The sequence below is a fragment of the Photobacterium profundum genome, from assembly GCF_003026285.1.
GTDB classification, from domain to species: domain Bacteria; phylum Pseudomonadota; class Gammaproteobacteria; order Enterobacterales; family Vibrionaceae; genus Photobacterium; species Photobacterium profundum.
Map to the genome: position 1 here is coordinate 865073 of NZ_PYOD01000001.1, position 57671 is coordinate 922743.

The 57671-nt window shown below is 41.7% G+C and carries 58 protein-coding genes and 2 tRNA genes (2 of these 60 running past the window's edge); 6 read left to right on the forward strand and 54 right to left on the reverse strand.

All coding sequences use genetic code 11. The annotated features are described in order from the left end of the window. The 43 genes from C9J48_RS03750 to C9J48_RS03960 all read right to left on the reverse strand — a co-directional run. Positions 1–309, reverse strand: the 5' portion of a protein-coding gene (locus tag C9J48_RS03750) for a protein phosphatase CheZ (RefSeq protein ID WP_006230987.1). Its footprint begins 408 nt before the window's first position; only the first 309 of its 717 coding nucleotides appear in the window; it begins with the start codon at positions 307–309; the stop codon falls past the left edge of the window. A gap of 41 nt (positions 310–350) precedes the next feature. Then, the gene (cheY, locus tag C9J48_RS03755; RefSeq protein WP_006230986.1) at positions 351–734 is read right to left on the reverse strand and encodes a chemotaxis response regulator CheY; all 384 of its coding nucleotides are present in this window, start codon (positions 732–734) and stop codon (positions 351–353) included. Between the two features lie 63 nt (positions 735–797). Continuing rightward, the gene (locus tag C9J48_RS03760; protein ID WP_006230985.1) at positions 798–1520 is read right to left on the reverse strand and encodes an RNA polymerase sigma factor FliA; all 723 of its coding nucleotides are present in this window, start codon (positions 1518–1520) and stop codon (positions 798–800) included. Continuing rightward, on the reverse strand, positions 1513–2400 hold the full coding sequence (locus C9J48_RS03765) for a MinD/ParA family protein (RefSeq protein ID WP_006230984.1): 888 nt from the start codon (positions 2398–2400) through the stop codon (positions 1513–1515). Before C9J48_RS03765 ends, C9J48_RS03760 begins: the two co-directional genes overlap by 8 nt. After that, complete coding sequence (gene flhF, locus C9J48_RS03770) at positions 2393–4153, reverse strand: flagellar biosynthesis GTPase FlhF (protein WP_006230983.1); 1761 nt, start codon at positions 4151–4153, stop codon at positions 2393–2395. Before flhF ends, C9J48_RS03765 begins: the two co-directional genes overlap by 8 nt. 103 nt (positions 4154–4256) lie before the next feature. Then, positions 4257–6353 carry a flagellar biosynthesis protein FlhA gene (gene flhA / locus C9J48_RS03775; RefSeq protein WP_006230982.1) on the reverse strand — a complete coding sequence of 699 codons (2097 nt, stop codon included), beginning with the start codon at positions 6351–6353 and terminating at the stop codon, positions 4257–4259. Between the two features lie 299 nt (positions 6354–6652). Further along, positions 6653–7783 carry a flagellar biosynthesis protein FlhB gene (gene flhB / locus C9J48_RS03780; protein WP_006230981.1) on the reverse strand — a complete coding sequence of 377 codons (1131 nt, stop codon included), beginning with the start codon at positions 7781–7783 and terminating at the stop codon, positions 6653–6655. Then, positions 7783–8565 (reverse strand): flagellar biosynthetic protein FliR, encoded by a 783-nt coding sequence (fliR, locus tag C9J48_RS03785; protein WP_006230980.1) that lies wholly within the window; start codon positions 8563–8565, stop codon positions 7783–7785. The genes flhB and fliR overlap by 1 nt, the downstream gene beginning before the upstream one ends. 35 nt (positions 8566–8600) lie before the next feature. Continuing rightward, entirely contained in the window at positions 8601–8870 is a 270-nt protein-coding gene (gene fliQ / locus C9J48_RS03790; RefSeq protein ID WP_006230979.1) for a flagellar biosynthesis protein FliQ, read from the reverse strand. A 56-nt stretch (positions 8871–8926) separates the two neighbouring features. Then, complete coding sequence (gene fliP / locus C9J48_RS03795) at positions 8927–9781, reverse strand: flagellar type III secretion system pore protein FliP (protein ID WP_006230978.1); 855 nt, start codon at positions 9779–9781, stop codon at positions 8927–8929. Beyond that, on the reverse strand, positions 9768–10172 hold the full coding sequence (gene fliO / locus C9J48_RS03800) for a flagellar biosynthetic protein FliO (RefSeq protein WP_006230977.1): 405 nt from the start codon (positions 10170–10172) through the stop codon (positions 9768–9770). The genes fliP and fliO overlap by 14 nt, the downstream gene beginning before the upstream one ends. 8 nt (positions 10173–10180) lie before the next feature. Next, a complete protein-coding gene (fliN, locus tag C9J48_RS03805) occupies positions 10181–10570 on the reverse strand; it encodes a flagellar motor switch protein FliN (protein ID WP_006230976.1) in 390 nt (129 codons plus the stop codon). A 14-nt stretch (positions 10571–10584) separates the two neighbouring features. Next, the gene (gene fliM, locus C9J48_RS03810; RefSeq protein WP_006230975.1) at positions 10585–11631 is read right to left on the reverse strand and encodes a flagellar motor switch protein FliM; all 1047 of its coding nucleotides are present in this window, start codon (positions 11629–11631) and stop codon (positions 10585–10587) included. Positions 11632–11638: 7 nt separating this feature from the next. After that, positions 11639–12133 (reverse strand): flagellar basal body-associated protein FliL, encoded by a 495-nt coding sequence (gene fliL / locus C9J48_RS03815; protein ID WP_006230974.1) that lies wholly within the window; start codon positions 12131–12133, stop codon positions 11639–11641. Positions 12134–12250: 117 nt separating this feature from the next. After that, positions 12251–14161: a flagellar hook-length control protein FliK gene (locus tag C9J48_RS03820; RefSeq protein WP_242610834.1), complete on the reverse strand. Its 1911-nt coding sequence runs from the start codon at positions 14159–14161 to the stop codon at positions 12251–12253. Positions 14162–14238: 77 nt separating this feature from the next. After that, entirely contained in the window at positions 14239–14679 is a 441-nt protein-coding gene (fliJ, locus tag C9J48_RS03825; protein WP_006230972.1) for a flagellar export protein FliJ, read from the reverse strand. A 19-nt stretch (positions 14680–14698) separates the two neighbouring features. Continuing rightward, complete coding sequence (fliI, locus tag C9J48_RS03830) at positions 14699–16021, reverse strand: flagellar protein export ATPase FliI (protein WP_006230971.1); 1323 nt, start codon at positions 16019–16021, stop codon at positions 14699–14701. Further along, on the reverse strand, positions 16021–16821 hold the full coding sequence (gene fliH, locus C9J48_RS03835) for a flagellar assembly protein FliH (RefSeq protein ID WP_006230970.1): 801 nt from the start codon (positions 16819–16821) through the stop codon (positions 16021–16023). The genes fliI and fliH overlap by 1 nt, the downstream gene beginning before the upstream one ends. A gap of 34 nt (positions 16822–16855) precedes the next feature. Beyond that, complete coding sequence (gene fliG / locus C9J48_RS03840) at positions 16856–17899, reverse strand: flagellar motor switch protein FliG (protein ID WP_006230969.1); 1044 nt, start codon at positions 17897–17899, stop codon at positions 16856–16858. Further along, on the reverse strand, positions 17892–19634 hold the full coding sequence (fliF, locus tag C9J48_RS03845; protein ID WP_006230968.1) for a flagellar basal-body MS-ring/collar protein FliF: 1743 nt from the start codon (positions 19632–19634) through the stop codon (positions 17892–17894). The genes fliG and fliF overlap by 8 nt, the downstream gene beginning before the upstream one ends. A 16-nt stretch (positions 19635–19650) precedes the next feature. Then, positions 19651–19962 carry a flagellar hook-basal body complex protein FliE gene (gene fliE, locus C9J48_RS03850; RefSeq protein WP_006230967.1) on the reverse strand — a complete coding sequence of 104 codons (312 nt, stop codon included), beginning with the start codon at positions 19960–19962 and terminating at the stop codon, positions 19651–19653. 121 nt (positions 19963–20083) lie between these two features. Beyond that, positions 20084–21484 (reverse strand): sigma-54-dependent transcriptional regulator, encoded by a 1401-nt coding sequence (locus tag C9J48_RS03855; protein ID WP_006230966.1) that lies wholly within the window; start codon positions 21482–21484, stop codon positions 20084–20086. Between the two features lie 45 nt (positions 21485–21529). After that, positions 21530–22588, reverse strand: a complete 1059-nt coding sequence (locus C9J48_RS03860; RefSeq protein WP_006230965.1) for a sensor histidine kinase — start codon at positions 22586–22588, stop codon at positions 21530–21532. 504 nt (positions 22589–23092) lie between these two features. After that, a complete protein-coding gene (locus tag C9J48_RS03865; RefSeq protein ID WP_006230964.1) occupies positions 23093–24550 on the reverse strand; it encodes a sigma-54 dependent transcriptional regulator in 1458 nt (485 codons plus the stop codon). A gap of 340 nt (positions 24551–24890) precedes the next feature. Beyond that, the gene (fliS, locus tag C9J48_RS03870; RefSeq protein ID WP_036803462.1) at positions 24891–25295 is read right to left on the reverse strand and encodes a flagellar export chaperone FliS; all 405 of its coding nucleotides are present in this window, start codon (positions 25293–25295) and stop codon (positions 24891–24893) included. Between the two features lie 15 nt (positions 25296–25310). Further along, positions 25311–25595: a hypothetical protein gene (locus C9J48_RS03875; protein WP_006230962.1), complete on the reverse strand. Its 285-nt coding sequence runs from the start codon at positions 25593–25595 to the stop codon at positions 25311–25313. A 105-nt stretch (positions 25596–25700) separates the two neighbouring features. Further along, complete coding sequence (fliD, locus tag C9J48_RS03880; protein WP_006230961.1) at positions 25701–27074, reverse strand: flagellar filament capping protein FliD; 1374 nt, start codon at positions 27072–27074, stop codon at positions 25701–25703. Positions 27075–27099: 25 nt separating this feature from the next. After that, on the reverse strand, positions 27100–27534 hold the full coding sequence (flaG, locus tag C9J48_RS03885) for a flagellar protein FlaG (protein WP_006230960.1): 435 nt from the start codon (positions 27532–27534) through the stop codon (positions 27100–27102). 115 nt (positions 27535–27649) lie between these two features. Beyond that, the gene (locus tag C9J48_RS03890; protein WP_006230959.1) at positions 27650–28798 is read right to left on the reverse strand and encodes a flagellin; all 1149 of its coding nucleotides are present in this window, start codon (positions 28796–28798) and stop codon (positions 27650–27652) included. A 272-nt stretch (positions 28799–29070) separates the two neighbouring features. Continuing rightward, a complete protein-coding gene (locus C9J48_RS03895) occupies positions 29071–30219 on the reverse strand; it encodes a flagellin (RefSeq protein WP_006230958.1) in 1149 nt (382 codons plus the stop codon). 234 nt (positions 30220–30453) lie between these two features. Continuing rightward, on the reverse strand, positions 30454–31644 hold the full coding sequence (gene flgL, locus C9J48_RS03900) for a flagellar hook-associated protein FlgL (protein WP_006230957.1): 1191 nt from the start codon (positions 31642–31644) through the stop codon (positions 30454–30456). 12 nt (positions 31645–31656) lie between these two features. Beyond that, positions 31657–33537 (reverse strand): flagellar hook-associated protein FlgK, encoded by a 1881-nt coding sequence (gene flgK, locus C9J48_RS03905; protein ID WP_006230956.1) that lies wholly within the window; start codon positions 33535–33537, stop codon positions 31657–31659. A gap of 229 nt (positions 33538–33766) precedes the next feature. Beyond that, a complete protein-coding gene (gene flgJ / locus C9J48_RS03910) occupies positions 33767–34720 on the reverse strand; it encodes a flagellar assembly peptidoglycan hydrolase FlgJ (RefSeq protein WP_006230955.1) in 954 nt (317 codons plus the stop codon). Between the two features lie 65 nt (positions 34721–34785). Next, positions 34786–35847 carry a flagellar basal body P-ring protein FlgI gene (locus C9J48_RS03915; RefSeq protein ID WP_050764890.1) on the reverse strand — a complete coding sequence of 354 codons (1062 nt, stop codon included), beginning with the start codon at positions 35845–35847 and terminating at the stop codon, positions 34786–34788. 96 nt (positions 35848–35943) lie between these two features. Continuing rightward, positions 35944–36714 carry a flagellar basal body L-ring protein FlgH gene (gene flgH, locus C9J48_RS03920; RefSeq protein WP_006230953.1) on the reverse strand — a complete coding sequence of 257 codons (771 nt, stop codon included), beginning with the start codon at positions 36712–36714 and terminating at the stop codon, positions 35944–35946. 17 nt (positions 36715–36731) lie between these two features. Then, positions 36732–37520: a flagellar basal-body rod protein FlgG gene (flgG, locus tag C9J48_RS03925; protein WP_006230952.1), complete on the reverse strand. Its 789-nt coding sequence runs from the start codon at positions 37518–37520 to the stop codon at positions 36732–36734. A gap of 20 nt (positions 37521–37540) precedes the next feature. Further along, positions 37541–38290, reverse strand: coding sequence for a flagellar basal-body rod protein FlgF (flgF, locus tag C9J48_RS03930; RefSeq protein WP_006230951.1), 750 nt, complete (start codon positions 38288–38290; stop codon positions 37541–37543). 206 nt (positions 38291–38496) lie between these two features. After that, positions 38497–39804 carry a flagellar hook protein FlgE gene (gene flgE / locus C9J48_RS03935; RefSeq protein ID WP_006230950.1) on the reverse strand — a complete coding sequence of 436 codons (1308 nt, stop codon included), beginning with the start codon at positions 39802–39804 and terminating at the stop codon, positions 38497–38499. Between the two features lie 110 nt (positions 39805–39914). After that, on the reverse strand, positions 39915–40631 hold the full coding sequence (flgD, locus tag C9J48_RS03940) for a flagellar hook assembly protein FlgD (protein WP_006230949.1): 717 nt from the start codon (positions 40629–40631) through the stop codon (positions 39915–39917). A gap of 17 nt (positions 40632–40648) precedes the next feature. Further along, positions 40649–41065 (reverse strand): flagellar basal body rod protein FlgC, encoded by a 417-nt coding sequence (gene flgC, locus C9J48_RS03945; protein WP_006230948.1) that lies wholly within the window; start codon positions 41063–41065, stop codon positions 40649–40651. A 3-nt stretch (positions 41066–41068) separates the two neighbouring features. Then, the gene (flgB, locus tag C9J48_RS03950) at positions 41069–41464 is read right to left on the reverse strand and encodes a flagellar basal body rod protein FlgB (RefSeq protein ID WP_006230947.1); all 396 of its coding nucleotides are present in this window, start codon (positions 41462–41464) and stop codon (positions 41069–41071) included. Between the two features lie 138 nt (positions 41465–41602). Continuing rightward, positions 41603–42433: a protein-glutamate O-methyltransferase gene (locus C9J48_RS03955; RefSeq protein WP_006230946.1), complete on the reverse strand. Its 831-nt coding sequence runs from the start codon at positions 42431–42433 to the stop codon at positions 41603–41605. 42 nt (positions 42434–42475) lie between these two features. After that, positions 42476–43402: a chemotaxis protein CheV gene (locus C9J48_RS03960; RefSeq protein WP_006230945.1), complete on the reverse strand. Its 927-nt coding sequence runs from the start codon at positions 43400–43402 to the stop codon at positions 42476–42478. Between the two features lie 129 nt (positions 43403–43531). On the opposite strand from C9J48_RS03960, the gene flgA reads away from it, so the two are divergent. The 3 genes from flgA to C9J48_RS03975 all read left to right on the forward strand — a co-directional run bounded on the left by flgA (position 43532) and on the right by C9J48_RS03975 (position 45189). Further along, positions 43532–44239, forward strand: a complete 708-nt coding sequence (gene flgA / locus C9J48_RS03965) for a flagellar basal body P-ring formation chaperone FlgA (protein WP_006230944.1) — start codon at positions 43532–43534, stop codon at positions 44237–44239. Positions 44240–44400: 161 nt separating this feature from the next. Then, positions 44401–44715 (forward strand): flagellar biosynthesis anti-sigma factor FlgM, encoded by a 315-nt coding sequence (flgM, locus tag C9J48_RS03970; RefSeq protein ID WP_006230943.1) that lies wholly within the window; start codon positions 44401–44403, stop codon positions 44713–44715. A gap of 45 nt (positions 44716–44760) precedes the next feature. Then, complete coding sequence (locus tag C9J48_RS03975) at positions 44761–45189, forward strand: flagella synthesis protein FlgN (RefSeq protein ID WP_006230942.1); 429 nt, start codon at positions 44761–44763, stop codon at positions 45187–45189. A 15-nt stretch (positions 45190–45204) separates the two neighbouring features. On the opposite strand, the gene C9J48_RS03980 is transcribed toward C9J48_RS03975, so the two are convergent. Then, positions 45205–45633 (reverse strand): LPP20 family lipoprotein, encoded by a 429-nt coding sequence (locus C9J48_RS03980; protein WP_006230940.1) that lies wholly within the window; start codon positions 45631–45633, stop codon positions 45205–45207. An 8-nt stretch (positions 45634–45641) separates the two neighbouring features. Further along, on the reverse strand, positions 45642–46277 hold the full coding sequence (locus C9J48_RS03985) for a FlgO family outer membrane protein (RefSeq protein ID WP_006230939.1): 636 nt from the start codon (positions 46275–46277) through the stop codon (positions 45642–45644). 234 nt (positions 46278–46511) lie between these two features. On the opposite strand from C9J48_RS03985, the gene C9J48_RS03990 reads away from it, so the two are divergent. Both C9J48_RS03990 and C9J48_RS03995 read left to right on the forward strand, forming a co-directional pair. Next, a complete protein-coding gene (locus C9J48_RS03990; protein ID WP_006230938.1) occupies positions 46512–47648 on the forward strand; it encodes a flagellar assembly protein FlgT in 1137 nt (378 codons plus the stop codon). A gap of 49 nt (positions 47649–47697) precedes the next feature. Continuing rightward, positions 47698–47774 (forward strand) — tRNA-Arg (locus tag C9J48_RS03995). Positions 47775–47851: 77 nt separating this feature from the next. Here the strand turns inward: C9J48_RS03995 and C9J48_RS04000 are convergent. The 3 genes from C9J48_RS04000 to C9J48_RS04010 all read right to left on the reverse strand — a co-directional run bounded on the left by C9J48_RS04000 (position 47852) and on the right by C9J48_RS04010 (position 50235). Then, the gene (locus tag C9J48_RS04000; RefSeq protein WP_006230937.1) at positions 47852–48346 is read right to left on the reverse strand and encodes a hypothetical protein; all 495 of its coding nucleotides are present in this window, start codon (positions 48344–48346) and stop codon (positions 47852–47854) included. A 402-nt stretch (positions 48347–48748) separates the two neighbouring features. Next, positions 48749–49945 (reverse strand): porin, encoded by a 1197-nt coding sequence (locus C9J48_RS04005; RefSeq protein WP_242610833.1) that lies wholly within the window; start codon positions 49943–49945, stop codon positions 48749–48751. A gap of 214 nt (positions 49946–50159) precedes the next feature. Further along, positions 50160–50235: transfer RNA gene (locus C9J48_RS04010), tRNA-Ala, on the reverse strand. A gap of 267 nt (positions 50236–50502) precedes the next feature. Here C9J48_RS04010 and C9J48_RS27800 point away from each other — a divergent pair. Then, positions 50503–50679: a hypothetical protein gene (locus C9J48_RS27800; RefSeq protein ID WP_006230935.1), complete on the forward strand. Its 177-nt coding sequence runs from the start codon at positions 50503–50505 to the stop codon at positions 50677–50679. A gap of 56 nt (positions 50680–50735) precedes the next feature. Here the strand turns inward: C9J48_RS27800 and gltX are convergent, their stop codons facing one another. The 6 genes from gltX to ligA all read right to left on the reverse strand — a co-directional run. Then, positions 50736–52160, reverse strand: a complete 1425-nt coding sequence (gene gltX, locus C9J48_RS04015) for a glutamate--tRNA ligase (protein ID WP_006230934.1) — start codon at positions 52158–52160, stop codon at positions 50736–50738. Positions 52161–52376: 216 nt separating this feature from the next. Further along, positions 52377–53006, reverse strand: coding sequence for a YccT family protein (locus C9J48_RS04020; RefSeq protein ID WP_006230933.1), 630 nt, complete (start codon positions 53004–53006; stop codon positions 52377–52379). A 71-nt stretch (positions 53007–53077) separates the two neighbouring features. Beyond that, positions 53078–54184 carry a porin gene (locus C9J48_RS04025; protein WP_006230932.1) on the reverse strand — a complete coding sequence of 369 codons (1107 nt, stop codon included), beginning with the start codon at positions 54182–54184 and terminating at the stop codon, positions 53078–53080. A 772-nt stretch (positions 54185–54956) separates the two neighbouring features. Then, positions 54957–55157, reverse strand: a complete 201-nt coding sequence (locus tag C9J48_RS04030; RefSeq protein WP_006230931.1) for a hypothetical protein — start codon at positions 55155–55157, stop codon at positions 54957–54959. Between the two features lie 183 nt (positions 55158–55340). Then, positions 55341–56756 carry an OprD family porin gene (locus C9J48_RS04035; RefSeq protein WP_006230930.1) on the reverse strand — a complete coding sequence of 472 codons (1416 nt, stop codon included), beginning with the start codon at positions 56754–56756 and terminating at the stop codon, positions 55341–55343. 527 nt (positions 56757–57283) lie between these two features. Next, positions 57284–57671, reverse strand: partial view of an NAD-dependent DNA ligase LigA gene (ligA, locus tag C9J48_RS04040; RefSeq protein WP_036803297.1) — the 3' portion only. Its footprint extends 1628 nt past the window's final position; only the last 388 of its 2016 coding nucleotides appear in the window; the start codon falls outside the window, past its right edge — the gene reads right to left on this strand; the stop codon is at positions 57284–57286.

The following is a 57671-nucleotide window of genomic DNA, read 5'->3' on the forward strand; positions in this document are numbered from 1 at the left end:
TTTATCAGCAATAGGTAGAGTACTTTCGACCGCATCCATCGTTTTGTTCGCTGCCGCTTCCGTTTTATCAATCACATAAGAAAGGCGATCGCGGGCGTCAGGTATTTCAGTTTTAGCTAAATCATTAATACGAGGATCAAGGCGAAAGTTTGCAAGCGAATCATGTAATTGCCGGGTTATTTTACCCACCTCAGCAAACATCGGTTCCTGTGAATCAGAAACAACAGCTTGCACAAGTGAGTTGGCTTCAGCTTGCTTACCACTTTCTAGTAAGCTAACAAGCTGTTGTGCCTGTTCGAGTGAAATCATTATTATTATTACCCTTACCCTTTACACTCAATCAGCAGCTATTACTGCATTCGCTCGAAGACTTTATCCAGCTTCGTTTTCAGCGTTGCTGCAGTAAATGGTTTCACAATGTATCCATTCACACCAGCTTGTGCTGCTTCTATGATTTGCTCGCGCTTTGCTTCTGCCGTGATCATCAGAACAGGTAGGTGCTTCAATTTTTCATCAACACGGATGTGTTTAAGTAAATCGATACCTTGCATACCAGGCATGTTCCAATCTGTAACGACAAAATCAAAATCGCCTTTTTTCAACATTGGTAATGCCGTTAAGCCATCATCAGCTTCATGGGTATTATTAAAACCCAGATCACGTAATAAGTTTTTAACGATACGTCGCATTGTCGAAAAGTCGTCAACAATTAAGATTTTTATATTTTTGTTCAAAGTTGCCTCCACTGAGGTCACAGTGTTTTTTATCTAGGTTTTATTTAGTAATACTAAACAGTATTAAGCAGCCCAAGCGGTTAGCTTAGAGCGCAAACGTTGCATAGCCTGACTATGAATCTGGCAAATTCGGGATTCACTCACCCCAACAACGGCTCCGATCTCTTTAAGATTAAGTTCTTCGTCATAATAAAGTGATAGAACCAAAGCCTCTCTTTCTGGGAGCGTTTTAATAGCATCAGCCAAAGATTGGCGGAAATTATCATCTACAACACCCTGAAAGGGAAGATTTTCTTCTCGTGACGCCTCGGTTGTTACTGCATCTTCTGATACGCCAAGATCGTCCATACCTACAAGACGCCCACAATTAACATCATTTAATGCTTGATGGTACTGATCGAGCGTCATTTCGAGATGTTCGGCAATTTCTGTATCTGTTGGGTCGCGCCCTAGCTTATTTTCAAGCAGTGCCATGGCCTCGGTTATGCGTCGATTATTCTTATACACAGATCGAGGAACCCAATCACCACGGCGAATATCATCCAACATTGCTCCTCGAATACGAATACCCGCAAAGGTTTCAAAACTCGCCCCTTTGGTTGGATCATAATTTTGCTGTGCTTCTAGCAAACCAATCATACCTGATTGAATCAAGTCTTCGACTTGTACGCTAGACGGAAGCCTTCCCATCAGGTGGTACGCAATACGTTTAACCAGCGACGAATAGCGCTCGATAAATGCCTGCGGGCTTTCCTTATATTGCCCATAAGCAAGCGCTTTATTCACCTCTTGGCACCTCTGAAGACGTTGGCTTCACCAGTAATCTTTCAACAAAGAATTCTAAATGACCACCAGGATTGTGTGGAACAGGCCAGGTCAATGCTTTGTTCGATAATGACGTTAATGCTAACGCTGCCGGACAGCGCGGGAAGGCATCAACAACAATCTTCTGCCGTTTAACCGCTTGGCGAACGCGGTCATCCAGAGGTACACAAGCAACAAGTTCAAGGTTTGCATCTAAAAAGCGTTCAGTGACTCGCGTTAACTTAGTGAATAAATCACGCCCTTCACGGTAGCTTCGCACCATGTTGGCGACAATTTTAAAGCGCTGAACATCGTATTCACGGCTTAATACTTTGATAAGTGCATACGCATCAGTAATCGAAGTAGGTTCGTCACACACGACCACCAATACATCTTGTGCTGCGCGAGCAAAACTTAATACCATATCCGAGATACCAGCGGCAGTATCAACAAGTAACACATCAATGTCATCTTGCAGGTTACCAAAAGCACGAATCAAGCCAGCATGTTGCGCCGGAGATAATTCCGCCATTTTTTGTGTACCTGATGAGCCTGGAATAATTTTAACACCATACGGACCTTCAAGAATCACATCTTGCAAGTCACACTGCCCGGCAAGTACATGTGATAAGTTTCGTCCAGAACGTAGACCTAACATCACATCAACGTTTGCCAACCCTAAATCGGCATCGAGTACCATCACTTTTTTGCCTTGGCGGGCCATTGAAATAGCCATACTTAAAGTCACGTTAGTTTTACCCACGCCACCTTTACCACCAGTCACGGTAATCACTTTCGTTGATGATAGTTTTGTCATACGGCGCAAGCCGCTTGCTTGATCGTGCATCATGTTCTCAATCATAATAATCCGCCGCCTTGCTCTCTGAACTATCACTACTCCAGAAATGAGATTGCTGACTTATTTCTTGTTCTAATAATTCATTAGCGCGTGAGACAAGGTAGTTACCTGTTGCAACTTTAATGTCTTCGGGGACACGCTGACCATCTGCTAAGTAAGCAATAGGTAATGCATTTTGTATTGTCACGCACATTACCTCACCTAAACTTAATGATTCATCCAGCTTTGTCAGCACACACCCTGAAAGCGGTATTCGACGAAAATGTTCAATGGTTTCTTGTAAAACTCGACGCTGAGCAGTTGAAGGCAAAACAAGAAAGCTGCGAATATGTGCACCACTGTTTTGCATTAAAGTATCAAGCTGCTCTGATAAACGAATATCTCGTTGCCCCATGCCCGCAGTATCAAGCAATACTAAGCGTCGATGTCTTAACTGATGAAGTATATCGGCAAGTTCTTCAGCATCTTTAGCAACTCTTACCGGACAACCCATAATTCGCCCATAAGTGGCCAATTGTTCATGTGCACCAATACGGTAGGTATCGGTTGTAACTAGTGCTATTTCATCGGCACCGAAATCCATTGCAGCTCTTGCAGCAAGCTTGGCAATGGTGGTTGTTTTACCAACACCAGTTGGTCCTAATAAAGCGACCACGCCACCGGTTTCTAAAATACAATCGCTGGTCGTAATAATTTGGTCAGCTAATAAATCCAATAATGCCGGCCATGCTTCATGAGTGGGCACATCTTCTGGAATATAACTCGCAAACTGATCAGCAAGTTCTGATGATAAGCCCATTTTTTCTAATCGCTTTATCATCATTGCGCGCATTGGTTCACGTCGTTCGACTTCTTGCCACATCAAGCCAGATAACTGATGTTCAAGCAAACTACGGATCGATGACATTTCTGAACGCATAGTCTCCATTTCATCGTTTGAACGTGGCGATTTCGCATCATAACGCGACGGATCTAAACGCGACTGATTAATACGAGAGCTATTATGGCTAAAAGAGGATTCAGCTCGGCTATCACGTCCACGACCAAATTCTGATGCTTGTTCGCGCTGTCGTGGTTCATTTTGTGGCTGTTCTTTACGTGCTGGGTACGGACGACGATAATCACCAAAATCTAATGGATTAGCCTTAGATTGTTGAGCGGTGTTCATACCACGAGCCGAAAAACCTGATTGACGATTATCACCACTGAAACGATCGGAAGCTGCTCGGTGCCCATCGCCCACATTCCGATAACTGTCTTGCCCTTGAGGTTCTCTTTGAGAATAAGGCTGGTTACGGGGTTGTCCCTGTAACGCTGAAGGTGAACGTCCACCGCGATTATCACGGCTTGTGCGATCGTTGCTATAACGATCTGAATGCTCACCGTGCTGTTTGGACTGACGGTTCAGTAATGCCGATAACGAATCCACATCAGCTTCTGCCGAGCTATCTTTTGGCTCATCACCAGTATAGTTTTGCAATACATTGGCAAAACGGCTCGCTGCTGATTGCTTTATCTGTACCTGATCTTCTGCCAGCTTTCGCTTTGCTTGACCAAGACGATTAGCTAAAGCATCACGCGTATTTTGAGATGCTTTTGGTGGTTCATTCGCAATATCTGTATCAACGGCAGCAACAATTTCAACTCCACCGGTCACTTTTTTATTGGACATTATTACCGCATCAGCACCAAGTTCTTCTTTCACTTCACTGAGCGCTGTTCGCATGTCTTTGGCAAAAAATCGTTTTATTTTCACTCTAATATTCCCGTCAAATCACGCTTTAACCGAAGTCGAGATTCCCATCAAATCCAATTAACAGACCAAGCAATTAGCCAATAAGGCTCTTCACAAACAGCGATTAATTACCGACTGCATTCACGATACGTATTTGCTTCTCATCAGGCACTTCTTGATAAGACAGCACGCGCAAGCTTGGTATTGTATTTTTAACAAACTTAGCAAGTGTTGAACGTAAGACACCAGACGTCAGTAATACTGCCGGCTCCCCTTTCAACTCTTGCTGTTGCGTTGCTTCAGTCAATGAACGTTGAAGTCGTTCAGCTAAACCAGGTTCAATACCTGACGATTCACCACCAGCAGATTGCATTGTTTTATGCAAAATTTGTTCCAATTCTGGAACCAATGTAATCACAGGCAATTCAATCTCTATACCATTGATTTCTTGTACGATTAAACGCTTCAAGCCAATTCTAACCGCCGCAGTTAGAATGTCAGGATCTTGACTCTTTGATGAGTACTCCGACAATGTCTGAATAATTGTTCGTATATCGCGGACAGGAATTGCCTCATTCAGCAAGTTTTGCATCACTTTAACCACCGCACCTAGCGGCAACTGATCCGGCACAAAACCATCAACCAATTTCGGTGTTGATTGACCTAGCATCTCAAGTAAATTCTGTACTTCTTCATGTCCGAGTAATTGTGATGCACTATTGGTCAATATTTGACTTAAATGTGTTGCCAATACCGTTGCGGAATCTACAACGGTATAACCTAATGCTTGCGCGTGCTCGCGCTGTGATTCCATTATCCATACAGCTTCTAATCCAAAAGCAGGATCTGTGGTTGTCTCACCATCAATCGTACCAAACACCTGCCCTGGGTTAATCGCTAATTCCATATTAGGGTGAATATTGGCTTCGCCACAAGCTACACCCATCAAGCTGATACGATAGCTATTCGGTGGCAACTCCAAATTATCACGAATGTGTACGGGAGGAATAAGAAAGCCAAAATCTTGTGATAGTTTTTTACGCACCCCTTTCACACGATCAAGTAACTCTCCGCCTTGCTCTTTATCGACCATAGGGATTAAACGATAGCCAACTTCAAGCCCAACAATATCGACGGGTTGAACATCATCCCATGAGAGCTCTTTTTGTGAAGGTTGCAACGCCAGTTCTGTTGATGGTGCGTCTTTTTCGATAAGCGCATCACGTTTTTCTTTCTTAATTCGCCAGTAAGCGAAACCACCTATCATGGCCGCTAATAACAAGAACGGTATATGCGGCATACCGGGTACGATACCCATTACAAATAAAATACCGCCCGTCACTACTAACGACTGTGGATTATTGAACAACTGAAAATACAGTTGTTGCCCCATGTCTTCGTCAGTATTTTGACGGGTTACCATCATCGCCGCACCAATCGACAGTAGCAGTGACGGTATCTGAGCTACCAACCCATCACCAATGGTCAGTAAGCTATATATTTGAATAGCTTCACCAAATGGCAAGTCATGTTGCACCATACCAATGATCAATCCACCAATAATATTGATGCAAAGAATCAAGATACCCGCAATCGCATCACCTTTTACAAATTTCGACGCACCATCCATCGAACCGTAAAAATCCGCTTCTTTTGTTACTTCGAAACGACGAGTACGTGCTTGATCTTGATCGATTAAACCTGCATTCAAATCGGCATCTATCGCCATCTGTTTACCAGGTAAAGCATCCAAGGTAAAACGCGCGCTGACTTCTGAAATACGTCCAGCACCTTTCGTCACAACCATGAAGTTAATGATCATCAAAATAAGAAAGACGACCAAACCAACCGCATAGTTTCCGCCTATCACAACTGAGCCAAAGGCATCAATCACTTGCCCTGCTGCATCAGGGCCTTCATGGCCATAGAGTAAAACAACTCGGGTCGAGGCAACGTTAAGGGCTAATCGCAATAAAGTGGCAATTAATAGTACAGTTGGAAATGCAGCAAAATCGAGTGGACGGCGGGTATAGATAGTAACCAGTAACACCACCAACGATAGCGCGATATTAAAAGAGAATGCCATATCCAATAGCATTGGAGGCATCGGCAAGATAATCATTGCCAATGTTGCCAATACCATGAATGGTGCGCCTACTGCAGGCAAAGATTGTAACCGGGATAACGGTAATTTATCCAAAAATGGTAGCGATAGTTTCATGAAATCTTAATTTTTCAACACGGCACACATGACAATAGTGGCTCAGATTAATGTATTCGAGCGACCAGAAAGAATAACTACCAAAGCAAGAATCATGCCTAGATATTTGTCATTTTTTTGACGACAATGGAGGTTAACAGATATTTATATAAGCAATTAGAAAAGGAGTGTATTTTGTGATTCTAGCCATTATTTACAACATTATAAGTTAGAGCGTAAATTGAAAAAGTCCTAACATGAACACTATTTAAGCAACACATCCTGTCTGGCTCATATCCAATATATACTCAAAACACATTTTAATGACGTAGCTCTGTCGGGATAGTCATCGATTCTTTTGCCAGCTTAGGGCGCTTACCTTGCCCTTTTCGATATTGCTTCAATTGGAAGATATATGCTAATACCTGAGCAACGGCAACAAATAACCCATCAGGAATATGCTGCTCTAACTCAGTGGTATGATAAATAGCACGTGCCAACGGTGGGGCCGGAACAATATCGATATTATGCTTATTCGCGATCTCTCTGATTTTCAACGCGGCATGATCTACGCCTTTAGCGATAACAATAGGAGCCGAATCGAGTTTAGGATCATAACGTAGCGCAACCGAAAAATGCTCTGGGTTGGTAATAATAACATCTGCTTGAGGCACATCAGCCATCATTCGCCGTTGTGCCATTTCACGCTGAAGCATGCGAATACGCCCTTTTACTTCAGGTTTACCTTCTGTATCTTTGTATTCATCTTTCACTTCTTGCTTGGTCATTTTTAATTGTTCGTTGTGCTGCCAAATTTGATATGGCACATCTATTGCCACAATCACCAGCAGTGAACAACAAATCAACAAAATAAATTGCATCAAAATATCAAGCGCATGAAATATATTAGACGGATAAATTTCTAGACTTAATAAGAAGAAATCGTTCAAGCTTGAATACATTAAGTAAGCAGCAACACCCGTAACCAACAAAACCTTCAGAATTGATTTAATGAGTTCAACCCAACTTTGCATGCCAAACATGCGCTTGAACCCACTCATCGGGTTCATTTTTGATAATTTAGGCATTGCCGCTTCAGCAGAAAAACTCACTCCGCCTAAACCAGCCGCACCAATCAGCGCCGCTGTAAATAGAACGATCAATACCAAACCAAGCGGAAAAACAACACTCCAGATAGCAGTAAGCATTATTGAAAATAACCGATTAAGATCGTAAATTTCTTCACGACTAAGCGAAAACATTTGTGTCATTATTTCAGCTAATGCTTTACCTAGCCCTTCGCCGTACCACATAAGCGAAACAGCACCCATTACTAATACAGCAACAGACGCTAATTCTTTGGAACGTGCCACTTGCCCTTTTTCTCGAGCTTGCTCGAGCTTTCTGGCCGTGGCGTCTTCGGTGCGTTCCTGCCCATCAGACTCAGCCATCAGCAATCCACCCTAATCAGGCTACAAATCTGCTGAAAACCAAAATCCCAAGCATGTTGATACTGAGGCAACATCCCCATAACCAAATACCAACTGATTAGTAAACCCAGTAGCAATGCAAATGAAAAGCCCAATGCAAAGATATTCAACTGTGGTGCAGCTCGCGTCATTACGCCAAACGATAAGTTTACCGTCAACAAAGCAATAACACCGGCTAATGCCATGTTAAGTGCACCTTTAAACATATGACCAAACCAACCCGCTAATTGGTAATAATCATCAGGGCGAAACATTTCTTGCCCTATCGGCAATGTTTTAAAACTCAATACAATAACATTTAGCATTTCAAGGTGACCATCTGTTGCCAAGAACAGCATGATTGCAAGAAACAAATAAAGCTGACCAAGCACAGGTGTATTCTGACCATTAGCCGGATCAACCATGGATGCAAAACCTAAACTAGACTGCATACCCAATATTTGCCCAACCAAGACAAAGGTTTGTGTCACAAATTGCGTCACTAACCCAATAGATACACCAATAACAATTTGTTGGGCCGTGATTAAAAAACCCTGCAAAGACAATAATTCAATGTTAGCGGGTACTGCAGGTAATGAAGGCATCACAGCAAAAGTAACGGTTAAACCAAGGTATAAACGAATTCTAGGCGAGACAAAACGGGCGCCAAAAAACGTCATTGTCATCATCATCGATGAAATGCGCGTAAAGGGCCAAAAATAATTCGCAAGCCAATCGAGTATAAGTGCTGACGGGTAAGTCATAGGTTATGCGTGATCCAAAAAAATCATAAGCAACGCTAATATAAAATCTGGGGGATACGATCTATGATGCGAAAAAAATAATCCATCAGCATTCCTGTCATCATATGTCCAAAAAACATCAACGCTAACAAGGTCACTATTAATCGAGGTAAGAAACTTAATGTTTGTTCATTGATCGAGGTGGCCGCTTGGAAAACTGCAACGACTAGACCAATTAATAAACCAGGCACAACAATGGCACACACCATGATAAGTACCATAAACAAAGCTTCTTGAAATATTTCGACAAACGCTTCAGGTGTCATAACACTTCCTTTTTAGATTCGATACTTAATAAGAGATCAGATGCATTAATAAACATCTAAGTACCAAAACTTCCCGCCAACGTGGTCAAAATAAGGTTCCAGCCATCAACCAAAACAAACAACATTAACTTAAAAGGTAACGATACAATCATTGGAGATAGCATCATCATACCCATTGCCATCAAGACAGAAGCGACCACAAGGTCAATGATCAAGAAAGGCAAAAACAACATAAATCCAATCTGAAATGCTGTTTTCAATTCAGAAGTAATAAACGCAGGAATCAATACTGTAATCGGCACATCTTCGGGTGCGGTCGCTGTCGAGCCAGACATATTAACGAAACTTTCTAAGTCTTTAACACGTGTTTGTTTAAGCATGAATTGACGTAACGGCACTTGGGCTGTTTCAAATGCCTGCGCGGCTGTAATTTCTTCATTGATATAGGGCTGAACAGCGTCAATATTTACTTTATCGATGACTGGCGACATCACAAAGAATGTCATAAACAGTGCAATACCAATAATAACCTGATTCGATGGCGTTTGTTGTAAACCCATTGCTTGTCGAAGAATGGATAACACCACAACAATACGGGTAAATGAGGTCATCAAAATAACAATGGCTGGTAGAAAACCCAATGCCGTCATTAAACCGAGGATCTGCAACGTTACCGAATAATCTTCGCCGCCATCAGGATTAGTGGTGACAGAAAAAGCAGGAATACCACCACGACTTGCAGATTGAATAAAGCTCGCTGCGCCTTGGTCGTTTTGCATGCTACTCACGGTTACGCTTTCACTGGCTGACGTCGCAGGTAGTACCATTGCATCCATTTCTGCCATTACAGGTAAACTGACAAAGAAAGCAAAAGCCGCCAGAACAACAGCAATAAGGTTATTTTTTATCATTGGTCTTTAATAATTTACTTAAGTGGTTCGCAAAATCACCACTCGGCTGTGCATCCATAGCCAAAGGCTGTTCTAGCTTCGTCAACAAAGAAATATTGTGCTGAGTAACACCAACCAATAATTGCTCTTCACCAACTTGTAATAAAACAATACGTTCACGTTGTCCTATCGGTAGCTGCTTCAGGACTTTAAGTGCTCCATCTGCCCCTTGAATACCAGGCAACTTCATGCGTTTTAATAACCAAGCTAAAAAAACAATAAAAATAACCACTAACACTAATGAAGCTAATGTCGTGGCTATATTCATTTCGGGAGCCAGAGAATCAGCCAATGCTGGCGCAGTAAAAACGACCAAGCAAAAGCTAACCAATGCTAAAAAAGGGGATCTCATAACAAACCTTAACGTAGTTTCTTAATGCGCTCTGTCTGGCTAATTACATCGGTAAGACGAATACCGAACTTATCATTCACGACAACAACCTCACCATGCGCTATCAATGTGCCGTTCACCATAACATCCAATGACTCACCAGCAATACGGTCAAGTTCAACAACGGAACCTTGGTTCAATTGCAGTAGGTTACGAATACTAATTTGAGTACGCCCTACTTCCATTGAAATAGTGACCGGAATATCCATGATCGTATCAAGTTTACGACGCTCATCATCCGAAATCGGCGTACTTTCATCAACAAGCTCTTCTAAAGGTGCGGGTTGTGCACCATCGACAGTTTGCTCAGCAAGTGCCGCAGCCCAATCGTCAGCCATTTGTTGATCATTCTGAGACATAATATTACCTATTTTTAATCGTCTGAATTATTAATATTGAGCAATGCAGCGCCGAGTTCATCACGGTCTAAAAAAGCTAAATCCGTTTTGACCATATCTGGTCGCTTGAGTTTTTGCGTAATCTTTAAGGCGATGTTATCACCCGACTTTCCCATCTTGGCGCGATAAGTCGGCAGATCTTCTACAAATACGGTTGCCGACTCTGGTACATCAATAGGAATAATGTCGCCAGCTTGTAATTCCATTAAATCGCGTAACGATAAATCGACATCCAATAACTTAGCACGAAGATTCACAGGTACATCCATGATCTCCTCACGCAGTGCCATACTCCAACGGACATCTTTGTCCATTTTGTCACTTTGAACACCAGCATCTAATAACTCGCGGATCGGCTCTACCATTGAATACGGCATAACAACATGGAAGTCACCACCACCGCCATCCACTTCAATATGGAAAGAACTCACCACAATGACTTCTGTTGGGCTAACGATGTTTGCCATGGTCGGGTTAACTTCTGAATCTAGATATTCAAATTCAACCCCCATGACGGGAGACCACGCTTCTCGGTAGTCTTCAAACACTAATTTCAATAGCATTTGTACAATTCGACGCTCTGTTGGCGTAAATTCACGGCCTTCAATCTTGGCGTGAAAACGACCATCTCCGCCAAAAAAGTTTTCGACTAAAATAAAAACTAAACGTGCTTCCATGGTTATCAAGGCCGTGCCTTTTAAAGGACGGAATCTCACCATGTTTAAACTGGTAGGTACATACAATGTATTTTGGTATTCACCAAATTTAATCATTTGAACGCCGTTAATCGACACTTCTGCGGTTTTACGCAACATGTTAAACAAGCTGATCCGCATGTGGCGAGCAAAACGTTCATTGATCAATTCCAGCGTAGGCATTCGACCACGGACAATACGGTCCTGTGACGAAAAATCGAACGAAGATATCCCCGTCTCACTTAAGGATTGTTCATCTTCATCTTCTACGTCGTCGACACCATGTAAAAGGGCGTCGATTTCATCTTGAGTTAATAAGTCACTCACATTAAACCTACTGCATTACGAAGCCAGTAAATAGCACACGATCGACTACTTGCTGGCCAGAGATTTTTTCCATCGAAGATTGAATAGCAAATAATGCCTGCTTACGTAAATCAATACGTCCATTAGGTGTACGTAACTGCTCGACAGTTGCGGCACCAAATGATTGCAATAATGTACTTTCAATCAACGGAATATGTTGCTGTGCGAGAGCTTCATTATTGTTACCACGCACCATTAGCTGAACTTTTACTTGTACAACACGATCACGCTTGTCACCCACAACATTAAAAATAAAGGGCTGTGGCATGATGACATAGTACGCGGGCTCGACGACTGTCGAAACTTGTTGATTTGCCGATGTTGTCGCCATCTCGGGTTCAGGTGTTTCATCACCCATTAAAAGCCATGCTGCTACAGCTGCACCAATCAAAAGCGTTACAGCCAATGCAATCAGAATAAAAAGCTTTTTTTTACTTCCCGTATTTTCAACATCATCAGCCATTCGTTTTACAATCCTTTTTTGTAATCAGCTTTAATTCATTATTTTATATCGAATACAAAAATCAGTTAACACTGCACTCAATATCCAATTTATTATCTAGGCCGCAATTCTAACGCATTAAGCATAATAGTCGACACGATCATCTGCAGGTTTAACATACATATCGACAGCCTCACCTCCCGACATAATGTTATCGTCGTGGTTATCACCACCAGCATGAGAACCATTACCTGAATGATTACCAGATTGCTGTGTGCCCGAATCATTTTGATTTTGTTGGCCAGATTGCCCTGAAAATGCCTGACGAGACGCATCCTGCTGCACTGAGCTTTGTGCTAATTGTAAGCCTTGTTGATGCAGCATTTCTCGTAACCTTGGCATTGAATGCTCAACTAAATCACGAGTTTGCTGGTTACCAACGGTAAACTGAACAGATGCCTGATCTTGGTTAAGTGACAATCTAATTTGTAATTTACCAAGCTCAGGTGGATCAAGTCGAATATCAACATGCTTTAAGTTTTTCGACATCATCATATTGATACGTTCAGAGACCTGATCACCAGCTTGATCTTTTGATAACTGCAGCGGTGACTGTGCTTGGGCTAATGCTTCACTTTTTGCCTGCATATTCAAACCACCTTGCTGCCCACTCAGGCTACTGAGTTGCTGAGAAAAGTCACTCGCTTTATTATCTGTATTTAACGTCGTATTATTTAACACACTGTCCATGCCTGTTGCTAACCCTGTATTGGCAACAGCACTATTTATCTCTTTCGTTTGAGTGCCATCAGTATTGTCGCTATCCGTTATCAACGCTGCCGCACCTGTCATGCCAATACCAACGTCCATCATTGAATGGCTCGCGACAGCTTCTGTTGGACTAGCGACAAGCGGTGATGCTGTCACCCCAGTTGACACTGTTGCTACGGCTGCTGAAGAAGATGTCGACCAAGGTATCGATGACGTTATATCTGCTTGTACAGACGGTGAGGTGTTTTTTGCTGTCGATATTGCTTGCTCATTGCTTGGCATCATCAATGCGCCAGCCATAGCGAGTCGACCACTATCTGCTGGCGATACATCTACACCCATATCTTCAGATTCAGTCACTGCACCCGACGTAGCGACAACTGAGGTACTTATCTTTGCATTATCGATCTCGCCCTCACCGATATTGGCATCATCCGCCATATCTGGTTTATTGAGCATATTCTGTGAAGACAAAACAGAGCTGTCATTTTTTTGACTACCACTGTTAACGCTGGATGATGCAAACACTTTTGCTAGCTCATCATCACTTAACCCGCCTGATTTCTGCGTTTTCGCTAACTGCTCTTTAGTTATACTCGGATTATTTTCTTGCTGAAGTGTCGTATTTTGAGTAAGCGAACCAGAGGCAAGTAACTCCCCCTCAACACCGCTGCCATTTTTTTGACGGGTAAATTTAGGGATGACAGCTTGTTCACCCTTTTCCGATCTTTGTTGCGGTGGCAATAACTTGCCATCTTGCTCACTTGGTGCTGATAACTGCTTATTTGATACCGATAACTGGTTAAGGAGCGCTTCCCCGTCAGCCATTACTTGCTGCTTTGACTCAGCATCAACGGCTACTTTTTGATCTATTCCATTAATAACAGAAGCATCCGCAACTGAAGCGTCGGTAATTGAAACAACATCGGAAACAGCGGTACTCTCACTATCAAGAGAGATATCGTTGCTACTTTTAACCTCTAATACATGTGTTTCTTCAGGTTGAATTTTAAGATCAACCGTTTGATTTTTTGCAACTAAATTATCATTAGATGACTTTTTCATCATCTCAGCTGAAGGTTCTTTATCGCCCTTAACTGCCGCTTCATACTCACTCGAAAAACGATCTGCCTGAGTGCTTTTATCTGTCAGTTTATCTACTGATGATAATTCAGTAACGGTATTATTGGTTACAGCGGCACTTTTAGAAGAACTCGCTGCCGCAGTGGCCTTCGAAGGTGGCACCATATCTGCTGACAAAAAGTTGGACGATTTCATGGCCACTCGAGATAATGAGAATAACAGTTAATCATTAAATGCAAGAATTGCGCCAAGTTTCACATTTATTATGGAGCTTATAAATTTCGTCGTGCAAATTGCAGGGTCGAAAACTCATCCATCATTTTCTGCTCTTGCCGGTCGAGCATTTTTTGTCGTTCTGTTTGCTTTTTCTCAAGCAGCCATTCGATTGAACGACGCTTTTTTCTTACTTCATTCCAGTGTTCGCTACATTGTTCAATTTGAAATTCAAACTGATGCCCAGCTTCTTTTTGTTTCGCGAGCGTTTCATCTAACTGAGTAAGAAACTTTTGTAAATGCCCATATGAACTGGCTGTTAAACCTTCCTGACCACGGGTCGATAGTTGTTTACAATAATCTAATCGATACTGTTCTATTTGCTGTAATTGTTGTAGGTAATTCTGACGTTCAATACGTGCTTGATTTAAGGCAAGAGAGGCCTGATGCTCCTCTTCTTTAGCATGCTCTAAAATCAAATTTAATGCGTTATTTGACATAATAATTCCAACTTAGAGCTTACCCACCAAGGGTCGAACGCAGCATATTCACACACATTGCATACGGGACAGCTTCTTTCATTTCTTGTTGTAAGTACGCATCTAATTTCGGCTTAAAGCTAAATGCCTGATCGATATTAGGATCGGTGCCCGGCTTGTAAGCGCCAATTGATACCAAGTCTTGGTTCTTACGGCAAATAGACAATATCTGTCTTACTGCTTTCGACATCAACATATGCTCATCATCAACAATCGCGGGCATAACACGACTGACCGAACGCTCAACATCAATCGCCGGATAATGCCCTGCATCTGCCATTTCACGAGACAATACAATATGGCCATCAAGGATAGCGCGAGATGCATCAGCAATGGGATCTTGCAAATCATCCCCTTCGGTTAATACGGTAAAAAAGGCGGTAATAGAGCCTTGATCACCAGAACCGTTACCAGCACGCTCAACTAAAGCAGGAAGCTTTGCAAATACAGACGGTGGGTAACCCTTAGTTGCAGGTGGCTCACCGACAGATAATGCGATCTCTCGCTGTGCTTGGGCAAAACGGGTCAGTGAATCCATTAATAGCAACACATCTAAACCTTGATCACGGAAATACTCCGCTATAGTCAATGCCGTTTGACAGCCTTTTAAGCGCATTAACGGTGATGTATCCGCAGGTGCTGCAATCACCACCGCACGCTTACGCCCTTCTTCCCCTAGAATTTCATCAATAAATTCTTTTACTTCTCGACCACGCTCGCCAATCAACCCCACAACAACAACCTGAGCGGTTGTTCCTCGGGTCATCATGCCCAACGTGACAGATTTACCCACACCAGAACCGGCAAATAAACCAATTCGCTGCCCTTTCCCCACAGAAAGTAAACCATTAATGGCTTTAATGCCGACATCTAACGGTTCTTTGATAGGCTTACGCGAAAGAGGGTTGATAGCAGGAGATGTAAACGAAGCACGCTTTTCAGTAAATATATCACCTAGCCCATCGAGTGGATTGCCCACACCATCAATGACGCGCCCAAGCAGTTCAGAGCCAACAGGTAAACCATTATCATGTAATACAGGGGTTACTTTAGCCCCAGGCATTACACCTAACAATTGTTCACTCGGCATTAAGAATAGTATTTCACCGGAAAAACCAACGACTTCTGCTTCTAAGTCACCATTGAGGGTTTCAACAATACATAAGCTACCGACCGGCGCACGACAGCCAATGGCTTCTAGCGTGAGGCCAACAACACGCACAAGTCGCCCAGATGCAATAGGACGGCACGCAATGCCTTTAGTTTGATATTGAGAAAGACGGCTAGCCAGTGGGGAAGACATTATAGCGCTTCGCTTCGTTGATTGTTTACACCGCTAAATTGTTCTAACAAATGGCGAATACGATCGTCGATATAATAATCAACGGTTGAGTCTCCTGATTGAACTTGTAGATCACCACGATTAAGCGATGGTTCGCCAATCAATGTCCATTTACGTTCAACAAGGTTTTCATCACCATAGGCTTGACGCACATTTTCAAGATCATCAGGATGAAGACTTAATCGTGTTTGGCGTTCAGCAATAGGCAATGTCGCAATCACTTCACGAATGGTGTTCAACATCACTTGCGGGTTGGTTTGGACTTCAACTCGAATTAGCTCTCGCGTTAAGCTAGTCACCAAACTGACTACTTGGCTTTCCACTTCCGCATCAAGCTGTTTCAGCGGGTTTGCTAATTTTTCGACTAACTGAGTAAGGTGCGATACATGCTCTGTTATTTGTGCCTGTCCCTGCTCGAGTCCTTGCGCTAAACCCTGCTCAAGACCTTCAGCATGCCCTGCTTCAAGGCCTTCAATTTTACCGACGTCGAAGCCTTCAGTGTGACCTGTGGCTTTGCCTTCATTAAAACCTTCATCACTCGCAGACTGGCGAATATCTTCCAGATCGGCAGCCGTAAGGGGCGGTGGCCCCTGCTCTTCTTCCTCTTCCAACTCTTGTGGTTGCCAAAGAGGATCATAGTTTAAGGCGTTATCACGTGGTGCTTCTTGTGTCTTGCTGTAATCTGGGTACGCCCAGCGTTCAAGCTCTTCTGCTTGATGCTCAGATACACGCAAGAAACCACGGCGACGATCATCATTCATAACAACACCCTGCTATAAATTTGCGAAAAATTGATTATAAGAACTCATCAGCACCGCCGTTACCTGTCAGCATAATTTCACCAGCATCAGCTAAACGACGAGCTACCGATAAAATTTCTTTTTGTGCCATTTCGACATCAGCTACACGGATTGGTCCCATGGCTTCTAAATCATCTTGTAGCATTTCAGCCGCACGTTTAGACATATTACGTAAGATTTTCTCACGCAGCATATCATCTGCACCTTTAAGGGCTTTTTGTAATAGGTCTTGTGGCACATCACGTAAGATAACCTGAATACCACGATCATCCACTTCAGCAAGGTTTTCGAACACGAACATCAGATCTTGAATTTGTGTGGCGGTATCTTCATCGTTCTCACGAATTTGATCCATCAACATACCTTCAACACTGTTATCGAGGTAGTTCATGATTTCTGCCGCCGCCTTCATGCCACCAATTTTCGCCGCTTGAGCACCCGCTTGACCAGCGAATTGTTTCTCCATGATGTCATTCAATTCATGTAGAGCTGCTGGTTGTACTTCTTCTAAATTAGCAATACGCATCATTAAGTCGAGTCGTACACGCTCAGGGAACTGTGCCAGTATTTCAGCTGATTGCTCGGGTTCTAAATACGATAATACAATGGTTTGGATCTGCGGGTGTTCATTCAAAATGATGCTCGCAACCTGACGAGGATCCATCCATTTCAACGAATCTAAACCACGCGAGCCACTGCCCATTAAAATTTGATCAACCAAGTTATTGGCTTTATCTTCACCTAACGCAGCAATTAATGTATTACGAACAAAGTCTTCGCTACCCATACCAATGCTGGTGTACTTCTGAATATCTTCAAGAAAATGTCGATGAACTGCTGACACTTTATCTTGGTTTAAATCTGCCATGCTTGCCATCGAACCACCCACCCGCTGCACTTGCTTGGGTTCTAGGTGGCGAATAATAGTCGCGGCATCTTGTTCACTTAGGCTTAATAACAGAATGGCTGCTTTATCAATACCTGATAGCGAGTTGGCATCAAACTTTTTTTCTTCTGCTGTAGCAACTTCATTAGCCATCTTCATTCACCCAATTTTTCACAACTTGAGCCGCTAAATCAGGCTCGTTGGCAACCAGTGCTCTGACTGCTTTTAATAAATCTTCATCTTTATGCAAATTCGGTAAATCTAAATTACTGCTGCTTAATTCGAAACCATCAACACTGTCTAATTCAGAGCCAATAAGATCAATATCATCACCAGACGATAAGATTGGCAAACCGTTCTTATCTAATGGTGTACCGTCTGCAGCTTGATGTGGATACAACAGTTTTTTCATTGCAGGGCGAATCAATACGATCACGATAACAATAATAACCAGTGCCGCAGCTAACCAACGCACCCACGTATTGAAATTCGGATTTTCCCAAATAGGTAACTCAGCAATCAGTTCTTGTGTTGGTAATGCAAATGGCATTGCTATAACTTCTAACATATCGCCACGAGCTTCAGAAAAACCAACACCACCCATCAATAAACGGCGAATTTTAAGCAACTCAGCTTCGCTTACTGGTACGCGTGTTACTTCCCCCGTTTCAGGGTTCGTTAGTGATTTATAATCAACCGCGACCGAGACCGTTTGACGGCTTACCGTGCCAGTTTGAGCACGTAGATGACTGATTACAGTATCAAGCTCAAAGTTACGGGTTGCTTCTCGGTGAGATGCGCCGTCACTAGAACCTCGACCCGATTGCATGTCAGCAATATCTTGAGGGATAGATGCATCTGCAGGAGGTTGATTACTCAAAGCCCCCGGAATACCGGCAACAATATTACCGTTATTGTAATTCTCAACCGTGTATTCACTTCGAGTTGACGGCGTCGATGGGTCAAAACGTTTGCGGGTTTCTTCTTGTGCGCTGAAATCCATCGCGACATCAACTTGCGAGGTATAATTACCAAAGCCAAGGATCGGGATTAAAATCGAATCAATTTTTTCGCGCATCGCTTGTTCTTGCTTACGCTCTAATTCATATTCTTTTCGTTGTGCAGTCGCTGATGCGTCTTCTGTACCTGAACTCAGTAAACGACCATGTTGATCTGTTACTGTTACTCGATTTGGTTTTAAACTGGGAACAGCACTTGCTACCATATCAACAATTGAATCAACTTCTGGCTGCTTCAAAGAACCATTGGTACCTAACGTTAAGAATACCGTGGCCGATGCTTCTTGATTATGACGAACAAAAACACTTTGCTTAGGCATCGCCAATAGCACCTGCGCTTTACGTACTTGACGAATTTGTTCAATCGCACGCGCCAGTTGTCGTTCTCGACTTAATTTTAAGCGCTCGCCTTCTAGGCGTTGAGATACACCAAAACCCATGTCTTGTAATAATATTTCATCGCCTTCAGCAACGGCGTTGTTCAAGCCTGCACGGGTAAGCCCTAATTGAATCGAAGAAAAATTATCTGCAGGTACACGAATCGTGTTGCCATCTAATTCGTACTTAACTTTTGTTTGATCAAAATGGTCAAGAATCGTAATCAGTTCAGCTGTGTCATAAGTACCTAAAGGACGCATTTCAGGTTCTTTAATCCACATCACCATCATTACAATTAACGCTACACAAATAGAGACAGATAGCACAAGAATAACCTGACGTAATAAATCTAGGTTTCCGAGTACACTGTCGACGCGTGTGGCACTTTTTTCTTCTGCATCAGGATTCTGCAATTCAAGATCACCGTCTGTGACCATTTGAGTTGATGCATCATTGCCTGCAACAGCTAATTCGCGGTTTTGTTCCGACACTAACTAACTTCCTGCATTATACGGGCATATTCATTAATTCTTTGTACGCTTCAACCATCTTGTTGCGTACCTGTACCGTCGCTTCAAAAGCCACGCTCGACTTATTACGGGCAATCATGACATCAGATAACGATACACTGCGATCGCCTTGATCAAAACGGGTACTTAAATCACTCGACTGACTTTGTAGCTGATTTACAGATTTAACCGCATCGTTAAACAAAGCACCAAAATCGGCACTAACTTGCTGCCCAGTTGCTGGACGAGAAGTATTTTGAGCCTCCAAGCCCATCACTTTCATTTCTGCTTGTAGTCCATTTACGTTCATTCTATTCCTCGCAAAGTCAGCATATTGACATTTTCATCGATTATCACCGCTTAAGCCCTAATACTGCAAGCTTAACGCCCGTTTTAAGCCGTAATCGTATTAAGTGGTAATTATTTATTAATCAGAGTGGGATCTCTATTCCGGCATCGCGCATTTTGGCTAATTTATAGCGTAGGGTTCGCGGACTAATTCCTAGCTGTTCAGCAACATCTTTTCGACGCCCCTCGCACGCTTTTATGGTATCTATAATAATAATAAACTCTTGTTCACGTAGCTCACTACCGAGCCCATCGCGTGTAGGCGCTGTTTGTAAAGGCTCAATGTTGGGGACAACAGGTTTATTGCCAGTGTTTAATTCTGCCTGAACGGCATTTTGCAAACCGATAGCATCTAGCCAATCTAACCCTTCAAGCAAAATATGCTCACTTTCAATGCTACGGCTATCACATAAAATGAGTGCACGTTGAATTACATTATCAAGCTCTCTTACATTACCCGGCCACTCATATTGTTGTAACTTCACTTCTGCATTCACGCTAATTACTGGCACGGGTAAACCTTGCTTCATGCAATGACGCTCGACAAAAAAACGTGCTAACGGGGTAATATCACCTTTGCGTTCAGACAGTGCTGGCCATACTAATGGGAATACATTTAAGCGGTAATATAGATCTTCTCGGAAGTGTCCTTGTGCAACATATTGCTTTAGATCGCGATTACTAGTCGCAAGTACCCGAACATTTAATTTAATACTTTTTCGACTACCTAAACGTTCAACTTCCCGTTCTTGTAATACACGTAATAATTTGGCTTGTAGGCTCAGATCCATTTCACTGATTTCATCCAGTAAAATTGTTCCGCCTTGTGCTTGTTCAAACTTACCAGGACAAGCTTGAACCGCGCCAGTAAAGGCCCCTTTTTCATAACCAAATAATGTCGCTTCCAGCATGTTATCTGGAATTGCGGCGCAGTTAATGGCAACAAAAGGCCCATCACTACGAGTAGAGTGATCATGAATATACCGTGACATGACTTCTTTACCTGAACCACTAGGTCCAAGCACCATGACATTAGCATCTGTTTTGGCGACTTTTTCGGCTAAAGCGAGTAATTTTAGACTTTTTTCATCAGCAACAATAGCTTGGCTTGAGGCACAGCGAGTAGGAGCATAACGGCTCACCATATTAAGTAATACTTCAGGTGCAAATGGCTTCGCCATATAATCGATAGCACCCTCTTTCATGGCAGATACAGCATCTTCAATATTCGCGTAAGCAGTCATCAGTAAAACCGGTGTTTTAGGCCAATTTTGCTTAATATTCCGTAATAAACCCAATCCATCCATGCCTGCCATTTGTACATCCGACACCACAATATCAACGGGTTCAGATTTTAAAATAAGCAATGCTTTCTCGGCACTATCAGCTTCTAACCATTGGTAACCCGCTAGCGCTAATGTATCAACTAATGCTTCACGAAGGCCTTTGTCATCCTCGACAACTAATACGCGGCTTTGATTCATCAAAATTCCCTTATCGCTTATTTTTATTATTCACTGTGAGCTAGCTTAACGGCTTTCTGTACTCGCCTCTGTCGCTAACGGCATTTGCTCTTGCACTAAAGGCATCGTAATACTAAAGCAAGCCCCCTGCCCTAGTTCAGAGACCAATGACAGTCTACCATCGTGTGCGTTCGCAACCATTTGGACAACCGCGAGACCGAGCCCAGTGCCTTGTTGCCGTGTGGTATAAAAGGGTTCTAAAATTTTCGCCTGCATATCTAACGCAATGCCGGGACCATTATCTGAAACTGATAAGCTTATATTGTCACCTTGTACTTTACAGGTGATTGCAATTTTACAGATTGCCTCAACATACTCTGACATTTGAATCGCATTTGTGATCAGGTTACTTAATGCGCTAGCCAATGCATTTTCATTACCTAAGATCATCACACTTTCATCATCACAATCAATGCTGAAATCAACCTTGTTCGTTAAAACTTGCGCTTCAACCATGCACTCTAATTCATTAAGTAAACTTTCAATGCTAAAGCGGCTTATAACTTTGTTATCGCCCCCTTTGGCAAACAACAACATATCATTGACTTGTTTTTCCAAGTCATGCAATCGATCAACCAGTTTGGTTTGAAAACGTTCACGAGTTTGGGTGTTCAAATTAGGTGTCGACAAATTAGCAGCATATAACATAGCGCTAGATAATGGTGTTCTAACTTGATGCGCTAACGATGCAACCATTTTACCTAACGATGATAAACGTTGCATTTCACTGATACGTGATTGTAAAAGACGGGTTTCCGTCATATCGGTAATAAAAATCAATTGCCCAGCATCAGAAGCAGAAATAGCTAGCTTTACTTTACGTCCACTACGTAATGATACCTCATGTCCATCGTCGTCTTGCGGCGCAAAAGCACGCTGGATAACCGCAAACCATCGCTCACCTTCTAACGGTGCACCAAGTAAACGGTGCGCCTCAGGATTGGCTTCGCAGACACACCCCATAGGATCAAGCAAAATTACACCTGAAGGCATAACTTCCAATACTTGTTTATAACGACTGACTTGTTGGCTCAGCGTTCCCAGCGGGGATTCTATCTCGTCCATTTTACACCGAATAGTAACGTACAAAAACCATATAAAGCATTTTCCATGCCAAAATATAACAAATAATATCAATTAGTTACAAAACAAAAAACATTGAACACAAGGTCAAAAAAATGACACATTTAAAAATTGACAGTCAAAAAGTACGAAGAGAAAGTCATAATAATACCAAATCCATTAATTATCTGATCAATTCAGCGAGAGTTAAAATGCTTTTAGACAAGGAGATAAATTGAAAATCTAGTGGCTCTAAATTGAAATTTATTGATGCAGTATAAAAGTATTTTAAACTCGCCTAAAGGGAGCATCACTGTAAGTCAATTTCTGTGTCTAGCGATTTCAAAAGAGAGCCACTCTTCTATCAACCGCTATTCTTGAACTCGACTCCCTGTAGTGTTCTGAATGGTCAGATAATTAATGGAATTGGTATAAGCCCCCAATACACAAACAGCCCTTATTCTTTCAAATAAGAGCTGTTTGTAATATATCAAAGCGGTGTCGGTATTAACGAATGTCTTCTTTGCTCAATCCGTATTTCCGCATTTTTTCAACCAAGGTTGTACGACGCATGCCCAGCATATCTGCGGCACGAGAAACCACTCCCGCTTGTGCTTCTAATGCTTGACGAATCATTTCCACTTCTAGTTCGGCTAACATCTCTTTTAGATTTAAGCCTTCTGGTGGTAAATCATTCAAACCTGCCGGATCCTCTTCTTCAACATACGTAGAGGCAAACATATCAGCCAATGCCGATTGTTCTTGCTCTTCTGTTGATAAGAAGTTGTCTTCCGGTTGAAAATCAGGAATGTGGCTATAGCGATATTTCATTGGTAAATGGTTCACATCAACCATTTCACCAGGATAAAGAATAATTAAGCGCTCAACCAAATTGGCTAATTCACGAACATTACCCGCCCATTCATGCTCCATCAGTGATGTAATAGCACGAGGAGTGAAATGAATAAGTTTCGCGCCTTCAGCTTCCATTCTTGCTAATAACTCTTGAAGTAATAATGGAATGTCTTCAATACGTTCACGCAATGCTGGCATTTCAATTGGGAATACATTCAAGCGATAGTAAAGATCTTCGCGGAATGTATTATCAGCAATCATTTCATCAAGGTTACGATGCGTTGCCGCGACAATACGCACATTAACTTTGATTGTGTTATTCCCACCAACACGCTCGAAACTACGTTCTTGTAAAACGCGTAATAATTTAACTTGCATTGACATCGGCATATCACCGATCTCATCAAGGAATAATGTGCCACCTTCGGCTAATTCAAAACGCCCTTTACGAGATGAAATAGCACCCGTAAATGCGCCCTTCTCATGACCGAAAAGCTCACTTTCTAACAATTCAGAAGGAATTGCACCACAGTTAACGGGCACAAAAGGCCCTTTACCACGCGAAGAATGGTAATGAATATTACGCGCGACAACTTCTTTGCCAGTACCTGATTCACCTAGAATTAGAACACTCGCATCAGTTGATGATACTTGTTCAATTAATCGTCGAACCTGACTAATGCTCTCACTACGCCCCACCATGCTACGGAATAACGTGTTTTTTCTTCCTAGCTGTGGCACATGCAATGTCTGCTTGCCAAGAAATTCCTGACAATGGCGTAGTGCATCTGTTAACTGATTGTAATTAAGTGGCAGTAATAACTCCCCCACATAATTAGGTAAACCTGCTAATTCATTATCGTGGTTTGATAATGCAATCACTGGAATATGATTATGAATGCGTAAAAAATCGGAAATTTTATTCAGTGATTTACCGGAGTTTATTTTCCCCAACAGACAAGCGCCCCAAGCCTTCTCCCAAAGAGAGCTATCAACTTCATTTGTTGAAACGGCTTCATGCTGTTCACCAACAAAATTAAGAATGACACTTAAGTCATGACGATGCTGCAGATCGTCATCAATAACGAGGATCTTTGCTAAACCTTGCATAAGATTGATATTGCCTGCCTTTAAGGTAATGTTCTATTTTGTGGCGTATTCGAGAGGAACAGCAACCAGAGGTATGCTGCTATTGTAATAAATGCACAGGATAAGGCAACCAGAGACAGCCAAAAGCTGTGATACCAGTACAAGGTAAAATGAAAATAGAGACAAAAAGCAGAAAAAAATAATCTAAACAAACATGCTATTGACGTAAAGAATGAGCATACCTTATTAAATTATAAAGAATTATGGGTTTTCTTTTTCATATAATAACCAAATTCTTTATTTTTAATAAAAACGATTATCTCTCGCTAAACACCAGAGATAATCGAAAATAATTGCTTCACTACATTTCAAGTTGAGTAATATTGTGAAATTCAGTCGGAATTTGCTCCCATGCTGATTTGATTTCACGCAACATATCAATGACGTCATCAATTGGTTCAGGGATGTTTTCTTGGTTTGCCTTATAGATTTGCTGGATCATAAAATCATATAGTGCATCAAGATTAGACGCGATATCACCGCCATCTTCCATTGATAAACAACTGCGTAAACTAATAATGATGTCTAGCGCTTTCCCTAAACGTTCGCCTTTAACAGCAATGTTACCTTGCTCCATTGACGCTTTGCCCTGAATAAGGCGTTCGATTGCGCCTGCCATTAACATCTGGATCACACGGTGTGGTGATGCTGATGTTAGCTGACTATCAACAGAGACTCGTTTATAAGCCTGTAGAGATCCTCTCATTGCCATGTTATTACCTTACCGAAATTTATTATAAGCCTGCATCGAGCGTTGCCCGTGCTGAAACCGTTGTAATTGACCTGCCGAGTTATCTCTATGGTGACGAATTCGAGCAAGTATACTTGTTGTACGTTCAACGGCTGTTTGCCAGTCTGCTTTATTCAAGCATTCAGGTGCAGCCATTAACTGTTGAAGAAGCTGTTCGCGCTGTTGCAGCAAACCTTGCAATAAATCAGAGGCAACATCACTATCGACCGCAAGTAGCGACTCCAGTTGGTTATCTAATTCATTCAAACGCTGCATGTTAAGCTCTCTTTATGTCTTTGTTTTTCGCTTTATAAGTGACTGTATTTACGACTTATTTAGCGTAAATCCATGCTTTTAAAACCAGAAACTAAAAGCATATTATTAAAACTGTGGCATCATGCTCATCATCGAGCCTAACTGCCCTTTCATTTGTCCCATTGCTGCATCCATCGCGACAAATTGATCGTGCGTACGTTGCTTTACGCTCTCCATACGGCGATCTAAATTCGTTTGATCGGTATTCAATCGCATCACTTGATCATTCAAGCTATTTTCACGCCCTTTAATACTGCCTGTGATGCCAGTATAAGAATGGATCAAATCTTCAATGCGGCGAGCAAAGCCGTTTTGCCCACCAAAGAATTCGCCCACGTCGTTAAAGTTCTGATCAAGTTGCTTATCTAATATGTCGTAATCGACTTCTAAGCGCCCCGCCATGGTCGTTGTAATGCCCAGTTCACTCAGTGTTTGAATTGATTCAGGTGCGCCTTCAACGGGATTAGCAAATGCCCCTCGAAGTTGATTCGTAACAGAACGAGTAATGCTATCACCCACTAATGGGCCTTTTTCTTGCGATTCAGGATCAAACCGACCCAATTCTTGGCTTACATCGAAGAACTGATTATAAGCATTAACGAACTGTTCTATCGAACCACCCACTTGATTGCGATCGTAGCCTACATCGACCACAACATCAGGCGTATCGACGCCATCAGTCAGCTTTTTAAGATCAATATCAACACCATTAATCGCATCTTCAATGTTGTTCGTGCTGCTTGTAACTGATGCTAAGCCATCAATTAACACCCGTGAATCCACAGCAGGCTGCATTTCCCTCATCGAATTAGCATCGTTATTAATGTTAAAACCAAATTTTTGTAATGTGCTGAATGCAGGCGCCTCAACGTTTACTTTAATGCTATTTTGTTCACCTGTTTTATCTGCTGCTAGCACAAGGCGAGCGCCATTATCATCTTTGATAACGGAGGCCATTACACCGGGGTTGTCTGGTGCTCGGTTAATCAACCGAACAACATCAAGAATTTTACTTTCATCGGCTGGAATATCGACCGTAAACGGCTTACCACCCAATGCCATTGATAGTTTACCCGCTCCCATTTTCTCTTTTTCATCAAAAGAACTGGAAACAATTTTATGAGACTGAGCAAGCTGCTGAACATTAACGGTGTATTTTCCAGGAATGGCTTCAGAAGAGACGTTTGCAGCTAAAACCTCATCGTTGTCAATCGATACGCTACGTGCAGACATCACGTCATTACGACGAAAATCTGCCATCAAATTTTTCATGGTATCTAACGAGCCTTTTAGTCTTCCGTAAGCACTTAAGCTCACATCAACCTGATCACGTTGTTGATTAATACGTGATTCTTTGGGTGCTCGTTCAGCATCGACAATGCTTTTTACCATACCGTTAATATCAAGACCGGAAGCGGTACCCGCTGCGCCTATATTCATTAACTACCTCAAATGATGACAATAATTACACTTGCGTTGTTACTAACCCCCCTGAGTGTGATGCAATTTGGCGGGATAGCGTTAAAATATCTTCGTCTGGAATCTGTCTAACAATTTCACCACTGCTCTTATCATAAATAGTGACAATGCTGCGGCCTGATTCTTCATCAATACGAAATGCGAGCCCTTTATTTAGGGTGCCAACAAACTCTTCAAGGCGTTCAACCACTTTTTCAAGTTGTTGGCGCTGCATTTCATTTTGCTTCTCGACCGATGCTGTTTGTTCAACGCGACGAATATCCGTTTGCCCTTTATCACTACTTTGCTGAATATGACTTTGATTCAGTTTATCGGAGATCGGCGGCAAACCTTGAGAATCAGCAGAAGATAAAGCAAATTTTGTGCCAGAATTACTGAGTTGTACTGAGGGAGATGAGCTTGCTATAGGTTTTACATCCATAACCATTCACCTTTATATATTGCAAAATGCGCTAATACAGGACTAACGAACGATAGAAAAAAGGCATAAAAAAACGGCAAGGGCAATGTGATTACCCTTGCCGTTCTTCGCTGGATTAACCCAGTAGGCTTAGTGCAGCTTGTGGTGCTTGTTTTGCTTGCGCAAGAATCGAAGTAGAAGCCTGAGAAAGAATCTGGTTCTTTGTCATTTCTGTCGTTTCTTTTGCGAAATCTGTATCACGAATACGGCTGTTAGAAGCAGATACGTTTTCGTTAACGTTATTCAAGTTGTTGATTGTGTGGTTCAAACGGTTCTGAGATGCACCTAAGTTTGCACGGTCTGAATCGATTTGCTTCAGAGCGTTATCAAGTACAGCGACCGCTTGCTGTGATCCACCAACACTTGTTACATCGATTTTTTGAACAGAAGCACCACCAGTACCGGCAGCAGCATCAGCCATACCCAGTGCTGCAACAGTTGCTGCACCTTCAAACTTAATTTCTTGGTCAGAATCAGCAACCACTTGTAGTGCTAACTTATCAACCATATTACCTGCGCCATCATCCACTTGAATAGTAGAAACTGAAGCATTCACATTACCAACAGCACCGTTAATTTTAGTGGCTAGCTCTTCAATGTCATCGCCAGCTTTTATTTGAACAGCAGTGCCATTGATTTTAAGATCTTCTGTTGCCATTGCATCAGAAACTTCCCAAGAAGAATCAACACCAGCTGTACCTTTCGTCGATGTGCTGTTCATCGCATCAGCACGGATGTCATTGAACGAAAGTTGTACTGCTTCACCTGAATCAGCACCAACTTGGAAAGAACGTGCGCCAAATGTACCGTTTAGCAATTTAGTACCACCAAAAGAAGTGGTTTCTGCGATACGGTTAATTTCATCTTTTAGTGCCGTAACTTCTTCTTGAATCGCAACACGGTCATCTGTAGAGTTCGAGCCGTTCGATGACTGTAGAGACAAGTCACGCATACGTTGCAAGATACTGGTTGTTTCCTGCATTGAACCTTCGGCTGTTTGTGCCATAGAGATACCGTCGTTTGCGTTACGTACAGCAACGTCTAAACCACGGCTCTGGGTCATCAAACGGTTAGAGATTTGCAGACCAGCCGCATCATCTTTCGCACTGTTGATTTGACTACCCGTAGACAAACGCTCCATTGATTTACCTGTAGCTTCGGTTGCCTGGCCAAGGTAACGCTGAGCGGTCATCGCAGAAACGTTAGTATTTACTGTAACTGCCATAATTGTATCTCCTTAATTATTCTTAATGGCTTAACCAGCCCAGCCGGCAAGACCTATATAATCTTTATTCAAGAGTTGTAACGGCATGGAATAGAAAACCTTTAAGCTTTTTTTTGTTTTTTTTTCAAAAGAGACAAAAGTGTGACTCAAGAAGGGTTCAATGATGAATCGTGGGAAGATTATCTGATAATAAAAAACGGCAAGAGGTTGCCTCTTACCGTTTTAAAATATAAAGCTGAACAGTTTTGCAGTCGTGTTTATTGCAGCAATATTTATTGTAACAATGTCAATGCAGCCTGTGGAATCTGTTTAGCTTGAGCCAAGATGGACGTACTTGCCTGCTGTAGAATCTGGTTTTTAGCCATTTCCGTCGATTCTTTTGCAAAATCAGTATCACGAATACGGCTATTCGATGCCGAGACGTTTTCAGATACATTCGCCAAGTTATTGATCGTGTGGCCTAAGCGATTCTGTTTCGCACCTAAATCGGCACGCTGGCTATCAATATATTTTAATGCAGAGTCTATAGTGCCTACAGCTTCTTGTGCCCCCCCCACACTTTTAACATCAACTTGTTGTACCGTCATCGCTTCACTGGCGGAGCCTGCAAATAAATCGACAGGAGCACCCGCAGCATCTTTACCTTGCGCTAGCTGCGTATTTGTCGAATCTAACGTTACTGCACCGTTTTCAGAAAATAACTGAAGCTCGCCATTGTCACGTACAGAAGCAGAAACACCAGACTGTTGACCGTTAATGCGGGTTGCTACTTCTTCAATATCATCGCCTTCAATTAGATCGACTGAAATGGGATCAGCTAAACCAGCAACGTTAATGCTAATTTTATCTCCGGCACCGGCTTGCCAGTTTTCATCAGCCATACCAGTTGCACGAAACATTTGACCGCCCATACGGGAATCATCGGCACGTACACTGGTTAACCCCATGATGATAGCTTCACCAGAGTCGGCACCAATTTGAAAAGCCGCTTCGCCAAACTGACCGTTTAGTAGTTTGCGCCCACCGAAAGAAGTTGTCTCTGCGATACGGTTAAGCTCATCTTGCAAAGCACCCACTTCTTGTTGAATCGCAACACGGTCGTCATCAGAGTTTGCACCATTGGATGACTGTAGCGATAAATCACGCATACGCTGCAGAATACTAGTTGATTCTTGCAACGCACCCTCAGCAGTTTGTGCAATCGAGATACCATCGTTCGCGTTACGCATAGCGACGTTCAAACCACGAGTCTGAGCAACCAGACGGTTTGAAATTTGAAGACCTGCAGCATCATCTTTTGCGCTGTTGATCTTACTACCCGTAGATAAACGCTCCATCGATTGGCTAAGATCGCCAGATGCTTTGTTCAAGTAACGCTGCGCAGTCATGGCAGACACGTTGGTGTTTACAGTTACAGCCATTTTGCTCTCCTTTGACTTTTCACTCTTTGGTGAAACAGCCTACCCGCAACGTCAATCTTTTAGACAGTGAAGTGGGGCCAGCCATATTAAGTTCTTTAATGAGTAATATTTTGCCACTAGTCCGCTTAAAGCAAACTGTGTGCCAATAGTTAGTATCACGGTGTTACGCGTGAGTAGTTCAAATATATTTAGTTAAACCCAACGTCATTAAGATATGTTTATTACCCATTATCTTTAGATATAATTAAATAAATTCAGGTCTTTCGTTTTTGCAAACGCTTGCTGTGATGCTTGAAGTGCCATCATATTTTGATTCAACTCAATCACTGCTGTGGCGTAATCAAGATCTTCTAATGTGCCGCGGGCTTCATTCATCACAATTTTAAAATCTTGGTGCATATCTTCTTGGCGATCTAACGTTTGCAGCCGAGTACCCACTTCAGATCTTGCGCGGTTAATGTGCTTAAACCCTTGCGCTAATTCTTCAGCAACTTGATGCAACTCCGCCGTCGCTGACGCATCAGATACATCGCTGTCTGATAGCTCGATACCACGCTTAAAAGCATCAAAGACACTGACATTCTCTTGTCTGTTTAACGCGATACTATCGCCATCTTTAATTTCCCCTTTAAGATCAACCTGCAAAGTATTCCATTGAATACCTTTATGAGGGTCAAAAGGGGCAGTGCTGACTAATGCTCCATCTTGATATAGTTCATATGATGTACTGCCCGATGACGTTGAAAAATCGACACGATATTCAGATTGATCGGCATCATTGCCATTTTTCGCTTGCGAAAGCAGTAATAATGAACCACTTTCTAGCGTGTAATCAGGCTGGTAGTCACCAAAGGGATTAGCGACTTCAAGGAAAAGTTTGTCACCCGCATCATTGATTGGCACATCAACTGATGGGGCAATTTTTGCCATTCGTTGGTAGCTATCGCCGACATAAGCCACATCACCGTTGTTATCACGGAAAAAAGGTTGTTGGCTGTATTGCGTCCCCGCGAAAACATAGTTGCCAGATTCATCGCGAGAGTTAACCAAATTCATAAATGAATCAAAGACTCCCTGCATATCTTGCTTATGAGCCACACGATCATCGCTAGATAATGATCCATTCACCATCATCATGGATTTACGTTTAGCGTCATCAAGTAGGTTCTCGACTTCAGTGATTGCCGCTTCTTCATTATTTAGGCGATTTCTTGCCATGGTAATGCTTTTTACTGATTGGTCGATCTGAGTGTTTTGCTGATCAAAATTCTGGATGTAAATAGAGGCAACAGGATCATCCCCCGCAGTTAATAATCGCTTACCAGAAGCTAATTGCTGCTGGTTTTCTTGCACTTTTATTTGCTGGCGATTCATATCATTAGATACAGAGTTATAATGATGGAAATTGGCAATACGACTAATCATGTCTGTTCATTCCTATCGTATATTTAACAAAGTATCGAAGGTGTCATTCGCAACCGACATGATGCGCGACGATGCCATATACGCTTGTTGAAACTTCATCATATTAGCCGCTTCCTCATCCATGTTTACGCCAGCAATTTCAGCCACTCGACTTTGTGCGGCATCTTTTTCAACTAAGCCCACTTCTTTTAATCGTGAAGCCGATGCTTTTTGTACACCCATTTCAGTATTTAGCCCTTCATACACATCAATCACACTAGAACGTCCGTCATTCATGATTTTCTGAGATTGAAGATCTTGCATTTTAATGAGGTTGCCATTATCACCATCAGACGCATTAAGGTTGACAGCAAAAACATCTCCCCCCATCGCACCCGACGATAATGTGAAACGCGTACCACCCACATTCACCTCACCACTAGGTGGGTATACTTGCGGAGCCTGCAAAATATTGCCTTTCATATCGAGTACGGCAAACTGGCTTGCATCAGGTGACACGGCGACCTGAAACTCATTAGGGCCACCCGCTGCGTTAATCGCTAAATCTGCATTGCCGTTTGCTTTAGTCGCAGAGCTTAAATAACTTTGAGCGGCAATTTTTGCAGGATCATCCAATAATGCTTTAATGTTACCCGCACCATCGCGGGTTGGACGAATAGCAATACGCTCACCAATGCCTATCGGTGAATCCATCTGAATACGTAATCCATCAACAGAAAATGCTGCTGGGTTTCCGCTGGGTACAACGCTCTGACGTGATCCATCTGGTGAGGTTAACGTGTGTTGGCTACCATCAAACGTAAGCCCATATTCGCCCACTTTTAGCTGGTTAATGTCTTCGATATACACTTTTAAATCGGCAGTCGAGCCAGCAGGAACACGAGCACGTGCTGCGGCAGATGCAGGGTCATTCACATCATGAAATAGGTTGCCACCTACATCACCGTTTAAATCTAAACCTTGCGATTGCAATTCATTAACCGAATCAGAAAACCCGATCGCTATGCGCCCCATTTCATCCATCGTCTGAGACAGGGTTTCATCGCGATATTGAAATAAAGCGGCAAGCTTGCCGCCAATATCGTCGTTACGAATCGGTTTCAAAGCTTTGCCTTCAACAATCGCTAACTGGGTTTGCTGTGGATCTGGCTTACCATTAATCATGCGTAATTCGCTAGATTCAGTACCCGATACCAAGGTATGCCCACTGCCAATCATGACGTTGAAGGTTTCATTATTTTTTGGGGTTACCGTTACTTTGGTGTATTGAGATAACTCATTAATCAAATTTTGATGGCGATCCATCAGGTCATTATCAGCCCCTGAAGCCGGTGTTTTGACGAGTGCTTTATGCACTTCTACCAGTTCACGACCAATATCATTCACCCGATTTAATGTGCCTGAAAGCACTTCGTTCGCTTCACTTTTTTGCTTAGCTAATGTGCCGTAGCTATCATTTAATCCCGATGCCACCAGCTTGGCTTTTTCTATCACAACTTTACGTGAACCCAGATCGTTCGGGCTATCGGCCATCGCTTTTACGGCGTCATGCCACTGATTCATATCTTCAGGAATTTTCTTAGAACTGTTGGCTAGCATATTATCTAGTCGTCCTAATTGTCCTTCCCGTTCAGTCGCATAACTTAAATTCGTGGTGGTTAGATTTAATTCATTCGTGGCAAACTGATCGTAGCCACGGCGAACTTCTGCCGCATGCACACCCGTACCATGCTGGCTACCGCCCCACCAAATGGGATCATTGGTTTGCTGCACCACAGACTGACGGCTATACCCTTCGGTATTAACATTATTAATGTTATGGCTGGTCGTATTGAGCTGTCGTTGTGCAGTCAATAAACCTTGAGAGCCCATATTGAGCAAATCAAATGCCATTACGCCTCCAGTTAGTCATAAAGTTCAATGAATCAAATAATTATCAAAGTTAAATGCAATATTCATTCCAACTTTAAGGTACATTCACTCTGTTGATTTTATTCAACTTTTCTAATGGGCATATAGAGGAAAAGCAAGAAGAGGCAAAGGCTTGCCTGACAATTGTTTGAAGGGGGGAGCACTACAATAAAACCGAATCTAGATGTACAGATCCCAGCGACTATCCGTATTACTTCATCAGCGACTTTACAGTATCCATCACACTCAATACTTTTTCCGTATATTTTGGATCTGTCGCATAACCGGCGTTATGAATATTACGAATAAATTGCGATGGCTCTTTCGGGTTTTCAAGTGCTTTAGAATAACGAGGGTTATCATTTAAAAAACGCACATAATCATTAAAACTGTCTTGGTAGTTATCATAAGAACGGAAGGCAGCTTTTTCTTGCACCGCAATACCATTATGAAATTCAAGAGTATTGGTTGCAACTTTATTACCAGACCAACGGGGATCAGCTTTAATATTAAAAAGGTTATTACTTGAACCAACTGCATTTTTTATTACTTTTTTACCCCAGCCCGTCTCTAATGCCGCTTGCGCAATTAACACGGAAGGATCGGTGCCAATCGCATTGGCTGCCTTTTCAGCATACGGACGCATGCGAGTAACAAAATCTTTTGGTGTATCAAAGGTTTCAACCGAACGTGCCATTGGCGGCTTAGCCGTATTCAATGTGCTCGCTTGCATCACTTTTAATGCATCATCCGTCGCTTGGTTAATAACCTGTTGATCAGGCTGGCGACTGTTTGGGTTAACAGGCAAGCGTAATGTTGTATCGTTCATGACTGTGCGAATCGCATTTTCAGAATCTTTATCTTCTTCACTACCGAGTTGCTGAACAATAAGATCTGCAAGCCCTAACGACCCTGTCGAACTTAGTTCGCTGGCAAGTTGCTCGTCATGCATTTGCTCAAAGAACTTTGAATTACTATTGCTGGTTAAATCAGATTCAAACGCTTCATTCGCCTGGCGCATCGATTTAAATAACATCTGGGTAAAAATAGCTTCAAACTGCTGAGCAGCAGCCCGCAGCGATCCGCTTTCATCATCACCAATGCCCGCACGAAGGCGTTCAAGGCTAGATATATCATGTACGAAACCAGGATCGATGCTTTTCATTGTGTAAGTTCTTTTATCGTAAATTCAGTGTCGTGACGAGTAACATTAAGCCAGGTACTCATGACCTAAATAATAATGAGCTGCCCTTCAATTGCACCCGCTTGTTTTAGCGCTTGTAAGATAGCCATTAAATCCGATGGTGCAGCCCCAACTTGGTTAACTGCACGTACTAATTCATCCAGTGTAATGCCCGGTTCAAATTTGAACATGCGTGAATCTTTCTCTGTAACGTCAATTTCAGAGTTCGGTACAACAACCGTTTCCCCACCAGAAAAAGGCGCTGGCTGACTGACTTGGTAATTCTCTTTGATTGAAACCGTCATACCACCGTGCGTAATCGCCGCTGGTTTTAACTTCACATTCTGACCAATCACAATGGTACCAGTACGTGAATTAACGATAATTTTTGCCGCCCCGACAGCAGGGTCAAATTCGATATTCTCTACGGTAGCAAGGAAAGCAACACGTTGGCTCACATCTCTGGGCGCACGAACTCGTACAGAGGTTGCATCTATCGCTGCTGCCATTTGAGGACCAAGAAATTCATTCACAGAATCAGCCATACGTTGAGCCGTCGAAAAGTCTGATTCAAATAAGTTGAAAGTAAGAAAATCACCTCGTCCAAAAGGGTTCGGAACTTCTTGTTCAACCATAGCGCCATTACTAATACGCCCTACGGTTGGGATGTTACCTACAAGCTTTGAGCCATCAGCCCCAGTTACACTGAAGCCGCCCACCACTAAACTGCCTTGTGCTACCGCATAAACTTTACCGTCTAAACCCTTTAAAAAGGTTTGCAATAACGTACCACCACGCAAACTTTTCGCAGAGCCAATAGACGAAACAGTGATATCAATACTTTGACCTTGCTTAGTAAACGCGGGCAAGGTGGCATTAACCGCAACCGCAGCAACATTTTTTGTTTTGGGTTTTGTACCAGCAGGTAATTGGATACCAAAATTTTGCAACATGGCATTAAAGCTTTGATCAGTAAATGGTGTCGTTTCCCCCGTACCAGGTAAACCGACAACCAGGCCATAACCCACTAATTGGTTACTACGTACCCCAGCAACTTCTGAGATATCTTTAATTCGGGCAGCTTGCAGCGGCAACGCTAGCAGTAGCATAAGGCTGATACAAAAGGTACGTAATTTCACTCTACTGCTCCGGGTTGCTCATTAATCAAAACGTGGGATTTATTATTTTCACTGTCTATATGTCATTTATAAACTGACATTGAAGAAATTAGCTAACCAGCCTTGTTCTTGCACATCTTGGCGATCACCCGTGCCTGAATATTGAATACGGGCATTGGTAATACGTGTCGATTCAATGGTATTTTCTTGGCTGATATCATCAGGACGAATCGTGCCACTAACACGAATATATTCATCCCCCGTATTCAAAGTGAGCCACTTTTCACCTCGTACCATCAGGTTACCGTTAGCAAGTACATCAATGACTTCAACTGAAATCGAGCCTTTAATACTGTTACTTTGATCCGCAGAGGTGGTTCCAGAAAATTTATTGGCATTTGCGACTTCATACGATAAATCACGATCACCAATGGTAAGCGGCTTACCACCTAGTACTAATGGGTCCATCGATAAATCTGTCGATTTATCCAAATCTGAACTGGCACTTTTTTTAGCTTGCGTCTTCTCTTCCAGCATCACAGTCACAATGTCACCAATACCACGAGGTTTAGTGTCATCATATAAATCTTGTGCTTGTACCGAGCTAAATAATGACCCCGTAGCTGTCGCGTAATGCTCTGGTTTTGCTTGAGGACGAATCGAGTTCCATGCTGGATCGCCAGCTTGTGGATCTTCTCGACGACGCAACATATCAATTAAGCCTGAATCTTGCTCTGTCGACCCTTCAACCGCATCGACTGTTGTGGTAGCTTTCTCTATATCGGATGGAACCAAGTCTGGATCCATTGCACAGCCGTTCAATAGAAGAATGACAATACCAGCAAGTACCTTTTTCATTGTTAACTTACTTCCCGTTATAGCTGTTGGTTTACGTAGCTCAACATCTGATCAACGGTTGAAATGACTTTAGAGTTCATTTCATATACGCGCTGAGCTTCTATCATGTTGACCAATTCTTCCGTTACATTAACGTTCGAAGTTTCTAACATCGACTGACGAATTGCCCCTAGGCCATCAAGACCCGGTACACCTTCTTGGGCATCGCCACTCGCCCCCGTAGGTAAGAATAAGTTCTGACCAATAGGCTCTAAACCGCCTGGATTAATAAAGCCAACGGTTGTTAGCTGACCCAGCACTTGGTTTTCTTGCTGTCCACGAATACGGGCTGAGACTTCGCCATCATTACCTACAGTAATACCGACAGCATCTTCTGGAATAGCAATTTCTGGTTGCACCACATAGCCAGAGCCAGTCGTTACCATTTGGCCATCGCCATTAATAGTAAATTGACCATTACGGGTATAACCGATATTTCCATCGGGTAGCAAAACCTGGAAGAAGCCTTCTCCCTCGATCATCATATCCATCGCGTTATTGGTAGTCTGCGTATTACCCTGCGTAAACACTTTTTGGGTTGCGACAACTTTAGAGCCAGCACCTAGCATTAAACCCGACGGTAATTCTGTATCTTGAGAAGATTGGCCACCTGGCTGGTTAATGTTTTGATAAAACAGATCTTCAAATACAGCACGGCTTTTCTTAAAACCAATGGTTGAGGCGTTAGCTAAGTTATTTGAAATAGTAGATATATTTGTCTGTTGAGCGTCAAGACCGGTTTTACTTACCCATAAAGCTGGATGCATGTTAATTACCTTTTATTGGATTAGCCTAAACGCAGTAGTGAAGCAGAAGCTTGATCCATTTCTTCTGCTGTTTTCATGATTTTCACTTGCATTTCAAAATGACGCTGCAAATCAATCATACTTGTCATTTCACCAACAGCATTGACGTTACTGCCTTCTAACGCGCCTTTTAGCAAGGTTACGCCAGCATCAGCATCGTACGTTTCTCCTGGTGTTTTTGACTTAAATAAACCGTTAACATCTTTGAATAAATCACGGTTATCAGGGCGAACTAGCTTTAATCGATCGACAATTTCCATCGCATCTGGCGGCGCACCTTGTGGCAATACAGAGATAGTACCGTCGTTACCGACTTGAATTTTATTAATAGGAAGAGGGATGAAGATTGGACCGCCATTTTCACCTAACATTAAATTACCGTTGCTGTTTTGCAGCATACCAGTTTCATCAATTTTTAGGTGACCCGCACGGGTATAAGCTTCTTGACCTGAGGCGTCAAGCACAGCAAGCCAACCATCACCTTCTACTGCAACATCAAGATCACGACCTGTCGTCATCACTGAACCTTGAGAGAAATCTTGTCCGGGACGCTCTGTCATGGCAAAAACACGAGACGGTAAACCTTCACCATACGCTTGCATACTGCGCGCTTGTTCCAAGTCAGCTCGGAAACCGGTCGTTCTTACATTGGCGAGGTTGTTGGCATGTGTTTGCATACCATACATATCTTGCTTTGCACCACTCATTGCTAAATAAAGCGCACGATCCATTATTGCTCTCCCATCTCATCTGAATGGTTTAAAGCAATAAGTATGCCAATGCAATAAGTTATTTATAAATCAATACTTTGACTTATTAATGCAAGAGATATGAGAATGAAACGGAAATGAAAAGACGTTTTTTTGGCAGGTTAAGACAAATATTGCCGCTTAAAAGATAAGCGGCAATAAAGCTGATACAGATTGGCGAAAGAATCTTATCGAATCTGTAAAATAGTTTGTTGTAGCTGATTATCGACTTCTAGCGCTCGTGAGTTAGCTTGGAAATTACGTTGCGCAGTAATTAAGTCCACCAGCTCTTGTGTCATATCGATGTTTGACTGCTCAAGCGTACCGCTTTTCACTGAACCAAATGCACCTTGGCTTGCTTCACCCCAAATAGCAGCACCTGAATCTTGACCTGTTGCCCACTGGGTACCACCTTTTGATACTAAGCCTTGCTCATTCGCAACACGTACCATACCAACACGACCCAGTGTAACGTTTTCGCCGTTACTGTACGTAGCGACAATTGACCCTTTAGCATCAATATCAACTTTCGCCAAATAACCCGTTGTCGCGCCATTTTCACTGAACTTTCGGATTTCAAACGGTGCCGCATACTGGGTTGGCGAATCAAACTGCATGGTTAATGTCTGAGCTTCATCAGCACCATTAAGATCAAGCCCAGCTCCACCAGCACCTAATGCTTCAGATATAATTGGCTGACCATTATTGATTTGAGCGACAGAACCATCAGTATTGAAATCGAGCGTACTACCTTGATGTCCGTTCGCAGCTGTCGTACCACCGTTAGTGATATTAATCGGTTTTTCACCTGTTGCATCTGTGCCTGTATAATAGACAGACCAACGGTTCGGCGCTGAGTTATCTTTTACATAATATGTCGATAACTTGTATGGCTGGCCCAATGAATCATACATAGTGACAGACGTTGATTTATCGTAACTATTACTATCATTGAAATCGAACAATGTCGCATCTTTTGCCTCAGCAGAGGCTGGCAAATTCACCCCAATATCAATATTGGTTGATGCACGAGGCTGACCGAACTGATCAGGTACCTTCATTGCTTGTGGTTCATAAGACGTTACTTGATCTGTTTCTTGATCAACGCCGTAACCCAACAGGAATTGACCTTCTGAGTTAACGACCTGATTGTCTTTATTTAGATGAAATGCACCGTTACGCGTCAGGTTATTATTCTGTGGTTGCAGCTTATCGTCTGCCACAGCAAAGAAGCCACTGCCTGAAATACGCAGATCCATCGGGTTATTAGTATAAATACTCGACCCTTCATGGAATTGCTGGGCAACAACCGATGTTTGCACACCGCCACCCGTTGTGGTTTTGGCATTAGAAAAGATCGAACTTGAATATACATCACCAAATTCAGCACGAGACTCTTTAAATCCGTAAGTATTGGCGTTCGCAATGTTATTACTTGTGGTGTTTAGATCTTTTTGAGATGCGCCGATACCACTAAGCGAAATATTGAATCCCATATTCTGACTCTCCTAATACTTGTGCATTAATTTCGCATTAATTTGTTTATGCATTGGTGGTTTTATTCAACATAGAACCACCAATAATTATTCTGTGTACTGTTAACAGATTATACCTTGCCAACTTCAAGCACTTCAGCAAGCTTGAATGGCGAATTGTGGCCCGCTAGGTTTAACATAACGTTACCGTCACCATTACCCAGTAATACACTGTTAACGTTGGCATAAGTGGAGACTTCAAACTCTCGGTTTTCACCGCCTACCATACCTGACGCTTTCACTTGGTAGCGACCTTCTGGCAACGGTTTGCCGTTTTCATCTGTACCATCCCACTCAAGGCGGTGTTCGCCTGGGGGCTTAGCACCAAGATCGAAGGTTTTGATTAACTGTCCTTGCTCGTTTTCAATGCGTACCATCATGTTATCAAGAGCTTGTGGTAGTTTAACCATTCCTGTAATACCACCTTCCGCATTTTTCACACCAGTCGCACCAGGAATTAATACATCACGCCCCACAAGCGATGAGGCTTGTAATGCTTGGCTTGATGTCATGGCTGAATTCAAGCTACCAAATTGTTCATTCATTTGGTTTATGCCATCTACCGTTGCAAACGATGCCATTTGGGCAATCATCTGATCGTTGCCTACCGGTTTAAATGGGTCTTGCTGGGCAAGTTGTTTCGTCAGTAACGATAAAAAGTCATCTTGTTTTAATTCATTTTGACCAGTTACTTTTGATTGCGTTTCTTGTAGCTTTTTCTCTTGCATTCCCTTGAGTTGATCAAGATAAGACAAGTTGCTTTGACCTGCGCCTGTAATACCAGCCATAACAGTGACTCCTTACCTTATTTACCCATCTGCAATGTACTCATTAGCATCTGCTTACTGGCATCTGCTACTTGCACATTACTTTGATAAGAACGCGATGCTGAAATCATGTTTGCCATTTCTTCCATAACATTAACATTCGGCTTATAAATATAGCCTTCATCATTCGCTAATGGATGCTGCGGATTGTATTCCGCACGTAATGGCTTCTGGCTTTCAACAATACCTTTAACCTGAACAGGCACACTTTCAGCACGCTGATAGCTTGCACTGTTTAATGCTGCGGCAAAAATGGGATGACGCGCTTTATACGTTTCTTCTGCAGAACTACTGACACTATTAGCGTTAGCAAGGTTACTTGAGGTGGTATTCAAACGGACTGATTCTGCGCTCATCGCAGATCCTGTTACATTAAATACATTAAATAAACTCATTTATTAATCCCCTCTCAAGGCTTTGCTTAAATTCTTAAACTTAGCACCCAAGAAATCTAACGATGCTTGATATTCCAGTGAATTCTGCATGAACAAGTTCTGCTCCAATTGCGCATCAACCGTATTGCCATCACCAGTGTCTGGTTGAGTAGGAACACGGTACATTTGTTCACCCATTACATTTGCAGAGGCAGAAATATGCCGCCCATTAGTTCGGCTCAGACCAACGTTTGCCCCTGATGTTGCCGCTTTTAATGCGCGATCAAAATCCATATCTTTGGCCTTATAACCAGGCGTATTAGCGTTAGCAATGTTGCTAGCAAGGGTTTCAGCACGCTTACCACGCACACCAACCGAGTATTGATGTATACCCAACGCTTTATCAAAAGAAATAGACATAGTTGCCTCCACAGTAACTTGATGTATATAAAGCAAATAGGATGCCAAGTTTTAAAATGGCAAATAAACAGGTAAACAGACAGATAAGCAAAAAGCGGCCAAAGCCGCTTTTTATTCTTTAATGATTTAAATCTGTCATCACTTCAATTTGTAGATAATGCCAGGGTTGCATCGAACCATCTCAAACTTATCGGTTAGTCCAGTCAAAGATTCTGACGCACCTAACAATAAATAACCACCAGGGTTCAAACTTGCCGCCATTTGATTCAAAACTTTTGCCTTCATATCTGGCGCAAAGTAAATCAAGACATTACGGCAAAAAATGATGTCAAACTTTCCAAGTAATGCATAGCTGTCTTTTAAATTCTGCGGACGGAAATTTACCATACGCTTTACTTTGTCATTCACCTTCATTCGCCCATCGCCATTACTCTCAAAAAAGAAACGGCGACGCTCAGGCGACAAACCACGGCTTAACGCTAGATTGTCATACGCACCAGCACGACAAGTATCTAACATCGTTTGTGATATATCTGTTGCTGTAATCTGAACACCCGATGCCAACATACCTGGTCGACGATTTTGCAGCTCTAATATCGTCATCGCAATAGAATAAGGTTCTTGACCTGATGAGCTTGCAGATGACCAAATTTTAAGCGGTCGTTTACTGGTCGCCATTTCCGGTAGAATCTTATCGGAAAGCACTGTGTACGGATAAGTATCACGAAACCACAATGTCTCATTGGTTGTCATCGCATCAACGGCAGCAACACGTAATTCACGATTGCGACCACTAATCACAACTTGGAGTAATTCAGATAGAGATGAAAGCGAAAATCTGCTGACTAATGGACTTAAGCGACTACGCACTAAGTACTGTTTACTATCGCCAAGTACAATCCCGCATTGAGCTTCTAGAAAACGGCAGAAATCCCGATACTCTTGGTCTTTTATTGTTATAGCTGTCATCTACTACTCTTTATAATTATTGCTTCTTGTTTGATATTGTTATTATTGTTGCTTAGAAGGCATTGCAGCCTTAACAGCAGTACCCAATTCATCTGGGTTAAATTTAGGTATAAATGCATTTGCACCTACGCGCTCAACCATTGCTTGGTTAAAAACACCACTCAATGATGTATGCAGAATAACATGTAAATCCTTTAAATTAGGGTTATTACGTATTTCGGCAGTCAGCGTATAACCATCCATTTCAGGCATTTCAATATCTGAAATAACTAAGGCTAATTGTTCGTAAATACTGCCTTCTGCTGCCATTTCTTTAAGTTTAATAATGGCTTCTTTACCATCTTTAACTAAGACACATTCACAACCAATGGCTTCAATGGCCCGCTGAACCTGCTTACGTGCGACACTTGAATCATCAGCCACTAATACACGGCGATTATCGGGCAATTCATTAATTAGCTCTTCAAGAACCGACCCTGTAATATCAGTATTTACAGGCGAAATCTCATCAAGGATTTTTTCAACATCTAAAATTTCAACAAGTTCACCGTCAATCTCGGTAACGGCTGTCAAATAGTTAGACCTACCAGCACCTTGTGGCGGTGGCAGAATTGATTCCCAATTCATATTAATGATTCGTTCAACAGAAGAAACCAAGAAACCTTGAATTGAGCGGTTAAACTCAGAGATGATCACAAAACAATTATCTAAATCATCAATAGGTCGCCCACCCGTTGCTAGGCTCATATCAATAACAGAAATAGTTTGACCACGAATATGTGCAATCCCTTTAACCAATGGATGCAAGTTTGGCATGGTCGTCAGCTTTGGACACTGAAGTACCTCTTTCACCTTAAAAACGTTAATCCCGTAACGTTGGCGTCTATTCAGTCTAAATGTCAAAAGCTCTAATCGGTTTTGACCAACAAGTTGGGTGCGCTGATTGACCGAATCAAGTATCCCCGTCATAAAGGTGACTCCATGTTATATATTTTTCTATTTGGAAAGTGAATACGAGTAATCTCGCCTGTAATCACATATTATGATCCTAAGACTAACAAGCGTAGCCTTCGTAACTATCACCAAAGAGCCAGAATCGTGACCCAAAGAACACATTTAAAACTCTTCGTAATTTTTATCGGCTTTATGTCGATTTTCTTTAGCACTAATATTTGGGCTTCAAAACAAACCACACTCGATACAGTACAGCATACAGCCGAAAGGCATGTTGAACAATTAATCAACGTGCCAGAGCGGGGGGAGCTTAAGCTTACGGCCGCCTCGTTAGATTCTCGGTTAAGACTTTCAGAGTGCTCAGAACCTTTAAACAGTACCATACCAGGTAAGCAATCATTAACTGGGAACGTAACGGTACTTATCAGTTGTTCACCTGAAAATTGGCAAGTTTATGTGCCGGTTCGCATTCAATTGCTACTACCTCGAGTTGTGGCGGCAACACCTCTAGCTCGTGGACTTGTTTTGAATGCATCACATCTTAGTGTAAAGCTCGTAGAAAGTCGTTTCCAGCGTGGCATTGTTTTTGAACACCCAACAGAAATTATTGGTTCTAAAGTAAAACGTACCATCAAAATGGGCGAAGCCGTTCAAGGCAACGATATCTGCTTAGTGTGCCGTAATGATGCCGTCATAATAAAAGCTGGTAACGGTGGGTTAAATGTTATCACCAATGGAACAGCCTTATCTGATGGCGCTCTGGGTGAACAAATTCGAGTACAGAATACCAAATCCAAACGAATTATTGATGGTATTGTAAGCGCAGTCGGCGAAGTAACCGTTAACTATTAATCGTGGAAAATCTGGATGTTATTATCCGTATATACTACTTTTTACACCACGTAATATGGTAGAAAGCATAAACTGCATAGAATGTGTAAAAAGTGCTAAAGTTACTCTATATGCAGCCGATAGAGTTGGCGTATCCAGTTTATTGTTCAAAGGCTTAATTTATGGCAAGTATTGATCATCTGCGCAACAGTCAACCGATGACAACCGCTCGGAATAATCAGAGTAAAGTAACGACGACATCATCAGGCAGTCAACCTTCTGCAGCACCAAGCCTGGGGCGACAAGATGCTGTTTCGTTAAGTTCGCAAGGTAAAGCCGTTGGTCAAATCCACCAACAACTAGCCACAGAACCTAGCTTTGATAGTGCAAAAGTCGCGGCAATTAAAGAAGCCATTTCAAGTGGTGCTTATGTAGTTGATGCCGATAAACTCGCATCTAATATGATGAAGTTTGAAGATGAGCTACGCGGGCTATAATGTTGCCCCTAGCCTTATTTTTGATATTAAGAATGATGTGACACTATGCCTGATACTATTGAACAACTTTTGGAGCTTCAACACGCTACATTGATATCCCTTTCTCGCCTATTAGAGCAAGAAAAAGGGGCAATTGTTAATCGTCAATCAGTCGAAATTGATCGTATAGCCAAAGATAAACTCAACTTACTAAATAAAATTCAGCAACAAGATCACCTTATAGCAAGTCATGCTCAACGCCAGTTACTGACTGAAAACACCGAATGCATGCAGAAAGTAACTGAAATAAAAACGATAGTTGCACGCTGTAAAGCCGCCAATGAAGTCAATGGTGAAGCATTACAACGTGCTCAACTTAGCTTTCATAAGCTAAACAATTTATTTCAGCAGAGCCGTGGTAAAAGCCAGATGACGTATAATAGTGAAGGTGTCGCGCAAAATATTCGCACACTAGGCACGAATATTAAGGCGTAATTGGAGAGAGAATAATTAAAACATTGTCTCTTGATTCGTGGGCACATGATAAACCTCACCATGTTTTTTCATTCGGTCCATAACACTTAAATCAAGTTCCATTTCAGTTACATAGCTATCACCCACAGGGTAGCTACTAATTACCTTAGCACCTCGAATAATGCCATCAACAGCTCCATCAGTGCTTTCTACACCCAATTGCTGATCATCCATCTCCGCTCTTGCACTAATGCGCATACCATAAACTTGTTCGGTTAATTCACGGTAAGCATCAATCTTAGATGCACGCATCGCACGTATACGCTTTTCTTCGTTGGTACGACCTCGTTGTTCACTGATCGTGGCATAACCAACAGCAGTGACTATGTCTTTATTTTTGCGCATTTCCGTCAATGGCTGACAGCCGACTAACAGCAATAAGCTCAAAATAATCCAGCGACGCATGACAACTCCTAAGGTTTTAATATTATCGTATTGCGATCAATACTTGTTGCTTCAGAGCGGATGATAACGCCATTCTGAATACGCATTTTGTTTAAAGAATCTAAATCACGACCAATCCGATCGGCAGGTAAGAAACCTTGAGCAGAAGCAATTACAACCCGTGAGCGCATACCTATAATACGTGCATTCACTAATAAACCAGCCCCTTGGCGCAACATAGTGCCAGTAAGCACATAATCGACAGGCTGCTGCCCTGCAAGTTCTTTCCAGTTTCGGCTAAGGGAAAAGTCTCCGTTAGGCGTCACTTTAATAGCCCCTGTCGATTTATAATCGACCACCGTAAAACCACGTTGCTGCATCTGATACATGAAGCTTTCACTGACCGTGTTACCCAACCAGTTCGTTTCATTCATCTCTTGTAAATCAACAAAAGAAGTAATCGCCAGCGGAGTCTTTGCTGTTAAATACTGATTAGAAACAATAAGTTGCTCTGTTAACCCTTCGATAAAGTAATCCAAGGTATGACGTGGTGTTTCCGACAAAAGTAAAGGACTGCCCGTATAAAGTTCTTTTCCGTTATAAATCGGAGTTTGTGCACACGATGTGGTCAATACTGATAGTAGTATGACGATCCATTTATTCATTCTAGCCAGCTCCGGATGAAAAGAAACTTGTAGCCTGTTATCGTTCGATTAAAGAAAAACTTTATCTATTATTTCCTAAATCTTATGAAAAATGCTTTTCGGAACACTCTTTGCATATCGTCCTAGCACAGAAAACATATAAAAGAGTTGAGCATTAACTTGATATAAAAAACGGTAAGTTTTATCTTCAGTTAATCGCTAACAAGCAAATTTCATACCCAAGTTGAGTTAAACATGAAAAAAAATACAATTAAGTGCTTAAGTAGCTTGTGTTTACTAATGGCATTTCAAGCGAATGCCGCTTGGTTAGAGGTCACAGGGAAAGCCCCCATCCTAGAAAGCGACAGTACCGCACGTATCAATGCATTAGAAGATGCGACTTATCAAGCCATGTTGTATTCCGGTGCTGATATTGCCAGCTTTAATCACATAAGACCTTATTTAGCGACTGAAAAAGAAGAATACCAATTCAGTGGAAATTCAATTCGTCATGTCATGGTATTAAAACAGAATAAAAAAAGCGGCAATATGTACGTTACGGCACGTATTGATGTGTATCCATCGGCAAATAGTTGCCACAAGAATCAATACAAGAAAGGAATACTGCTAGGTGAGTTTGACCTAATATCACCACAGCATGCTTCTATGGGCAGTATTTATCAGATTGGTGATGATTTCACATCCTTATTACAACGCCAGATCCAAAGGAAATCACAAAGCTTTGTCGTATCAGGCGTCACCCAAGTTCCCATACGCCCAGGTCAACCAACGGTAATGACCATGCTGGCAGAAGACAACGACGCACAATATATAGTGAATGGACAAATTACTGATCTTACCTCGACACTCGATCAAAAATTCATTCGTGATGATCAAGTCAATCGGCAGTTTGCAGCGACGTTGCAGGTAATAGACGGTAAAACAGGGGATATTTTATTCCAAAACAACTACCGAGAAATTGCAGAATGGCCTTTTGCCAAAACAAGCCAGGTAGACACGAAAAGTGCTCGCTTTTGGCAATCAACTTATGGTCAAGCCGTACAACGTATAACCCGTAATATGATGCTAGACCTTGAAACGGCACTATCTTGTCGAACCAGCCTACCTGAAGTTATTAATGTTCATAATAATACTGTGCAGATCAATGCAGGCCGTATTCATGGTGTTAACCGTGGTGACCAGCTTCAGCTATGGCACAGTGCTGGCTTCATTGACCCAATGGGCATTGCTCGAAATCGTATGGTACAAACTGACATCACATTAACGGTTGAACGTATCTACGAAAAATCGACAGAGCTGTCTGTGGACCAAGCAAATCTTGCGAACAGCATTCAACCTGGTGATTTACTGACCAAGCAAATCGACCGTTAACACTAATTACTTAAAAAGTTGAAGAATATGAGTATAATGGCAATCAAGTGCTCCCTTAGCTCAGCTGGATAGAGCGTCCCCCTCCTAAGGGGAAGGCCGCAGGTTCGACTCCTGCAGGGGGCACCATTTAAAACATAAGCTTACAAAACCTTTCATCTTGTAAGCTTATGTCTTTGATTGAGCTAGGTAACAAAGCTTACTATTTACATCTCAAAATCAATACTTATATAAATGTTACCTAATTGCCCCAGCTCATGTTCTTTCCATTCATCAAGTGTATCAAATACCCGGTAGCCAAAATCAGCACTCATGGTGTCATTGATCTGATACCGAATACCGGTCTGACCGCCAAACGTCCAATCATTCACATCATACAATCCGAACTTATATCCCACACTACCGCCAGCAAATACCTGCCAACGACGACTCTCTGATAATGGGTAAAGATAATCATAAGCCAAATGGATGCTGGTTACCCCTGAAGAAAAACCATGGGAGTAATTAGCAACTACGCGATGTTGCTCATCAAATATAACCCCTAAACGAAATATCGGCTCAAACTCCAATGGTGCATAGTATTTCGTCCCATCAGTTATCCCTACTCCCATAAAAGACTGGGAATTTTCAACCGCACCAATGGCAGAAAAACTAAGTAGAGTAATTAACAGTATGGTTGGTTTTAAAACATGTCTATACACAATAAAAACGCCGTTTTAAATGGAGCTACAAACGTACTCAGGAGCGTAAATAATAGGAAGGCCCAGAAGGATTAATTCATATGAAGAATATCTCAAGAAAGCTAAATAAAGCTGCCTTATCATTTTATAATTAAAACAAAAACTAATATTAGAGCATCGATTATTCAATCGTACAAAAAACTTAAAATAGCTTTCGCGGAAAGCTGATATTGGAAGGAAGTTCGAATAGCCCCCTAACTTAAATTAATTAGTGAGTGTGATGATAAATATACAGCAGACTACTGTTCCTTTAATATTCATGTTGGGGCACCCAAAATTTTAAAGGCTTAGCAACGTAAATTGCTAAGCCTTTATCATTCATTCTTACGATAAGTTAAAAATTACTTTCAACTGACCAGATCATTAGAATGCGTAAATTAAGTTAAATCCGCCGCCGTTTTCTGTTGATTTAGCGCCACCAAATTCACTCAATTCATAACTATGAAGCTCTACCGAAGCAATAACGCCCGCAGCAAATGCATAAGAAACACCACCAGCAATAATATCTCGCTTACCTGTCGCCCCTACATTATTGTCGTCAAAATCAATGCTTGAGTAATAAGCAAATGGCTTAATACCGACATCCATTAAGTAGCTGGTGTAAATATCAAACGCATTCGCATCTGCCCACTTTCCATCAGGACCGAACAGGCCTGCTTTATGAATTTTTGTACCTTGGGTATAAGCAGCAGCAACTTTAAGGCCATCAACTTCATAATTACCCGCAAACGTTAAGGCCTTCTGGCTATCACCGTCATTTAAGCCAATGTTACTTGAACCAGATTCTACTTTTACTTTGTTTTCAAGGTAAGTCGTACCAAGGCTAAGACCAAAATCAAAATCGTAACTTACAGCAGCTGCGTAGTTATAATCACGGCTGACTTTCTCATGTTCAGCTAGCTCTGCGTTATAACCATCAGTTGATAGACCATAATGAGCCGAAACATTCAAGCCATTTTGGCTGTAACGGTAAGCAATTAACTCGTCACCACGACCCGTTGCCGCAAAACCACCGTCAGCACCTTCTGAATAAATCGGTGTCGCATCAGGATCGATAATCACCATATTATCCATATAGCGAGCAACATCATGATAAGCAGACCACTGCTTACCAAAACGCAGATTACCTAAATCTTCATTATTAATCGTGATATAGCTAAGACGATTTCGGAAATTACTACTACCTGAATTGGGAGAATTAACAAACTGATCCCACTCAAGTTTGAAATCAATGCTCCAGTCATTAGCCATTTTTCGTTCAGCAGCAATATTGAAAATACTACGACCTAAACTTAAGTCAGCTTCATCAGCCCACATAGGTTCAGCTAAATCAAGAACGGCTACGCCGCCTAGTTCCAGTTTATTAGTGTCATCCTGATAAATAACCTGTGCAAAAGCTTGTCCAGATAGAAGAGCAGCAGAGATGAATACAGGTAATAATGCTTTTTTCATTGTTGTTAAATATTCTTTGATATTGTGTATGTATTTCAAATGTTGCCACAAAGACATATAGAACTCTAGACGTCCGCTGGCAATTGATGTTTTTTTATGTTTTTTCACAACAAAACACCAGGATAACAATTAGCTAACGAATATGAACCCATGGGTAACATCCACCTCAAATATGAACCAGATTGTGGCGATGTAATTTAGCGGAAATATTAGTTATCACAAAATTCAGATACAAAAAAACCTCGTCGAAGTATTTAGCTTCAAATGAGGTTTATTGTTTTCACGCTTACCTACTTTCTCAATAAAAAATAGATAATTAATTTGGTGGAGCTATGCGGGATCGAACCGCAGACCTCTTCGCTGCCAGCGAAGCGCTCTCCCAGCTGAGCTATAGCCCCAAATTATTTATCAATCATAAAAACTTAATCATTTCATGTCAATAGAATCAATGTAACTGCAAAATATAGAATCAAATTCTGTGAATTTGATCAACCATATCCAATATTTGAAATTCGTTCTAATTCTATAAAGTCTTATCTTTTTAGTAAGCAAGGCTATGCTTATTAATATTTGTAAAATATGATTTTGTTCTACTCTAAGTATGTAAGCAAAACCAAGCAGACAAAATTTATGAGACATGAACACTAAATAATGGAGTGAATGTTATGAAAAAGCTCGCAACTATCTGTACCGCGATAATGTTGTCAGCAAGTTTTAGTACTTCAGCTTTTATACTTACAGGTCAAGAGGCAGATTTACCCGAAGAAGCCGTTAAACAGTGTGCAACAGCTAAAAACTTCACTGTTTGTGTTAATAATTACAAACAGGTGCATAAGAAATGAAAAAAAAGGAAGAGATTAACTCTCTTCCTTTAAATTAACGTTTAACAACTCAATAATTATGCGTTTGCTTCACGTTCAGCAATGAATGCTAGTGCCATCGTAATACGATTAACAACACGCTTTTTACCAATCAACATCATGGTTGCATCAACCGAAGGCGATTGGCCTTGACCAGTAACAGCAACACGTAAAGGCATACCGACTTTACCCATACCGACTTCAAGTTCAGTACACGTGTCTGCAATTACGACATGCAGGTTTTCAGTATTCCATTCTTCAAGCGCTTCTACTTTAGATAACACTAAAGCTAATGCATCTTTTGCGACAGGGCGTAAGTGCTTCTTCGCAGCACCAGCTTCAAACTCGCTAAAGTCTTGGTAGAAGTAACGCGATTGATCAGCTAATTCGATTAGCGTATTACAACGCTCGCCGACTAATCCAATTACATCGGTAATTTTAGGGCCGTTTGCTGTATCAATTTCTTTTTGATCAAGGTGCCATTGCAAGTATTTTGCAACATATTCAGGTTCAGCAGTCTTGATATAATGGTTATTCAACCACAGTAACTTATCTGTATTGAATGCAGACGCTGATTTACTGATTGATTCAAGGCTAAATAAGTTAATCATCTCTTCCATAGAGAAGATCTCTTGATCACCATGAGACCAACCTAAACGGATTAGGTAATTAAGTAATGCCTGCGGTAAATAACCTTCATCACGATACTGCATTACGCTAACTGCACCATGGCGCTTAGACAATTTAGCGCCATCATCGCCAAGAATCATTGCACAGTGTGCGAATTCTGGTACTGGTGCACCGAGTGCTTCATAAATATTGATCTGACGAGGGGTATTGTTGATGTGATCTTCACCACGAACAACCTGAGTAATGCCCATATCCCAATCATCAATCACAACACAGAAGTTATATGTTGGGCTGCCATCAGTACGACGAATAATCAGATCGTCAAGCTCACTATTAGCAATTTCGATGCGACCACGAACTTTATCTTCAAATACAACCGTACCTTCTTTCGGGTTACGGAATCGAATACAGAATGCGCTATCTTCTGTTGCAGCTGCATTGGCCGCTACAATTTTTGGATGGTTAGCATCGTAACGAGGCTTAACACCTGCTGCCATTTGCTCTTCACGAAGTTCGTCTAGTAACTCTTTCGGGCAGTAGCACTTATACGCTTTATCTTCAGCTAATAGTTGATCGACCAACTGATTATAACGATCAAAACGCTTAGTCTGGTAGTAAGGACCTTCATCCCAATCCATTCCTAGCCATTCCATGCCTTCAAGAATGGCATCGATCGCTTCTTGTGTAGAGCGTTCAAGGTCAGTATCTTCGATACGAAGTACAAATTCGCCGCCCATGTGCTTAGCAAATAACCATGAATATAGTGCTGTACGAGCACCACCTACGTGCAGAAAGCCTGTTGGGCTTGGTGCAAAGCGAGTTTTAACCGTCATGTAAATTTACCTTATGAATAAAGGATCAGGCAGTGAGGGCCACTGCATTAAGATTATTGCGGGGTATTTTAACACTGTGAAGTAAATCTACAATCACCAGTGATAAGAAGAAAGAAGGAGTAATTCACCCCACCATATTCACAATCGATGAGGTGCAATAAATAATGATGAATATTCGCGGGCTACCAAATAGTAACTGCAGTGGTATCTACTTCATTATTTTAAGTTTTTCATAGCCCACTGCATGAACTGTTGTTGTTCATCGGCTGATAAATTACTAAACGTATTATGTAAAAATGTCATTTTGGCTGCAGGGTTTGGTGTAACCGATTGAGGGGCAATTGCAGTGTAACTAGCAATAGTCACAGCGGCACGCCCTTCTTGCCCTTGATTGTAAGCCTGTAACTCTTGCTGATAGTCACGGAAAGATTGCATCCCACTCGCATTTAATACATCAATTTTATAGTTAATATTTTTGCCATTAACATCCGTAAAAACAAAAGATGGCGATTTCTCAAAGGCTTTGGCTTCTTGAATTGTGCGCATTTTGTCGTAAGTAAGCGATAACGGTTGATCGTTAGCGTTGAATTTCAATATATACGACGGAGAATTATATTTTCGGCGCTTCGCATCTTCAAAAACAATTTGTCCGACCGTAATTAAAATTTGATTTTCACCTTTTTGAATATCAACTTGTTGTTCGGGAGAAAAAATACCGTTACCAACTTTGCCACCGTTCACTACAATCGGGTTAATTTCTGGTTGAAGTGTCAATACTGTATCTGCAGCAGCTTGCCCGCTTCCAAGTGCCAATAAGATCGCAACACCGAGTGATTTCATTTTCATAATATTTGCCCTGTAATACAACAAGAAAGGGCGAACGTCTTCGCCCTTGGATTAATGGTTGAATCTACAGATTAGAAGTAGTATTCAACACCTACAGATAACTCATCAAATGAACCTGATTTCCAACGCTCTTTACCATCGGCACCAACAGCCGCATCACCAAAGTCATTAGTACGCGCACGCGCATACAACACAGCTGATGGGTCAACAAAGTACATGGCTTGAACTGAGATGACATCATCATCAGTATTCTTTATGGTTTTCCCATCAACTTCTAACTCAAAATTGGCAGCATATGCCGCTTTAAATTGCCAATCACCAGTGGTGTACATAAGGCCTGTAGAAATTGCGTCTTGCTTCTCGTCACGACCAACTTTCGTTGATGCTTCCATGTATTTGTATTGAGCGAAGAATGAAATACCGTTATCAAACCAACCTTGAAGACCTAATAAATACGTGTCATTTTCCCAATCTTGGCCTTCAGATTCAATATTACGGTTGCCTTCATACGCAGCATCAAACTGGAGAAAACCTATATTATAGTGCGCTGCAAGGCCGCCCCAGTAATCGTCACCAGAACCTGTACTTGCAGAATCACCAGCACCGACAGCCACATCAAAACTTAAACCCCCCGCATAAGTTGGAGAATCCCAACGAATGGTATTTGATTGACGATCTTGGTATTTAGCGCCACCAATTGAACCACCCCAATCGTATACATCACCCAAACCAGGGTTCGACGCAGGCCAGTCAATTAACTCGTAAATAGGTGTTAATACACGCCCTAAACGAACTTGACCTAACTGGTCACTCTCAAAACCAACAAAGGTGTCACGTTCACCAAGACCAGCACCCTCACCACCAAAACTAGGATCAACATAACCGCCTTCGATCTGCCAAATAAATTTAGGACCGAAGTTTTTAAATTGCTTTGAGCCACGGAAACCGATACGTGACTCATTATTTAATTGAGTGCCACCAAGGTCATCATTCACCGCTTTATCACCCGTATCATAATCACGATACGCCGCTTGCAGTGCAATAATACCGTAAACTTCATATGATGCTGAATCTTGTAATTGTTGGCTATCAACCCCATCGCCATCAGCGGCAAAAACAGAAGCAGATAACACTAAAGAAGAGACTGCTAAACCTAATATCGTTTTTTTAAATTCCATGGATAACTCCTAATAATAAAATAGCTGTATATGTATGCATCCTTAAGTTGGCCGCCGAAGGTCTGCATACAAGATATTTATAAACATTGTTTCAATAGGAGAAGAGGTTACAAGCTTTTTTTATTTCAGGAAGTTAACGCAGGAGAATTTATGACCGCGTTCAAACTAGATAAATATAAAAATAAATAAATACATTAAAGTCAGTAACTTGCAAGGGAATCATTAAAATACATAAACGTCAAAACATCATACTGACTGTGAATCAACTCTCATAAAGCCAAATTTGGAAGGATAAAAGCAGACCCATTGCGCGTGAATTTACAAATACATGCTTTGTTTTATATTTATTGAGAGCAAAAAAATGATCTACCTCGCAATTTGAAATAGAAGCATTGAACTAGTTAACCCGATTCTCTCTAAAATTGACGTTTTTATTTAATACATATTTAGCATTAGCAATTAAGCTACATAAGCATCAAATACTCCAAAAAGGAATTCTACTAATTCATATCAATATCCAATAGAAGCAGTTAAAAACAGTAAGATACAGTATTCACAAATCAAATAATGCCCAGCGGTAACGATCACTAATTCACATTGCTGCGATTGGCCTCTAATAATCATTATTAATTTTATAGAAAGAAGTACAAGATTATAACGAACAAAAGATAGGACTTAGATATGGATTATTAAGTATTAGGCTAAAATAAATCATCAATTAAATTAAAAGCCTTATAAAAACCGGAGAGTCCGTTCTCCAATATTACACTATTTAAAAATCAGCTGGATTTCCTTTCCCCCCCAGAGTTCGGCAATTAAACCAAGGTACAAAAACTGTTTCACCAGAAGGAAGTTTACAGTATGTTTGACCAAACCCACCGCCATTACCGCCAGAAGAAGAAGCACTAACTGGTGAAGACAATAGCAATACCATAAATAAACTTGAAGCAAGAAAAGTTAACTTGGATTTCATATAACCCCCATAAGAATGTGACTTTTGTCACACTGAGTATAGGAGTTAATAATATACATGCCATTTTATAGAATTAATTTTCATCAAAAATTTATATACTTATTTACAGTTTCTTTTTTCAATACAAAATAAAAGTCAGCCTAAGATAAGGCTGACTTAATTAAAATACTGCTAAATAAATGATTAGTTGAAGCTATAAGGAATAATTACCTGCAAACGTAAATCTGTTTCATCAGCAGATGCCGCACCTGTATATTCATCACGCTCTAGCACTGTACCGTGTAAACGTACTGTTGTACCTTTTAATGAGCCATACTGAAGAGAATATGCAACTGTTGCATTAAATGCGTACTCACTTTCATAATCCCAATCGCCTTTAGCACCTTCAGCTGCAGATTTACCACCAGTACCGTAACCAAAGCCTAGGTAGTAATTCCAACCATTACCTTGGTTGTAAGCAACACGGTTGTACCATGATAATTCACCAGATTTGTTCCAGTCAGATAGTGCATCCCACCATAGAGAGTAATTACCATTTGTCATACCGTAGGTGTAAATCATACGAGGGTTAACATCACGGTCATTTTCACTTGATGCGTATTGCACATCAGACATCCATGAAACTTTACCGAAGTTTGCATTAAATGACAGACCAGTCGTATAACCAAGACCTTCATATTGATCATCATCATCTACACCGTAGAAATCATAAGCAATGGTCATAGTATCGTTAATGTTATAGCGTGCGTATGCTTTATAGCCTGTTGTATCAACTTCTTCACGCTTGCCTGAAACAACGTTATTAGCCCAATCAACATCGGCATAACTAACATCGGTAGTCTGACCTAGACCAAACTGCAAGAATAAATCTTTCGTAGCATCGACTTGTAGACCTAGCGAGTGAGTAATACCCCAGCTCGTATCAGACCAAAGAGCTGGTGCGTAATCATCTTCACTTAATAACCAAGGAGCGGTGTATTGATCAGCAATGAAGTATGTCGCTTTCACTTTACCAAAGTTAGCATTCAATTCTGCACCACGGTATGTACCAGGAACGAATGACCAAACATTACCAACAGTACCGTTACCATTTGCCTGTAGCATGCCGAAACGAGCATCAAAGTTTTCGCCAGCTTTGAATTTTAGCGCAGCCTTATACAGTTTAAGCTGTTCACCTTCACCTGAGCCCCAATCAAGGTTATTACAGGTTGAAATTTCATTACATAGATACTCACCAGTACCACCGTTTACAGCACTGTCGTTATATAGATCACCAGAGTAATAGCCGCCGATATCAGCACCTAACCAGCCGTCATGATAACCAGAAGTAAAATCTAAAATGGCATTGTAAGAAGAGTAGTTCAAACGGCTCCAAGTATCGCCATCCTTTCCACCAGGCTTACCAGAAGTACGAGTACGAGCACGCGTATCAACAATAAAAGTACCATTCAAGGCTGAATCTGCCATGAACTCGTTGATAGCCTCAACGTATTGGTCACCCGCTGCACTTTCTGTCGATGCCTGTACAGGCATTGCTACCACACCAAACATTGCAGCAGTTAAGGCAGAAACCTTAAATAAATTTGAACGATTTTCCATGGAATAACTCCTAAAAATACTAGCTGTTTACTTGAGTCTTAAAGGTTGGCCGCCGAAGACATCAAGTAACTCTCCTATATGTCAGCTCAATTATCTAAATCAAACTAAATCATAATTTTTTAGTTCTTTATGAACCGCTGTGTTACTTCAGGTATAAGACTACTTTCGCAGCGCAAAACATCAATAACAACTTAATTAATTGTGTGAAAAATATGACGCAGTGCAAATTAATGACACAACAGTGATCAAGCTCAAACTCTCCAGCAATAAATTTATAAATAAATAAAAATTCAATTAAAAACAATAGGTTAAATTAAAACCAAAAAGATTAAATGTGATATAACACGAGAAAGTAATCCATTCTGTTTTTATTCGTATATAAATTTTTTAGATGTTTTAAAAAAGAAAATTGAACTATTTTGAAGAGAGATTAGTGAAGAAGAGGATTAATTGAATGATATTGAAAGGTCCAGATAAGAAAATAGCTGCCTATAGTTCAAAAATAGGCAGCCTTTATACAAACTTAATTAACGATTCATAAGATCAACAAGTGCTTGTTCATCCCAAATTTCGATATCAAGCTCTTGTGCTTTGGTTAATTTAGAGCCCGCCGCTTCACCAGCAACCAATAAATCAGTCTTCTTTGAGACGCTACCTGTCACTTTTGCACCAAGGGCTTGAAGTGCCGCTTTAGCATCAGAACGAGTTAGTTGTGATAACGACCCAGTTAACACAACAACTTTACCATCAAGCGGTAATTCAACACCCTCTTCCGGTTTCTCAATGGCTGGCCAATGAATACCAACTGCAATTAAATCTTCCACAACATCCATATTGTGAGCTTCACGGAAAAAGTTAAGTAAATTATTGGCAACAACCTCACCCACATCTGGCACAACCAGTAGCTGCTCTTTC

Bases quoted from the DNA above. Each gene is read 5' to 3' on its own strand.
- C9J48_RS03765 (WP_006230984.1), bottom strand. From the start codon at position 2,400: ATGATTGAGAACATGATGCACGATCAAGCAAGCGGCTTGCGCCGTATG.
- flhA (WP_006230982.1), bottom strand. From the start codon at position 6,353: ATGAAACTATCGCTACCATTTTTGGATAAATTACCGTTATCCCGGTTA.
- flhB (WP_006230981.1), bottom strand. From the start codon at position 7,783: ATGGCTGAGTCTGATGGGCAGGAACGCACCGAAGACGCCACGGCCAGA.
- fliR (WP_006230980.1), bottom strand. From the start codon at position 8,565: ATGACTTACCCGTCAGCACTTATACTCGATTGGCTTGCGAATTATTTT.
- fliQ (WP_006230979.1), bottom strand. From the start codon at position 8,870: ATGACACCTGAAGCGTTTGTCGAAATATTTCAAGAAGCTTTGTTTATG.
- fliP (WP_006230978.1), bottom strand. From the start codon at position 9,781: ATGATAAAAAATAACCTTATTGCTGTTGTTCTGGCGGCTTTTGCTTTC.
- fliO (WP_006230977.1), bottom strand. From the start codon at position 10,172: ATGAGATCCCCTTTTTTAGCATTGGTTAGCTTTTGCTTGGTCGTTTTT.
- fliN (WP_006230976.1), bottom strand. From the start codon at position 10,570: ATGTCTCAGAATGATCAACAAATGGCTGACGATTGGGCTGCGGCACTT.
- fliL (WP_006230974.1), bottom strand. From the start codon at position 12,133: ATGGCTGATGATGTTGAAAATACGGGAAGTAAAAAAAAGCTTTTTATT.
- C9J48_RS03820 (WP_242610834.1), bottom strand. From the start codon at position 14,161: ATGAAATCGTCCAACTTTTTGTCAGCAGATATGGTGCCACCTTCGAAG.
- fliJ (WP_006230972.1), bottom strand. From the start codon at position 14,679: ATGTCAAATAACGCATTAAATTTGATTTTAGAGCATGCTAAAGAAGAG.
- fliI (WP_006230971.1), bottom strand. From the start codon at position 16,021: ATGTCTTCCCCACTGGCTAGCCGTCTTTCTCAATATCAAACTAAAGGC.
- fliH (WP_006230970.1), bottom strand. From the start codon at position 16,821: ATGAATGATGATCGTCGCCGTGGTTTCTTGCGTGTATCTGAGCATCAA.
- fliG (WP_006230969.1), bottom strand. From the start codon at position 17,899: ATGGCTAATGAAGTTGCTACAGCAGAAGAAAAAAAGTTTGATGCCAAC.
- fliE (WP_006230967.1), bottom strand. From the start codon at position 19,962: ATGAACGTAAATGGACTACAAGCAGAAATGAAAGTGATGGGCTTGGAG.
- C9J48_RS03855 (WP_006230966.1), bottom strand. From the start codon at position 21,484: ATGAATCAAAGCCGCGTATTAGTTGTCGAGGATGACAAAGGCCTTCGT.
- C9J48_RS03860 (WP_006230965.1), bottom strand. From the start codon at position 22,588: ATGGACGAGATAGAATCCCCGCTGGGAACGCTGAGCCAACAAGTCAGT.
- C9J48_RS03865 (WP_006230964.1), bottom strand. From the start codon at position 24,550: ATGCAAGGTTTAGCAAAGATCCTCGTTATTGATGACGATCTGCAGCAT.
- fliS (WP_036803462.1), bottom strand. From the start codon at position 25,295: ATGAGAGGATCTCTACAGGCTTATAAACGAGTCTCTGTTGATAGTCAG.
- C9J48_RS03875 (WP_006230962.1), bottom strand. From the start codon at position 25,595: ATGCAGCGTTTGAATGAATTAGATAACCAACTGGAGTCGCTACTTGCG.
- fliD (WP_006230961.1), bottom strand. From the start codon at position 27,074: ATGAATATAGGCGCAGCGGGTACCGCTTCCGGTCTTGATATTAACGGT.
- flaG (WP_006230960.1), bottom strand. From the start codon at position 27,534: ATGGATGTAAAACCTATAGCAAGCTCATCTCCCTCAGTACAACTCAGT.
- C9J48_RS03890 (WP_006230959.1), bottom strand. From the start codon at position 28,798: ATGGCAGTTACAGTAAATACTAACGTTTCTGCGATGACCGCTCAGCGT.
- C9J48_RS03895 (WP_006230958.1), bottom strand. From the start codon at position 30,219: ATGGCTGTAACTGTAAACACCAACGTGTCTGCCATGACTGCGCAGCGT.
- flgL (WP_006230957.1), bottom strand. From the start codon at position 31,644: ATGATTAGTCGTATTGCCAATTTCCATCATTATAACTCTGTATCTAAT.
- flgK (WP_006230956.1), bottom strand. From the start codon at position 33,537: ATGGCATTTGATTTGCTCAATATGGGCTCTCAAGGTTTATTGACTGCA.
- flgJ (WP_006230955.1), bottom strand. From the start codon at position 34,720: ATGAAAAGCATCGATCCTGGTTTCGTACATGATATATCTAGCCTTGAA.
- C9J48_RS03915 (WP_050764890.1), bottom strand. From the start codon at position 35,847: ATGCTACTGCTAGCGTTGCCGCTGCAAGCTGCCCGAATTAAAGATATC.
- flgH (WP_006230953.1), bottom strand. From the start codon at position 36,714: ATGAAAAAGGTACTTGCTGGTATTGTCATTCTTCTATTGAACGGCTGT.
- flgG (WP_006230952.1), bottom strand. From the start codon at position 37,520: ATGCATCCAGCTTTATGGGTAAGTAAAACCGGTCTTGACGCTCAACAG.
- flgF (WP_006230951.1), bottom strand. From the start codon at position 38,290: ATGGATCGTGCGCTTTATTTAGCAATGAGTGGTGCAAAGCAAGATATG.
- flgE (WP_006230950.1), bottom strand. From the start codon at position 39,804: ATGGGATTCAATATTTCGCTTAGTGGTATCGGCGCATCTCAAAAAGAT.
- flgD (WP_006230949.1), bottom strand. From the start codon at position 40,631: ATGGCTGGTATTACAGGCGCAGGTCAAAGCAACTTGTCTTATCTTGAT.
- flgC (WP_006230948.1), bottom strand. From the start codon at position 41,065: ATGAGTTTATTTAATGTATTTAATGTAACAGGATCTGCGATGAGCGCA.
- flgB (WP_006230947.1), bottom strand. From the start codon at position 41,464: ATGTCTATTTCTTTTGATAAAGCGTTGGGTATACATCAATACTCGGTT.
- C9J48_RS03955 (WP_006230946.1), bottom strand. From the start codon at position 42,433: ATGACAGCTATAACAATAAAAGACCAAGAGTATCGGGATTTCTGCCGT.
- C9J48_RS03960 (WP_006230945.1), bottom strand. From the start codon at position 43,402: ATGACGGGGATACTTGATTCGGTCAATCAGCGCACCCAACTTGTTGGT.
- flgM (WP_006230943.1), top strand. From the start codon at position 44,401: ATGGCAAGTATTGATCATCTGCGCAACAGTCAACCGATGACAACCGCT.
- C9J48_RS03975 (WP_006230942.1), top strand. From the start codon at position 44,761: ATGCCTGATACTATTGAACAACTTTTGGAGCTTCAACACGCTACATTG.
- C9J48_RS03980 (WP_006230940.1), bottom strand. From the start codon at position 45,633: ATGCGTCGCTGGATTATTTTGAGCTTATTGCTGTTAGTCGGCTGTCAG.
- C9J48_RS03985 (WP_006230939.1), bottom strand. From the start codon at position 46,277: ATGAATAAATGGATCGTCATACTACTATCAGTATTGACCACATCGTGT.
- C9J48_RS03990 (WP_006230938.1), top strand. From the start codon at position 46,512: ATGAAAAAAAATACAATTAAGTGCTTAAGTAGCTTGTGTTTACTAATG.
- C9J48_RS27800 (WP_006230935.1), top strand. From the start codon at position 50,503: ATGAAAAAGCTCGCAACTATCTGTACCGCGATAATGTTGTCAGCAAGT.
- gltX (WP_006230934.1), bottom strand. From the start codon at position 52,160: ATGACGGTTAAAACTCGCTTTGCACCAAGCCCAACAGGCTTTCTGCAC.
- C9J48_RS04020 (WP_006230933.1), bottom strand. From the start codon at position 53,006: ATGAAAATGAAATCACTCGGTGTTGCGATCTTATTGGCACTTGGAAGC.
- C9J48_RS04025 (WP_006230932.1), bottom strand. From the start codon at position 54,184: ATGGAATTTAAAAAAACGATATTAGGTTTAGCAGTCTCTTCTTTAGTG.
- C9J48_RS04030 (WP_006230931.1), bottom strand. From the start codon at position 55,157: ATGAAATCCAAGTTAACTTTTCTTGCTTCAAGTTTATTTATGGTATTG.
- C9J48_RS04035 (WP_006230930.1), bottom strand. From the start codon at position 56,756: ATGGAAAATCGTTCAAATTTATTTAAGGTTTCTGCCTTAACTGCTGCA.